Source organism: Nocardia heshunensis (assembly GCF_054782115.1).
The window spans coordinates 674662-731098 of sequence record NZ_BAAGTC010000009.1 but is presented as its reverse complement, the minus strand read 5'-3'; the positions used below and the strand labels follow the sequence as shown (position 1 = coordinate 731098).

Genomic DNA, 56437 nt, shown 5'->3' with positions numbered 1-56437 from the left:
AGATCACGTTGGCGCTCATGCGGTTCCCGACCGAGCAGGCGGCGCAGGCGGCCGCGAACGGGTTTGCCGACACGCTGGTCACGCCCGCGTCGCACCAGATCACGCTCGACGGTGTGGACGCACGAGCTTCGGCGGTCACCGACGACCGCGGGCAGGCGTTCGCCGCGCACGGCGTCTACGTGATCGTCACGCACGTGGTGATCCCGCAGGCCGACGCCACCGCGCTCGCGGCCCGGCTGCAGGCGGTGCTGCAGGCCCAGCTGACCCGGATGGCGGACCTGAAACCGACTCCGCTGGAGGACATCCCGGATCTGGCGGCCGATCCCGACGGGCTGCTGCGGCTGACCCTGCCCAACAAGTTCGACGCCTCCGACGAGGATCAGGACTCGTGGGGTTCCGCGCAGGGCGGGCTCTACAGTCCCGCCGGGGCGCTGCATTTCGAACGGGATGTGGTCGCGGTCCGCAAGGCCTTCGACGCCGCCGGGGTGGATGTGGTCGCCCGCAATGCCGCCACCGTCTATCGCACCCGGGATCTGGCGGCGGCGTTCGGATTACAGGCGGCCCTGACCAAGCCGGGTCGCGACGACGATCTGCTGGCGAACCCGCCGGGCCTGGTGGACGCCTCCTGTCTGCAGTTGGACGAGCCGGAACCGATTCGCCGCCACACCTTTCTCTGCGCGGTCGTGGTCGGCCGGTATGTCGCGGTGATCGGCGCGCAGGCGGAGTTCAGCGGGGCGGAGCCGTCGTCGTTCCCGCAGCGGGTGGCGGCGCAGTATTCGATGCTGGCCAAGACGGGATAGCGTGCCATGAGCCTTCCCCGAGTGAGATCAGTGTGTGGCCGGATCCTGGTGCTGGCGTGCGTGATCGGGCTGGCCGCCTGCGGGTCGGGCGACCACCCGCCCGCCGCGCGGGCCCCGAAGGTGGCGATCGTCGATGTGGCCCAATTGGATCCGGGCAACTACCCGGTGGTGCCGCGCGCGATCACCACCCAGCAGCCGGACATCACCGTCGGAGATCTGCTGCAGGAGTCGATCCGGATGGCCGAGCATCTGCCGCTGGCGCTGGATGTCGACGATCGGCTGGTGTACGGCCACGGCGGGAACGCCGTCACCCCGGACTATCCGGTGCTGGGCATCGACAAGTTCACCGACTGGACGCCGGGCCTGATCGCCGGGTGGCAGACCGGTGGACGACACCGCGAGGATGTGTCGCTGGGGCTGAGCCTGGATCTCACGGTGCTGCGTTTCGCCAAGCCGGAGCAGGCGGTCTCGGCCGCGAATCACCTGGTGGGAGACCAGGATCCGCAGTATCCGGACAAGGGGCCGGTGACGGTGCCGGGCTATCCGGATGCGAAGTCCCGGCTCACCAATCTGGAGTCGGTGAAAACCTTTGTCACGCAGGGCAATTACCTCTACTGGGTCTACGCCTCCGACATGCTGACCGTGCCCGACGGTCCCGGGTCGCTGATCGACGCGACGAAGAAGCTGCTGGATCGGGCGATCGATGCGATGAAGGACTTCCAGCCCACGCCGGTCGATCAACTCGCCGGTCTCGCCACCGATCCCGAGGACCTGCTCAGCCGCACCCTGCCGCCGGGTCAGGGCCAGATCTGGGCGATCGAGGGGCTGTACACGCCGCACGCGGCCCTGAGTACCGATGATCGCCCGGCGGCCACCAAGGCCGCCTTCGACAGCGCCGGAGTCGATCTGGTGGCGCACGCACTGAGCGGCGTGTACCGCGCCCGCGATGCCGCGGCCGCGCAACGCCTCACCGGAGCCTTCGTCGACGAGCTCCTCGACCGCTACAAGCCCATCGACCCGCCACCCGGCCTCCCCACCGCCCGCTGCCTGCAGGCCAAGGACGACGACACCCTCGGCAACAAATACCTCTGCTACCTGCCCTACGACCGCTACATGGCCGAGGTCTCCGCCGAGCAGTCCCAGGATCTGCGCCAACGACTTTCGGCACAGTACGAGCTCCTGGCTTATGGTCACATCTGACAACCGACAGTCGGAGGGGACAGCATGCCGTTGCGGCCCGGCACCATTGTGGGCGGCTACCGGGTGATCCGGGTGCTCGGCAGTGGCGGGATGGGCACCGTGTATCTGGTGCAGGATCCGATGTTCCCGCGGCGGCTGGACGCGTTGAAGGTGCTGAGCGCGGATCTGTCGCACGATGAGATGTATCGCAACCGGTTCGAGCGGGAGGCGAATCTCTCTGCCGAACTGGATCATCCGAATATCGTCACCGTCTACGCGCGCGGCGAGGAGGACGGGCGGCTGTGGATCGCCATGCAGTACGTGGCGGGTACCGACGCCTCCGTCGAGCTGAAGCAGCATCCGGGCGGCCTGACCCCGCAGCGGGCGCTGCGCATCATCACCGATGTCGGCAAGGCCCTCGACTACGCGCACCGGCGCGGGCTGCTGCACCGGGACGTGAAGCCCGCCAACTTCCTGCTCACCCGCAACGAGGACGATCCCGAACACGGCGAGGAACGGGCGCTGCTCACCGACTTCGGGGTGGCGACCTCGGTCGCTGACAACCGGGAGCTGACCTCCGGCGACAGCCTGATGGCGACCCTGGCCTATGCGGCGCCCGAGCGGCTGGTGGCGGGGCCGCTGGATCACCGGGGTGATATCTACAGTCTCGGTTGCGCTTTCGTGAAGCTGCTCACCGGGCGGACACCGTTCCCGGTGACCTCACTGGCCCAGGCGACGCTGGGGCATCTGCAGGACCCGCCGCCCGCGATCAGCGCCATGCGGCCGGATCTGCCGCCCGCGCTGGACGGCGTGATCGCGAAGGTGCTGGCGAAGGATCCGGCGCAGCGCTACGCCACCTGCCGGCAGTTCACCGCCGATGCGGCGCTGGCGCTGGCGGGCGGATCACCGTTCGGTCCAGTGGTTTTCGCGGAGGCACCCCCGACCGATCCGATCGACCGTCCGCAAGCCCGGCCGCGGTCGACGCGGCTGCTGCGCGTCCTGCTCGGTGCAGCAGTGGTTGTGCTGCTGGCGGTTTCGGGCGTGGCCGTGTTCGTCGCCACCCACCACTCGACCACCGGCGGGGGCTCGGCCATCACGACAACCACCCCGGTCGATTCCGTGTCTCAGGTCCGTTCGGCCCATCCGGTCTTCCAGACCAAGACCGTGGTGGCGTTCAACCTCGGCGACGGCACCCTCTCCGCCGATCTCGACACCAGTGATCAGGGAAAGTTCCTGCAGGACATCGGCTTCCACTACAGCACCGACTACCGCGCCAAGACCGAGGAAGCCTCTCCCCGCGCCCTGTCACCCAGCGACGCACTGATCCCGAATGTCGACCTGATCATCGTCGTCCGCACCGACAAACAGGCGGGCAACGGCGGTCTGCGCGGCCTGCCCAGTGGCTTCCTGTCCTCCACCCTCGACCACACACGCCTGGTCATCGTCGACGATCCCGCCACCGCACAGGCCTTCATGAACTGGACTCCCGCCTCCCCCGACATCCTGGTCCAGCGCGTGGTCCCGTCGATCGCCAAGGTGCTCTGAACCTCCGCGCGCGGATTCTTACACGTTCTTGCCGAAGCGCTGCCGTGGGCTTGTCGATCGCCACCCAGGATCGGCGTCAGGTTCGGGAGGCCCGGACGGCAGGACGAAAGGAGTCGGTGATGCGGGGTTTGCGAGTCGGCGGCAGGTTTTCGGCACGGTACCGGCTGAGCGACGGGCGCGGGCACGGACTGCCGGTCGAGGTGGCCAAGTACTGGGAGGGCCGCCATGTGGTGGTGACCGGCGGCAGTAGCGGGATCGGGCTCGAGGTGACCCGGATGGCCTTGGCGGCGGGGGCGCGGGTGAGTGTGCTCGCGTTGGAAGACTCGGCGCTGGAGGCGCTTTCGGTCCGGGTGCCAAGTGAAGCGGGACGGCTGGCCGCCATTGCCGCCGACGTCACCCGGCCCGAGGACATGCGCGCGGCATTGAAACTCGCCCGTGCGCAACACGGTCGGGTCCAGGCGGTGATCGCATGCGCCGGGATCGCCAAGCCGGACTACTTCTCGCGGCTCGCGCTCGCCGATTTCGACAAGCACATGGCCGTCAACTATTTCGGTGCGTTGCACGTGATCCGGGAGGTGCTGCCCGATCTGCGGGAGGGCGACCGCGACAGCATCACGGTGATCTCCTCCATGGCCGGGGTGCTGCCCTGCTTCGGTTACGGCGCGTACAGCCCCAGCAAGTTCGCGGTGCGCGCGCTGTGCGAGGTCCTGCGGCAGGAGCTGCGGCCCGCGGGCGTCTCGGTCACGGTGGTGCTGCCACCGGATGTCGACACTCCGCAGCTGTCGGCGGAGGCCGCGACCAAACCGGCGGAACTGGTGGCGCTCAGCGGTTCCGCCCCGATCACCGCGACCGCGGTGGCCCGGGCGCTGCTGGTCGGGGCGGCCCGGGGCCGCGCCACGGTGGTGCCCTCCCGGAGCGCCCGACTGCTGCGCTGGCTCGCCGGTGCGGCGCCGCGCCTGATGGCCCGGGTGATGGACGCGATCATCGCCCGGGCGCAACACCGCGTTATGCTCGCGGGTGCAGTCGGTTCGCCGGGCGCAACGGGCGAGACTCGGTCTGGTCCCGCGTTCGGCGTCGAAACCGGTTCTTCCGCAAGGGGGATTCGGTGAGAGGGAATCCGGTGAGAATCCGGAACTGTCCCGCAGCGGTATGCAGGAACGACCGCCGTCATGAGCACTGGGCGCGAGCCCGGGAAGCGACGGCCAGTAGGTCGGCCCATTCGGGCCGGTGCCTGTGAGTCCGAAGACCTGCCTACTGTGCCGGGTACGCCGTATCCGGCGGTCATCGCCTCGTGGACTGGGCGGACGGGCCGGTGGTTTCCCGCTGCCGTGACAACGGCGGTCGTGGGCTGCCCGGGTTTCGTGCGCTCTTGTGGCGACGGCCAGTGGACTTGGAGCACTGGAGATTACCCGTGACCAGCATTTCACCCTTCACCGCGACGGTGCTCGGCCTGCCCAGGATCGGGCCGCGCCGGGAACTCAAACGGGCCGTCGAATCGTATTGGGCGGGCCGGATCGACGCGGTCGCGCTGTACGCCGTCGGGCGTGAACTCCGCGCCGAGCAGCTCACCGCGCTCGTGGCCGCCGGACTCGACTCGGTGCCGGTGGGCACCTTCTCGTACTACGACCAAATGCTCGATACCGCAGTCCTGTTCGGTGCGCTGCCGCCCCGGGTGGCCGGGATCGCAGATCCGCTGGACCGGTATTTCGCGGCGGCCCGCGGGACCGCGGAGGTCGAACCGCTGGAGATGACCAAGTGGTTCGACACCAACTACCACTACCTGGTTCCCGAACTGGGCCCGGACACCGCGTTCAGCCTGCACCCGGAGCAGCTCCTCGCTGAGCTGGCCGAGGCGCAGGCGCTCGGGGTGCCCGCGCGGCCGGTGGTGATCGGGCCGCTCACCTTCCTGAAGCTGGCCAAGGATGCCGAGGGCAATGCACTGCGCCGATTGAGCGATCTACTGCCGCTGTACCGAGAGCTGTTGCGGCGCTTGGCCGCGGCCGGGGCCGAATGGGTACAGATCGACGAGCCGGTGCTGGTCACCGACCTGTCCGAGGTGGAACTCGCCCTGGTGCAGCACGTGTACGCGGAGCTGTCGGCGGGCACCGACCGGCCGCGGCTGCTGGTGGCCACCTACTTCGGTCGACCGGGCGCGGCGCTGCCGATGCTGGCCGCCACCGACATCGACGGCGTGGCACTGGATTTCACGGCCGGGACCACCGTCGAGGACGTGACCTCGGTGCCGGCGCTGGCCACCAAGCTCGTGGTGGCGGGGGTCGTCGACGGCCGCAATGTGTGGCGCAACGACCCGGATCGGGCCCTGGCGACGCTGGGCACCCTGCTCGGCGGCAGCGGCGCGCTGGCCGTGTCCAGCTCCAGTTCGCTACTGCACGTGCCGTATTCGCTCGACGCCGAAGCGGCGCTCGACCCGAGCGTGCGGTCCTGGCTGGCCTTCGGGGCGGAGAAGGTGGCCGAGGTGCGGTTGCTCGCGACCGCCCTGCACGCCGGGACCGAAGCGGTCGCCGACGAATTGTCCACCGCCCGTGCCGCACTGGCCGCGCGCGGCACCGATCCGCGCCTGCGCGACGACACCGTCCGGGCCCGCCTGGCCGCGCTCGGCCCGGACGCCACCCGCCGCGCGCCCGCCGCGGAACGTCGTGTGCTGCAACATGAGCGCCTTCCGCTGCCGCCGCTGCCGACCACCACCATCGGCTCCTATCCGCAGACCGACGCCATCCGCCGCGACCGCACCGCCCTGCGCAAAGGCACGATCACGGACGCGGAGTACCGCGATCGGATGCGGGCCGAGATCGCGGACGTCATTGCGCTGCAGGAGAAGCTGGGCCTCGACGTGCTGGTGCACGGCGAGCCGGAACGCAACGACATGGTGCAGTACTTCGCCGAACAGCTCACCGGCTTCCTCACCACCGCCAACGGCTGGGTCCAGTCCTACGGCACCCGCTGCGTGCGCCCACCCATCCTCTACGGCGACGTGACCCGCCCCGCACCGATGACGGTCGACTGGATCACCTACGCCCAATCCCGCACCGACAAGCCGGTCAAGGGCATGCTCACCGGCCCCGTCACCATCCTGGCCTGGTCCTTCGTCCGCGACGACCAGCCCCTCGACGTGACGGCAAGCCAAGTGGCGCTGGCCATCCGCGACGAGACCGTGGACCTGCAGGCGGCGGGCATCCGCATCATCCAGGTCGACGAACCGGCCCTGCGCGAACTGCTCCCCCTGCGCGCCGACGCCAAGCCCGACTACCTGGCCTGGTCCATCACCGCCTTCCGCCTGGCCACCTCCGGCGTCTCCGACGCCACCCAAATCCACACCCACCTCTGCTATTCCGAGTTCGGCGAGGTCATCGACGCCATCGCCGCCCTCGACGCGGACGTCACCTCCATCGAGGCCGCCCGCTCCCACATGGAAGTCCTCGACGACCTCAACGCGGCGGGCTTCCACCTGGGCGTAGGCCCCGGCGTCTACGACATCCACTCCCCCCGAGTCCCCTCGACCCCCGAAATCACCGAATCCCTCCGCGAGGCCCTGAAAGCCGTCCCCGCCGACCGCCTCTGGGTCAACCCCGACTGCGGCCTGAAAACCCGCGGCCCCGCGGAAGTGGAAGCGTCCCTCCACAACATGGTTCAGGCCGCCAAAGCCCTCCGCTGACGGTCAAGAACCACACACACCCGCGATGAACACATCCCACTCGCCAGGCGCGAAGCTCAACGCCGGGCCGGTGGGATTCTTCGAGTCCCGGACGCCCACCCGGCCACCACCGAGGTGGGCAACCTCGACACAATCTTGGCCGCCCGAGCTGTAGCTGGACTTGAACCACACAGTCCGATTCGGATCAGCGGTCACTGTCGTGCTCCCTTGCTATCTCGCGAACCAGATCCCGGCTCGGGCGAGCGTCCAGAGTCGCGCGCTGAACCGTACTGAAGGCTTCACGGTAAAGCCCGACCTCGGTCTGACGCTCAAAATACATTGCCCCGGCGAAACTTTCGGCAAACACCACGGTGGGCTCGGTCAGCTTCCCACGAGCATCCTGCCCGAATTCGAAGATGATGAACGGCGGTAGCGGCATGCCCACCGGGAATCCCGCCCGGTACGGCAACAGCCGCACCTCGATATTGTCGCGCGTGCTCAGGTCGGCGATGTGCCGCAACTGGGCCGCCATTACACGGCGGTCGCCCACCACCGTGCGCAGTGCCGCCTCTTGCAACACCACCAGAGCCTGGGCCGGATGCCGCTGGCGCAGCAGCACATTCCGGCGTTGCGCCCGCAACTCGATTCGCCGGTCAAGCTCCACTGCCGTATCGGCCGGAAAATAGATCCGGTCCATGGCCCGCGCGTAGTCGGCGGTCTGCAGGAGTCCGGGGACGATCAATGGTTGAAAGATCGTGATGACGCGCGCACCGGCCTCCAATCCGACGAACAGGTTGGAATGCGAGGGGATCAGATCGGCGTAGGCGTGCCACCAGGATTTGGCCGGTGTCTGCTCGGCCAGCGCCTTCGCGGCGGCGGTCTTCTCCTCATCCAACCCATACACCTCGCACAGGCCCAAAACGTCTCTGACCCTGACCTTTTCCGTCAGGCCTCGTTCCAGGCGACTGAGCGTCGACTTGTTCCACTCCATCAACTCGGCAGCCTGTTCCACCGTGAATCCGGCCCCGTCCCTGGCCTCCCGTAAGAACCGGCCGAGTTGCCTACGCGGCAAGGTGCTTCCGGTATCCGAAGGCCCATCCCCATCGGTCACGTCCGCCCGCCTCCGTTGCACACTGCAGTCGAATGTTGTTGCGGAATGCACCAACGATAAGCCGCGTTGCACAACGCGACCTCGCCTTTTGCGCCAATTCCGCAGATTCTCTGCGCGTGCCGCGCGACCGCGCCCCCGTGTCGCACCGTTCCCCCATGACCTGGATCAATGACTTCTGCGAGAACGCCCGCGTAGACGACCCCCGCCGAGCCGAGGGCATCCTGAAGATCCACGCCCCCTGCACCCCACCCTGTCCCCGGGCCCGCGCCGCCGCCGAATGCCTCGCCCGCCACCCCCACCCACCCTCGCACTAACCAAGATCAGGGACACCGCCCCAGCGCAATGGAGGCGGACCGAACGGTCGACTCCATGCGACTCGAAGTGCGTTGCGGCACTGGGGGATACACTCGAATGGCTGGGCATCGTGGCAATACTGTTGGGAGACATCATGTCGCTTCCCGAAAACCCGGTTCAGTTCCCCCGGCCCGTTGATGGCGCGCTCGTGCATCAGCGGCGTCCGGGGAGAGCTGAGGGAAAGTTCGACATCAGCTCGGACATCTATACCGAAGTCGACTTCCCCCAGTACACCATCCATTTGAGCAGGCAGGCGGTCCTCTGGATCGGGGGCATGCAGAAGATCTTCGATCAGGTGCTGCAAGCGTCGATGGAGATGCTGGAAGTGCTCGCGCCGATCTTCGAGGCCATCAATATCTATATCGACGCCGAGGCGGAGACGATCAAGGTCGTGTCGGACCGGGTGCCGGACGGAAGGGTCAAGCTGGAGGGGATCATTCCCGATCCGGCGGTGATGCCGGTGCCGGACGAAGGTTACGTCCCACCCGGCGGATGGGATCCCCCGGACACGGCGAACGGCTTGCGCTGGTGGACCGTGAACTCCATCAACCTCTACCGGAATCAGTGGGCCTTCACCGCGACCAATTCGAATCCGAACGAGTCGGCGCGGTCGGTCTACTTCTCCACGGAGTACGACGGGAACTCGATGCACATCAACCCGTGCGATTTCCGCGACAGCGCCCACGGCTGGTCCGGTCTCCGGGGTTATCCGGAGTTCGACAGCGGACTCGACACGTGCGTCTTCCTTCCCGACACCGGGAACTGGTGGCTGTTCAACGGCCAATACTGCGCGAGGGTGAGCGACTTCGGAACCACTGTCAACTGGGAGCCGTCGTTACTGACGGACACCTGGCTGGGGTTCCGCCGGATCGCCGACGGCGAATTCGGCAGCGACGAGCAACAGCAGTGGGCCAACGGAATCTCCTGCGTCACGATCTGGGGCAACGTCTACGTCTTCGTCGCGGGAAACCGGATCGCCTTTCTCAACTCCGGCGACGGAGATTTCGTACCGTGGCAACCTTGGAACAAGCCCGCGGCGCTGACCGACGTCTGGCCCGCGCTGAAGAGTCTCGACGATCTGGGCGGCATCCACGACGGCTCGGGACCGAAGGCCATCTGCTTCGACGACAGCCGCGGCCTACGGAAATGGATTCTGGTCTACCACAGCACCGCCTTCCTCAATTTCCCCGACAGCGAGTACCCCGGCACCTTGCACTACACCTACCTGGCGTGCCAGTCCGATCTGGGGACGGACGACATGTACTACGGCTGGAACGCCATGTTCAACTACCTCAACGGCCCCTGGCCGTACCCTTCCTGCGATTGATTCGCCGCTAGGCCGCGCCGAGGCGGCGCGGGGGAACGCCGACGTATTCCGACAACGGGCGGATGAGGGCGTTGGATTCGGATTGTTCGAGGATGTGGGCGGTCCAGCCGGTGATGCGGGACATGACGAAGATGGGGGTGAACATGTCTATGTCGAAGCCGAGGAGGTAGTAGGCGGGGCCGGTGGGGAAGTCGAGATTCGGTTTGATGCCGGTGGATTCGAGCATGGCGGATTCGAGTTCGGTGTACATGGACAGCCAGTGGGCGCCGTCGGTGAGGGCGGCGATGTCGGTGAGGGCCGACTTCATGGTGGGGACTCGGGAGTCGCCGTCCTTGTAGACGCGGTGGCCGAAGCCCATCACCCTTTCCTTGCGGGAGAGGCGCTCTCGCAACCATTTTCGCGCTTGATCCGGCTCGCCGATTTCGAGCATGTCGTGCATGACGGCCTCGTTCGCGCCGCCGTGCAGGCGGCCCTTCAAGGCGCCGATGGCGGCGGTGACCGCGCTGTACATGTCGGATTCGGTGGAGGTGACGACGCGGGCGGCGAAGGTGGAGGCGTTGAAACTGTGCTCGGCGTAGAGGATCAGCGAGATTTCGAAGGCGCGGACCAGGCGCGGGTCCAGGTGCGGGCCGGTGGCCTCGCCGAAGCACATGTGCAGGAAGTTCTCGGCGAAGCCGCGCGACGGGTCGGGCGGGATGGGGTCCAGGCCGCGGCGGCGGCGCAGGTCGGCCGCGATCACGGTGGGGAGGACGGCGGTCAGGCGTAAAGCCTTGGCCAGCAGTTCATCCCGGCCGGTGCCGCGGTCTTCGAGGGGATCCTCCGCACCGAGGTAGCTGACCACGGTGCGCACCACATCCATCGGGTGACAGGTTTCGGGCAGGCGGGCGATGAGAGCCAGCAGCGAGCGGTCCGCGCCGCGCAGGGCCCGTTCGCGGGCGCACAGTGCCCGCAGTTCGGCGGGATCGGGGAGTTCGCCGTACCAGAGCAGATGTGCGACCTCTTCGAAACTGCACTGCCGGGCCAGATCCTGCACGGCGTAGCCGCGATAGGTGAGGGTGCTGGTCTCGGGCACCACCTTGGAGATGGCGGTGGTGTCGACCACCACACCCGCCAGGCCCTTCTTGATCTCGGTCATGGGAATCACTCGCTCACTGTGTAAGTGAAGATGTCGGCGTCGAAGGCGTTGTAGCCGCGGTAGTTCAGCAGCTCGTAGAGCCGCGACCGATGCTGCATGCGGTCCAGCAGCGCGGATTGCGTTCCGGTGGCCGCGATTTCGCGCAGACCGGTCTCGATGGCGTGCATCGCCAGGCGCAGGGTGGTGACCGGGTAGATGACGGCGTTGTAGCCCAGCGACTCCAGCTCACCGGCGGACAGCAGCTCGGACTTGCCGAACTCGGTCATATTGGCCAGCAGCGGGATATCGACGGCGGCACGGAATTTGGCGAACTCCCCGGCATCGGCGAGGGCTTCGACGAAGATCAGGTCCGCGCCCGCGTCGGCGTACGCCTTGGCCCGGTCGATCGCCGCGTCGAGCCCTTCCACGCCGCGGGCGTCGGTGCGGGCGCAGACCACGAACCCGGGGTCGCGTCGGGCGGCCACGGCGGCCCGGACCCGCCGCACCATATCGTCGACCGGTACCAGCGTCTTACCGTCCAGATGCCCGCAACGCTTGGGATTCACCTGGTCCTCCAGGTGACAGCCCGCCAGCCCGGCTTCCTCCAGCAGGGTCACCGTGCGCGCCGCGTTCATCGGTTCCCCGAATCCGGTGTCGGCATCGATGAGCACGGGCAACTCGGTGACCCGCGCGATCTGCCGTCCTCGCTCGGCCACCTCGCTCAGTGTGGTCAGGCCGATGTCGGGCAGCCCGAGCTCAGCCGACACCACCGCCCCGGACACGTACACGCCCTCGAACCCGATCTCCTGGATCAGCTTGGCCACCAACGGATTCAATGCCCCCGGCCAGCGCTGGATGCGCCCGCTCGCCAACCCGGCCCGCAGCGCGGCCCGCTTGTCCCCCGGCGTCGCCGCCGCGGCCATCAGCCCGGTCATCCGAAGATCCCTTCTCGGGTGGCCGGAGCGCGATCCAGCAGCTCCTGGCTCACGGTGAACGTCAACTGGTCCAGTTCGCCCGCCCGCAACTCCGGTGCACGCTGCGCGATGTCCAGGAATCGTTGCTGCTCAGCGGGTTCCAGCACGCCGTCGGTCAGCGTCCGGAACTTCTCGATGTACTGATCGCGACCGAATGGCCTGGCCCCCAACGGATGCGCGTCCGCCACCGCCAGTTCGTCGACGATGGTCTCGCCGCTGCGCAGCGTCACCTCGGCCCGGCAGCCGAACGCCTTCTCGGCGGGGTCGGTGGAGTGATAGCGACGCGTCCACTCCGGATCCTCGACCGTGCTGATCCGCTGCCACAGCTCCACGGTGTCGGCGCGGCGCGCGCGTTCGGGCGCGTACGAGCGCTCGTGATGCCAGCCGCCGTCCTGCAGCGCGACCGCGAAGATATAAGGAACGGAGTGATCGAGCGTCTCGCGGCTCGCCGTCGGGTCGTACTTCTGCGGATCACCCGAGCCACTGCCGATCACCACATGCGTGTGATGACTGGTGTGCAGCACGATCGACGCGATCTGCCCGAGATCCCCGATGCGCGAACGCATCCGCCGTGCCAGGTCGATCGGGGCCTGGCTCTGGTATTCGGCGGAGTGCTCCTTGGTGTAGCTGTCCAGGATCGCCCGCTTGGCCTCCCCCGGCCCCGGCAGCGGCACCTGATACTCCGCTTCGAATCCGCCCAGCAGCCGGGCGATCACCCCGTCGGCCCCCTCCCAGATCGGCGCGGGCGCACCCTCCCCGCGCATGGCCCGATCCACGGCCTCGATGGCCGCCTTCCCGGCGAAGGCGGGCGCGAACGCCTTCCAGCTGGAGATCTCCCCCTTGCGGGACTGCCGCGTCGCGGTGGTGGTGTGCAACGCTTGCCCGACAGCCTGATAGATCGTCTCGGCGTCGAGCCCGAGCAGCGTCCCGATGCCCGCCGCCGCCGACGGCCCCAGATGCGCGACATGGTCGATCTTGTGCTCGTGCAGGCAGATTCCCCGCACCAGATCGATCTGGATCTCGTAACCGGTCGCCAACCCGCGCATCAGCTCGGCCCCGCTGCGCCCGGCATGCTGGGCGACCGCCAGGATCGGCGGAATATTGTCCCCCGGATGCGAGTACTCGGCGGCCAGGAAGGTGTCGTGGAAGTCCAGCTCCCGCACCGCCACCCCGTTGGCCCACGCCGCCCACTCCGGTGAGAACCGCTGTGCCCCGGGCAATCCGAAGACCGTCGCCCCGGGCGAATACGGATGCGCCTGCGCCTGCCGCCGCGCGGTGGTCACCGACCGCCGCAGCACCGAAGCTGCTGCCACCGCGGCATTGTCGATGATCCGATTGACGATCATCTCGGTGACTTCGGCCGACACCTCGACCGGGTCGACCGCCACCTCGGCGATCCGCATGGCCAAATGCTCGGAGCGCGGGAACTCCTCGGCCGAGGAGCGTGCGCGAACGGGATACGTCTTCATACCTCCGCACGCTACGCATGCCGATGACCTCGAAAAACAGCTCGCAGCAGCGAAGTTCGGCAAGCGAATCCGCCCGAATCGGCGAATCCAGCAAACCTTAAGCTGACACCATGACCGACCCTGCGCGCCTCCGCTACCGCCTGATCACCGGCCCCGATGACGCCACCTTCTGCCAGCGCATCAGCGCCCTGCTGGAGGAGGGCTACCGGCTGCACGGTTCACCCGCCGTCACCTTCGATGGCACATCGGTCATTGCCGCGCAGGCGCTGGTGTGGGGCGAGGAGTAACCGGATCAGAAAGGTCGGGGGCGATGCACGTCGACCCCTGCGCCGATGCGGCGAGCGGCTTCCGCCAGTTCGGTCAGATAGGAGTGGCGTTCGGCGCGGGTGACGTCCTCGCGGAGGGGGCCGATCTGCAACTCCATCACCGCGTGGCCGCCGGCATCGAAAACCGGTGCGCTGATATAGCTGATCGGCAGGCTGACATTGCGGTCGAGGGTGCGCTGGTCGTAGGCACTGCCGCCGATGGCGGCCAACTGGGCCAGCACACGGCCGCGCAGTTCCTTGCTGGCGGGCTGGTCGGCGAGATGGTCGGCGACCTCGGAGAGCACCCGCAGGTTGGGCAGGCTGTCTGATTCCAGCTTCCAGACGCAGTGCCCGGTCGCCCGCAGGGCGGCGAGGACCGCGCGGTATTCGTCGCGGCGTTCGGGGCCGCGGGTCTCGAGCCAATCCTGTTGGCGCGCAGTGCCCCAGTGCGCGATGATCGCCGCGCCCGCCGGGGCCAGCAGCGGGATGCGCGCGCCGGATTCGATGCCGACGGTGTAGCGGTCGCGGGTGACCGCCAGGAATTCCACGTGGTCGAGGGTGATGGTGGTCAGCGCCGCGCCGCAGTCGACGGCGTCGGCGAGCCGCTCCAATTCCCGTTCCAGCCAGGCATGGTCGTCGTCCAGGTCGGCGGCGCGGCGGCCGAGCGCGGCCAGCGCGGGACCGAGTTCGTAGCTGAGGTCGGGCAGTCGACGCACCCAGCCGCGTTCGGTGAGCGCGGCCAGGATCGCGCCCGCGGTGGACCGGTTGAGCTCGAGCCGGTCGGCGATCTCGGCCGAGGTCCGTGAGCTGGACGCGGCGGCCAGCAACTCCACGATCGCGATGACCCGTTGCGTCGGCGGTGAACTCTGCCCCTGCGAACTTTGCGCCTGCGGTGAGCTCGAAACCGGCCTCGTCTTGCCAGCGGGCACGCGGGTCTCCTAGCCTGAGCCGTCGATACGAATAATCGTCATCCGTAATACGAATACTCGCACCGAGGAGCAGGCATGGCAACCACGTGGGCGCAGGGGCGCAGCGCGTCGTGATCGCGGATTTCGCCGACCACTGGCTGCTCTACTGCTCGATTCCCGTCGTCGCCGCGCTGATCGGCTGGGTCACCAAGATCGTGGCCGTGCGCATGCTGATGTATCCGCTCGAATTCAAGGGCATCCCACCGTGGTTGGGCTGGCAGGGCGTGATCCCCCGCTCCGCGGCGCGCATGGCCACCATCGCCGTGGACCTCATGTTCGGCAAGCTCATCGACCCGCAGGACATCATCGCCCGCATCGATATCGCCGAGCTCACCACGCGCCTGCGCGAACCCCTCGATGCCGGTGTCGATTACATGGTCCGCGCCATGATGCTGAAACATCAGCCGCGGCTGTGGGTGAACATGCCCGATTCCGCGCAGCGCGCCATCATCGAACGCGCGCAACGGGATCTGCCGCAGCTCATCGAGGACCTCGTCTACGACCTGCGCACCAATCTCGATCAGGTGATGGACCTGCGCGGCATGGCCATCAGCGCACTGGTGGACGACAAGTCGCTGCTGGTGGAGATGGTGCGCCGGGTGGGCCGCAACGAGTTGCGCTTCATCGTGCGCTCGGGCCTGATCTTCGGCACGGTGCTGGGCTTCGTGCAGATGATCACGTGGTCGCTGACCCATTCCGCCTGGCTCATGCCCGCTTTCGGTGGTTTCACCGGGTTGGTCACCGACTGGCTGGCGCTGCAGATGATCTTCCGGCCGATCCGCCCGGTCGGTATCGGACCCTTCAAGTGGCAAGGCCTCTTCCACAAGCGCCGCGAGCAGGTCTGCGCCGACTACGGCGACCTCATCGCCACCGAGATCCTCACCCCGGCACGCATTCTCGAGGCCGTCCTCAATGGCGAACGAGCCGACCGGTTGGCCTCCATTCTCAGCCGCCACGTCAGCGACTTCCTCGAGTTGCAGACCGGCCCCGCCCGCCCCTTGGTGCTGATGGTCGCCCGCGACAGCTACACCGCACTGGAACGCGACGCCGTCACCTTCGTGCTCGAGTACGTCAAGGCCGCCGCACACTCCGGCTTCGACCGCCACGCCATCGAGGCCCTGGATGTGCGCAACCTGGTGATCGAGAAGACCAAGCAGTTGACCGACGACGAGTACGAGGGTCTGCTGCGCCCGGCGTTCAAACAGGACGAATGGAAGCTGGTCGCCATCGGCGCGGTGCTCGGGTTCCTGGTCGGCGAACTCCAGGTTCACCTGATTTTGGGATGAACCCGCCGATTTCGAGGCACATTCCGGATGCCGTTCCACCTCGGTGGCGTTGGGTTGGTCGTACGATGGGGACTCGCGTCAGAAACCGCCCGTAGTACCGAATTCGCATGCTACGCAGCACCGCCGCCACGATGAAGTGGCACGCAGGGGGGCGAAAATGTGGCGAGTCTCCCCAATTTGCGATGTTTGCGAAGCCGAATCGGTACCATCCTGCACGTGCGCAAGATGTATGCGGGGGCCCGACTACGACGGTTGCGCGAGGAACGGCGGATGACCCAGGCGGCCTTGGCCAAATCCCTGGACCTGTCCCCCAGCTACCTCAACCAGCTCGAGCGCGATCAACGACCGCTCACCATTCCCGTGCTGCTGAAGCTGAATTCGACGTTCGATCTTGATGTCCAGTTCTTCGCCGCGGACTCCGACGCCCGCCTGGTGTCGGACCTGCACGAGATCCTGGTGGAGGCGGCGGGCGGCAATGTCGCCCCGGTGGCCGAGGTCGAGGACCTGGCCACCCGCATGCCCGAGGTCGCGAAAATCGTTGTGGCCATGCACCGCCGACTACGCGCGGCGACCGACCAGTTGGACCTCTTGTCCTCCAAGGTGGCCACCCCCACCGGCGCCCCCGGGGTCCCCATGCCCTACGAGGATGTGCGCGACTTCTTCTACGACCATCACAATCACATCGCCCAGCTGGATCTCGCGGCCGAGCGGCTGTTCGACGAGAGCGGGCTCACCATCGGCTCGCTGGACCGGCAGCTGGCCCGGGTGGCCGAGGAACGCGCCGGGGTCACCGTGCTGGTGCGCGGCGACGGCGCCGATCCGAACATCCCCAAGCGCCACTACGAACCCGAGTCCCGCACCCTCACCCTGGCCCGGCGGCTGCGCCCCGGACAGCGCGCCTTCCAGATCGCCACCACGCTCGCCTTCCTGCTGCACGGCGCGTTGCTGGACGAAGTGCTGGACGAAAGCCCCACGCTCACCGACGAATCCCGCACCCTGGCCCGCATCGGGCTGGCGAACTACTTCGCGGGCGCGCTCATCCTGCCCTACGGCAAGTTCCTGCGCTCGGCCGAGGAACTGCACTACGACATCGATCTGCTGAGCCTGCGCTTCGAGGTCGGCTTCGAGACCGTCTGCCATCGCCTGAGCACCCTGCAGCGGCAGGGCCAGCGCGGGGTGCCGTTCTTCCTGATCCGCACCGACCGGGCCGGGAACATCTCGAAACGGCAGTCCGCCACCGCCTTCCACTTCTCCCGGGTCGGCGGCAGCTGCCCGCTATGGGTGGTGCACGAGGCGTTCAATCAGCCCGGCCGCATGCTCAGCCAGATCGCGTCCATGCCCGACGGTCGGCGCTACCTGTGGGTGGCGCGCACCACCACGCCGACGCCGACCGGGTTCGGCACGGCCGGTAAGGAATTCGCCATCGGACTGGGCTGCGATATCGAGTACGCCGACCGGTTGGTGTATTCACGCGGCCTGGAACTCGACGATCCGGCGGCGGCCGTCCCCATCGGCGCGGGCTGCAAGGTGTGCGAGCGCCCCAACTGTGCCCAGCGCGCCTTTCCGCAGATCGGGCGGCCGCTGGCGATCAGCGAGCACATCAGCTCGGATCTGCCGTATCCCCGTATGCCCCGGTGACTTTCTCCCCTATCGCGGGGAAACACGATGCGGTATTGCACAATTCCCGTATCCATTCTGGATATCCACTGCGTCGCATTGCATCAGGACCGAAAGGTATTTCGTACCGTCAAGTATTCTTGATCCGTCACCGGCGAGAATGATGCGAGCTATCGATTAATCCGGCGTTTGCCACACATCACGGGCACATCATGTGTAGCGTCTGGATTCGCTCGAAGTCTCTCGATAACAAGCGGTGGCGCGGTGATCGGTATTGACGGATGTCTCAAACGCATCATGGACATTCCCGGAGCACGCAGCGTCACCCTCGTGGACGGCGCGAGCGGTCTGGCCATTGCGGCTGCCGGGCGTCACGACGTGGTAGATCAGCACGAAGACGCCGCCGCCGCAACCGATGTCGTGCGGTCGGTGCTCACCTCACCGGCCCTCGTCACCGGACTCCCCGGCGACGACATCACCGAGATCATCGTGTGCGGAACGCGGGGATATCACCTGCTGAATTTGATCGACGGCGATTTCGACGGGCGGCTTTTCGTGCACATCCTCTTCGACGGCGACAGTGGCAATCTCGCCATGGCCCGATACCAGCTGCGGGCAATTCTCGCCGAATTTGCCGAGGACGATCATGGACAGTGAACTCCTGATCGAACTGCGGCGGCTCGAGCAAGAACACGGTACCGGCGTACTCACCGTGGGCGACGGCGCATTTCACCTAGTCGAGGGAGCCATCGTCGCCGCCGAATGCGAGCGCACCACCGGACTCGACCGCATGGTGGTGGCGTCCGGAGTGGCGACCACCGAGCATTGGCGGCGCGCTCGCACCGGCGGCGACGATCGGCTACTGACCAGCCCGCGGCTGGAAACCCTTGCGCTGCTGTCGGTTTTCGACGCCGCCTACGTGATGCTGGGGGCGCCGGTGCTGCTGCCCCAACCGCCGGACGCGCCGGTGGTGGAGTTCCGGCCCGGGCCAAAACATCGGCTCGCCCACGCCTGCCGCATCACCCCCGGCGCGCTGATCCACGAGTGCGCGCGACGCGGCGACCCCGGCGCCGGGGTGTGGCCGGTCGAACTCATCGACCGCGTCACCGTCGTCCCGGCCCGGCGGGTGCGGCGTCGGCGCGTCGTCCTCACCGGCGGGCAGGCCGAAGTGCTCGCCGCCGTCGACACCCGCCACACCGTCAGCGGACTCGCGGAGGAGTTGGGGCGCACCACTTACGGCTGCCTGCTGGCGGTGCGCGAGCTCACCGCGATCGGGTTGATCGAGCCTCCGGTCACGGTGACCCTCACCGACCGGGTCAGCACCGCACCGGCCGCGCCCCTCGCGGCCGGTGCGGGCGGTTCGGGTGGTGCGGGCGAGGACGAACCCGCTTCCGCCGCACCGCAATCCCCGCCGCCGCTGCGTCGGCGAGTCCGGTCGGCCGCCGTGGTCGCCGTCCCGGACCGCTGGGAACCGCCCGACCGGGACGTACTCATACGCCTGCGGGCAGCACTCGAGGAGCTGTGAAGCAACAGATAGGGAGGCGGCCTTGGAGGAACTCGCGTGACCGCGCGGAAAAGGCGGCTCGGTGAATTGATAGGAAGGTTGACCAAAGTGGCGATGTCCGGCCCCGAACCGAACACGCAGGTAGTCATGGAGCTGAAAGCACTGCGGGACCGGGTACCGCAGCTGATCGGCACCCTGGTGGCATCCACCGACGGGCTGCTCATCGCGCACGATCTGCCCCCGAACATCGAGCCCGCGGGCATGGCGGCACTGACGGCGGCACAGCTGTCGCTCTCGCATCGACTGGCCGCCACCGCCAATGGCGGCGGCTTCCACGAGGTGGTGGTACACGGCGAAGGCGGGGACGTCGTGATCTACGCCGTCGGCTGGACCGCCTCGCTCACCGTGCTCACCGGACCGGGCGCGAATATCGGCCGCCTGCACCTGGAATCGCGGCCCGCCGCCCGCACCATTGCCGATCAATTGGCGGCCGCGCCCCCCGAGGCCGCCCCGACACCGACTTCCAACCCCAAGTGATAACACCGATTGAAAGGAAAACCCATGTCCAACATGGATATAGCACTGAAGGACATGATGGTGATCGACGGCGCCATCGGCGCGGCCGTGGTCGACTACAACAGCGGCATGGCACTCGGCATGCTCGGTAGCTCCAAGGCCCTCGACCTGCAGGTCGCCGCCGCCGGCAACACCGAGGTGGTGCGCGCCAAGATGCGCACCATCGACCAGCTGGGCATCAAGGAGGATATCGAGGACATCCTCATCACGCTCAGCGGGCAATACCATGTCATCCGGCCCATGACCGGGCGGAAATCCAAGGGGCTGTTCCTGTATCTCGCCCTCGACCGCGGGCGCGCCAACCTCGCCATGGCCCGCCACCGCCTCAAGGGGATCGAGGAGGATCTCGAGGTGTGACGCCCACCCCGAGATAAATAGGTGGCGTCGGCCGCGCGGCGGAGTTAGCGTTGCACGCATCATCCCGCCGACGACGAAAGGACCGGCAGTGCATCATCATTCGACCTCCGTCGCCGCCGCGTCGTCGTCCGCCTTCCGAGAACATCTTGCGCCGGAAGCACTCTCCTCAGACCATCGCAGCCGCTGACTGTCCCGCACGGTTCCACCCCGTGCGCACCCCATGTTGAGCGAAGCCGAAGTGGTCGAGGCACCGGTTTGTGACACCGGTATCAGCGGGTTCGAGTCCCGTCGCTCAGCCCACTTCCCCGGACGGTCACCCGCACGGCGCAGTTGCTCTGATGGCTAACGGGCAGCCTGATTTTCACTCAGGACCCACGTCGGTTCGATTCCGACCTGCGTCACGCCCCCAACTGAATACGGCCTCGTGCTGCGCTGGCAGGCACCCTGATTCTCGATCAGGCCCACGCGGGTTCGATTCCCGTCGAGGTCACCATGGAGGAGAAACCGGGCAGGTGCCCGGGACCGCTTGCTAAGCGGATCGAGGCGCGAGCCTTGGGGATCATGCCCTCTCCCCTCCGCCATGGAAGGCAATGCGGCCCGGCGGCCGTCACCGTTTCGAAAACGGCTGGTCCTCACCAAGGATGGGGCTCGACACCTCTACCTTCCGCTAGGTTCTGTTGCTGTGGCGGTCGAATATCGGGTCGGGGACATCGTCGAATTGTCCGGTCCCGGGGACGCGGGTCGGGAAGGCATTGCGCCGACACTGATCCGCATCACCGAGGTGAGTCAGCGACGGGTCGGCTTCGTGCCTGCGGGCCCGCACGGTGGATCCGACGCCGAACCGGATACCGCCATGTTCGACCCGGACGACGGCGTCCCTCGCACCACGGAATTGCGCTTCCGCCCTTACACATTCCTCGAGCCCGGCGACGAGGTTGCCGATGCGGCGGCTCGGGTATGGCGATTCGAGACGGCCTGGGAGTGGCATCCGTTCGACGACCGCGCGGGCACCACACCCACCTGGCCGCTCATGCTGCTGACTCGGCATGGTGACAGCGGCGACGACTCGGCTGCTGTTGACGTCGGCGAAGCCACCCACACCGGTTCACATCACGAGGAACTCGCGCAGTGGGCGGAGTTGGCCGGACTCGACGCCGACCCGGCACCCGAACCCGACAGTGGCTTCGGGTTCGACGACGCCGAACCCGACGACCACACCGAACCCGGGCGCGAACCCGAGAACTTCGACGAGGTCGAGAGCGACGCCGGATTCGACACCGACGGCGAACCCGATTTCGACAACGAGCCCGCGCCGGCCGAGCCCCTGGACTAGCCGTCAGGATTTGGCCAGGTACTCCAGGCGTTCGCCGTCGACAGCCGCGCGCATCATGCTCGCCAGGCCCGGGTGGTTTTTCAGGCCGGGGTCGGATTCGACGATCTCGCGGGCCATTTGTTGTGCGGCGGTGATGACTTCGAGGTCGTCGAGCAGCGACAGCAGGCGGAGGCTGCGGGCGGTGCCTGATTGGGCGGAGCCGAGGACGTCGCCTTCGCGGCGTTGGCGGAGGTCGAGGACGGCCAGTTCGAAGCCGTCGGTGGTGCCTGCGACCGCTTCGAGGCGGGCCATCGCGGTGCCGACCGGGCCGGACTCGGTGATGAGCAGGCACAGGCCCGGGTGTTTGCCTCGGCCGACGCGGCCGCGCAGCTGGTGGAGCTGGCTGACGCCGAAGCGGTCGGCGTCGACGATGGCCATGACGGTGGCGTTGGGGACGTCGACGCCGACCTCGACGACCGTGGTGCACACCAGGACATCGATCTCGGCGTCGTTGAAGGCCCGCATGACACGGTCCTTCTCATCCGCGGGCAGGCGGCCGTGCAGCAGGCCCACGCGCAAGCCCTTCAACGGCCCGCTGCCGAGCATCTCGTACATGTCCACGGCCGAATGCGTGGTCGGAGCTTCCTTCTCCTCGTCGGATTTCGTCTTGCGGCCCTTGGCTTTTCCGGCCTTGCCGTCCTCTTCGTCACCGATGCGAGAGCACACCACGTACGCCTGGCGACCCGCGTCGACCTCCTCGCGAATCCGCTCCCACGCCCGATCCACCCAGGACGGTTTCACCTTGGCGGGAACAACTTTCGAGGTGATCGGGGAGCGACCGCGCGGAAGCTGGGTCAGCACCGAGGTTTCCAGATCGCCGAGCGTGGTCATGGCGATGGTGCGCGGGATCGGGGTGGCGGTCATGACCAGCAGGTGGGGGCTCACACCGTTCTTGGCCTTGGCGCGCAACGCATCTCGCTGCTCGACACCGAAGCGGTGCTGTTCGTCGACCACCACCATGCCGAGATCGAAGAACTCGACATTGTCCTGGATCAGGGCGTGCGTGCCGATCACCAGACCGGCCTCACCGGTGACGGCGTCCAGCAGCGCGGCCTTCTTCTGACCCGCCGACATGGAACCGGTCACCAGCACCACCTTGGTGGCCAGCTCGTCCGCACCCAGCTCCCCGGCGGTACCGAGATCGCCGAGCATCTTCTTCAACGACCGATAATGCTGTGCCGCAAGCACTTCCGTCGGCGCGAGCAGCGCGGTCTGCTGCCCGTTGTCGATCACCTGCAGCATGGCGTGCAGGGCCACGATGGTCTTGCCCGAACCCACCTCACCCTGCAGCAGCCGATGCATGGGATGGGCACGGGACAGATCCGCCGAGATCTCGCCGATGACCGCCAGCTGACCTTCCGTCAATTCGAACGGCAGCCGCTTGTCGAAGGCCGCGGCAATGCCGTCGGTGCGCGGCGGACTCGGCTTGGCGGCGCGACCCTCCACTTGGTGGCGACGCTCGGCCAGCACCAGCTGCAAGGCCATGGCCTCGTCGAAACGCAAACGGCCCCGGGCGGCTTCGATATCGGCCTTGTGCTCGGGTAGGTGGATCAGGCGCAGCGCATCCGAGACCGGGATCAGCGCATGCTCGGTGATCAGGGCTTCCGGCAGCGGATCGTCGATGGGATCCAGCTGATCGAGCACCTGCCGCACACAGCGCAGCAGATTCCAGCTCTGCACCTTCGCCGTCGACGGATACACCGGAATGAATTCGCGCTCGAAGAACGACATGTCGATGCCCCCGGCCCCCTTGGCGCTCTGCGCCAGGCCGCGCAGCGCGCCGCCGCCGTGCACCGAGGTGAGGCTCTCGACCGACCCTTCACCCTTCTCGGGCAGGATCAGATAGTCGGGGTGCGAGAGGTTCCAGCGGGTGGGCTGCCAATAGTGCACGGTGCCCGACATCATCGCCCGCGCACCCTCTTTCACCAGGTGCCGCACCTTGTCACCACTGAAGAAGGTGATCTCCACCGGCTTCGCGCCGCCCGCGTCCAGGCTCACCTTGAGCAGGCTGCCCTTACGGTTCTTCATCGGCCGCAGATCGGTCTTGGTGATCCGGCCGATCACCGTGAGATGCGCGCCCTCCTCGGGCTCCTCCTCGGTCAGCGGCTGCCCCTGCGTGGCATAGCGCAGCGGATAGTGCCGCAGCAGATCCTCCACGGTCTGCATGTCGAAACTCTCCTGCAGTTGCTCGGCCGCCTTCACCCCGAGCACATGGTCCAACCGATCCGCCAGTGTCGCCATCTATTTCACCTCGATCTGCACGGCCATCCCAGTCTGCACGGCGCTACTCCACCCCGATCTGCACGACGTCCCCCGCTTGCCCACCCGGATACACGACCACCTCGACACCCGGGAATCCGGCGGCCACATGCCCCGCCAACTCCTGCGAAAGCCCTTCCGGCGCATCACATCCGACGAGCATCGTCACCAATTCCCCACCCAGCCCGAGCATCCGGTCCAACAGCGTCCGCCCCGCGGCCCGCACATCCGAATCGATCACCACCACGTCCTGCCCGACCAGCCCGAGCCCATCCCCCGCCTCACACATCCCCACCATGGTGAGGGCCCGCTCCGGCGCGACCCGCAAGGCGCCCCACCGGGTTCCGGCCGCCGCCTCCGACATGGCGAACGCATCGTCGGCCGCGGCGCGCCCCGCATCATGCATCGCCAACGCCGCCAACCCCTGCACCATCGACCCGCAGGGCAGCATCAGCACCTCCCGCTGCCCATCCCGAGCCGCCACACTCACCGCCACCAACTCGTGCGCCGGCAACGCTCCGTTCGGCAACACCAGGACCTCCCGCCGCGCCACCCCCCGAATCGCTTCGAGCAATACCTCGGCGGTCACGGCCCCCTCCAGCACCACCGCCCCGGCATCCTCGAACAACCGCACGGCCCCCGGCCCGGCGACCACGGCCAGAATCGCCCGATCGGCGGCGCCACGATGCGCGTGCATGTCCGCGGTCAACGTCTCGATGCGAATCCCACTCACTTGCCCGGCCGCAAGCCCCGCCTCGACAGCGGCACCCGCATCGGCGCAATGCACATGAGCCGACCAGGTCTGCTCCCCGTCACCGACGACAACCACCGAATCCCCCAGCGCATCGAGCCGATTCCGCAGCTCATCCACCTTGGGTTCATCGGTCTCGCGCACTACGAACATAACCTCATACTGCGGCGCAACCGCCGCCCCACCCGTCATCCCGGCGAACCCCGTCATCCCGGCGTGCTTTTGGCCGGGATCCAACGCCACAGGGTGGATTACGGCCAAGAGCCCGCCGGAATGACGAGGTTGATCGCCGCCGCCACCATGCTCGGGGCCACCCCGCCGATACTCAGGCCGCGTCGGTGCGCTGCCACCGGCCACCGCCACCAATTCATCCAAGAGGACAAGCAGTCCACGCGCCCCGGCATCGACCACCCCCGCCTCGCGCAGCACCCCCAACTGCGTCGGCGTCTCCCCCAAAGCCTTGGCCGCACCATCCGCCGCCGCCAACGCCACCGAGACCAGATCCCGCTCCGCACAGTCGGCGGCCCGCTCGGCGGCCCGATCCAGCACGGTGAGCATGGTCCCCTCGACCGGCGAACTCAGCGCCTCCCGCACCAACCGCGCCGCCTGCCGCAGCGCGACCCGCAGCGATCGCTCGGTCAGCGGCCCATCGACGGCGGCATCCGAAATCCCCCGCAGTACCTGCGACAGGATGATCCCCGAGTTCCCCCGCGCCCCGATGGTCGCCGCCCGCGCCATGGCCGCCGCGACCTCGCCCGCGAGGTGATCCGCACCACCCTCGTGCGGTGATTCGGCGGATTCCTCCGCTCCGTGCACGGCCGCGCGCATGGTGCTCAGCAGGTTGGTGCCGGTGTCGGAATCCGGGACCGGGAAGACATTGAGGGCGTTGATCTCGTCGCGGTGGCGTTCGAGGGCGGCGAGGGTCGACCGACCCCAGCGCAGCAGGGCAGTACCGTCGAGCGCGTCCGCTACCCCGGGCACCGTCACCGTCCTTCCGCTCACGTCGTGGAATACCGCAGCCAGCCTAGTCGGGGAGACCGACACCACGCTGTCACCTGGCATTCGTACGGCGCATACGCGGCGGGCACGGGGGACCCAATTGGACATCGACCGAGGCGGTTGGCTAGTCTTGTGCGGTTGCCTCACGCAGGCATGGTCCTGTGCTTCCAGGTATCAGCCCGCGTTGGCCAGCTATTCGCTGGTAGGTACGTCCAAGACATAAGCTTTCGGACACGCTGTGCATCGTGCAGCGGGTCCCACTATGACCATGAAGGAGTTCGCGACTATGGCTGCCGTTTGTGACGTCTGCGCCAAGGGCCCCGGCTTCGGTAAGTCGGTTTCGCACTCGCACCGGCGCACCAACCGTCGCTGGAACCCGAACATCCAGACCGTGCGCGCCCAGGTTGCCCCCGGCAACACCCGCCGCATGAATGTCTGCACCTCCTGCCTGAAGGCGGGCAAGGTCGTTCGCGGCTGATATCCAGTTCTCGTCGGAAGCCCCGGTCCCCCAGAATGGTGGGCCGGGGCTTTTGTCGTGCCCGGGCAATCGAATTCAGGGGTGGGTATGAGCGAATGGCAAGTGTTGCCGCTGGCTGCCGAGCACACCGGCAGTCTGGGTATCTGTCATGTCGCCTGCTGGCGTGAGGCGTACGCGGATCTGGTGCCGCAGCATGTGCTGGACGCCTTCGATGTGGTGCAGCGGGCGGCGGCGTGGGATCGGATCCGGGTCAGATATCCGGGACACGTGGTGGTCGCGGTCGTCGACGACGAGGTCGTCGGGTTCGCGGCCTGCGGGCCGTCGCGGGAGGAAAACCCGCCTGCCGAACTGGAACTCAGCGCCATGTATGTGCGCGCCGCCTACTACGGCACCGGCCTGGCGCACGATCTGATGCACGCGGTGCTCTCGGACGAGGCCGATACCTCACTCTGGGTGTTCGAGGAGAACCCGCGAGCGCGGGCCTTCTACGAGAAGTACGGCTTCGAACTCGACGGCGAGCGCCGAGTCGAAGCCTTCACTCCCGCAATGCAGGTGCGAATGGTGCGCCGTACCGGGCACCGATCTAGCGAGGGCTAGGCCGCACCGTTGAGGCAGTCCACCTGCTGGCTGATCGACTGCACCACGCACGCCAGGCGCGAGGTCACATTCGAGGACAGGCCACTCACACTATTGGTGTCGAACAGGCTGCCGACCGGCTGAACGGTGGTGTGCGTGGTGTCGGGGGTGTAGTTCTCCAACGGCAGGCCGTCGGCATTGGCGACGGCCGGAGCCGCGGCCAGCGCCGCACCAGCGGCCAGCGCTACGAAAACACCACGGGCAGTCTTGTTCTGCATTCACATGCTCCTGAATCAGGTCAACGGGATTCGCTAGGGCAGACGCCAGTCCACCGGCGCGGCCCCTAGGGTACCCAGCAATTCGTTGGTTCGGGAGAATGGGCGAGATCCGAAGAATCCCCGCGACGCCGACAGCGGTGAGGGATGGGCGGATTCGATGTACGGCGTGCTGCCCAGCATGGGCTTCAACGTGGAGGCGTCACGGCCCCACAGGATCGCCACCAGCGGCTGATCACGGGCAACGAGCGCGCGAATTGCCTGCTCGGTCACCGCTTCCCAGCCCTTGCCGCGATGCGAGGCGGGCTGCCCCGGCTGCACGGTCAGGACTCGGTTGAGCATGAGGACGCCCTGATCGCACCACGGCGACAGATCCCCGTTGGACGGCATCGGCAGCCCGAGGTCCTTGGTCAGCTCCGAATAGATATTGGACAGACTGCGCGGAATGGGCGAAACGTCCGGAGCCACCGAGAAACTCAGCCCCACCGGATGCCCCGGCGTCGGATACGGATCCTGACCGACGATCAGGACCCGGACCTTGTCGAAGGGCCGTTGGAAGGCCCGCAGCACGTTCTCCCCCTTGGGGAGATAGCCACGGCCCTCGTTGTTTTCGGTTCGCAGGAATTCGCCCATGGCGGCAATGCGGTCGGTCACCGGCTCGAGGGCCTCGGCCCAGCCCGTATCGATGACTTCCGACAGTGGTTTCGCACCCATGTCGGGAAAACTTATCGTGTCGAGTTCCATCGCGTCAGGGCACCCGCCTATGCGAAGGATTCCCAACCGCCGAGCCCGGATCGGGGCGTTCCGTCCACGGTCACGCCCGACCCCGCGCGAACACGGCCGATGTGCGTCCAGCCTTCGGGCAAATCGCCCGAATCGGCGAAAGTCGCCGCGAATGCGTGGTCTTCGCCGCCGGCCAGAATCCAGTCAAGGGGGTTGACACCCAGAGCCTTGCCGACCGCCTCCAACTCCGGGACCGCCAGCGCCGCGGACTCCAGATCGATGGCCACCCCGGAGGATTCGGCGATATGTCCGAGATCGGCGAGCAAACCGTCCGAGACGTCGGTGAGCGCGGTGACCTCCACGGTGTCCGGCAGCTCCAGGACGGCTTCGTACGGCGGCTGCGGAACCCGGTGCACGGCAACCACATCCGCGAACTCGGCAAGCAGTTCCGCACTCGAGTTCTCGGCATGATCCGCCGCCGACAGCACCGCCAGCCCCGCACCCGACCAGCCGAGCTTTCCGGCTACCGCCACCACATCCCCCGGGCGCGCACCCGAAATCTTGATCGGCGCCCGGCGCGGATCCCCGAACGCCGTCACCGAAATGATCAGCATCGGGCTGCGCACCATGTCGCCGCCCGCGATGGACGCCCCGGCCCGTCCGGCCTCCGCCCACAGTCCGTCCGTCAACTCCCGCACGAACTCGACCGGGGTGTCCGAGGGGCAGCCCAGCCCCACCACGAATGCGCTCGGCACCGCGCCCATGGCCACCACGTCGGCGGCGTTCTGCGCGATCGCCTTGCGCCCGATGTCGTGCGCGCTCGACCAGTCGGTCCGAAAGTGGCGGTCCTGCACCAGCATGTCGGTGGTCACCACGAACCGGCCCTCGGGCGCGGCGATCACCGCGGCATCGTCACCGGGACCGAGCAGTACGCCGCGGGTTTGCTTGCGCCCCGCGTTCACCAGCGCGATGAGCCCGAATTCCCCGAGTTCGCCCACGGTCTGCGCCCCCGGTCCGGACTCCGGCCTGCTGCTGGCGGTGATGACGGTCTCCTTCGGGGCGAGTGTGATGCGGTCGGCTGACCGCTCGACGGTACCCTCGTTCCCGATGAGCAACGACACCCGCGGCACCGAGCCGGACAGCAAGGACACCGAGCCGGAAACAACGCCGGAGAGCACCGAAGCGGATGCGGCCACCACGGCCGACGCCGAGGAATCCTCGGACGCGAAGGCCGACACCGCCGAAGCGGCTGCGATGAGCGAGGACTCGGACGACTTCGAGACCCGCCGCTCCCCCGCGCTCATCGCCACCGCCGTCGCGCTGCCGATCGCGCTCATCGTCGGCCTGCTCGTGATGGGTGTGCTGGCGAATCGTCATCACAGCCGCGACCCGCTCGCCCTCGGCGCGGTGCCCGCGCCCGGCGCGTCCAGCGCGCAATGTTCCGCGCTGATGGGCGCGCTGCCCGGCACGATCGGCGACTACACCACCTCCGACCTGGTGGCCCCCGTCCCGGCGGCGACCCACGCCTGGCAGCTGCCCGACGGCGGCGACGCGATCGTGGTGCGCTGCGGCCTGGACCGGCCGCAGGAGTTCAACAAGGCGTCCTCGACCAACCAGATCCAGACGGCCAAGGCGATCGGTAAGGACCAGGGCGTCAACTGGTTCGAGCTGCGCGACCCCACCAGCGGGGTCACCTCCGGCACCTACTGGGCGGTGGACCGCGGCACCTACATCGCGGTGACTACACCCGACAAGGCCGGAGCGACTCCACTGCAGGATATTTCGGCGGCGATCCAGCAGACGATTCCGCAGCAGAACATGGATCCGAACCCGCTGCCGAACTGACAGATATATCTTTCAGGGCTCAGATTTTCAGGGCTTACGGAGAACGACCTTCCCGGCGGTGAGGTCGACATCCACCCCGTCGTCGCCGTCGCCCGGATTCTCCCGGTGCATGAGCACCGAGTGCCGCTGTTCGATCTCGTGCTGCCTGCCCGAATTGAACACCGCGTCGAACTGTTCCATCCCGACGGCGGCGGCCTTGCGGTCGTCGCCATCGGTGCGCATCCACGGCAACGCGGTGCGCCCGGTCGCCTTGCGGTAGGCCACATCCGCGAACGACACCACGATGATGAGTATCGCCAGGCCCGGAATCGTCATAGCCACGATCACCCGATCGAGGCTACGCGCGAACCCGGAGCCCGGCGTCAGTCTGAGGTCTGATTCAGCGCAGCCCGGTGCCGCGCGCCCGCGCGGTCTCGATGAGCGTGCTCACCAGCGTCCGGTTGTCGAGGCCGGTGGCCTCCCACATGCGCGGGTACATGGAGATCGAGGTGAACCCCGGCATGGTGTTGATCTCGTTGATGACCGGCCCGTCGGCGGTCACGAAGAAGTCCACCCGCGCCAGCCCCTGGCAGTCCAGCGCCCGGAACGCCCGCACCGCGAGCTCCCGAATCTCCTGCGACACATCGTCGTCCAGCTTGGCGGGGACGTCGAACTCGCAGACATCGTCGAGGTACTTGGTGTCGAAGTCGTAGAAGTCGGGCGCCTCGGTGTCGTCCTCCGGCATCCGAATCTCCGCCACCACACTGGCTTCCACCCGACCGTCCGGGAATTCCAGTACGCCACACTCGACTTCGCGTCCCACGATGCCCGCTTCCACGATCACCTTCGGATCATGTTCGCGCGCAACGGCAATGGCGGCGTCGAGATCGCCCCAGCTGTCGACCTTGGTGATGCCGATGGAGGAGCCACCGCGCGCGGGCTTCACGAACACCGGCAGCCCGAGCCGCTCGCGGTCGGCGTCGGCGACGGTGGCCACACCGGGCCGCAGCACCACCTGGATGCCGATCGGAAGTCCTTCGGCGGCAAGGAGTTTCTTGGTGAACTCCTTGTCCATGCCGGCCGCGCTGGCCAGCACGCCCGGACCGACGTAGGGCAGTTCGGCCAACTCCAGCAAGCCCTGCAGCGTCCCGTCCTCACCGAACGCGCCGTGCAGCACCGGGAACACCACATCCACGGTGCCCAGCACCGCGGCCTTGCCGTCCAGCGGCACCAGCGCGCCCGCACGTGACGGATCGGCGGTCAGGGCCAGCGCGGTACCGGATTCGTCGACCGTGGGTAGCGCGCGGTCCGAGGCGGTCAGCGCCCGCGGATCCGCGTCGCCGAGCACCCAGGCGCCCTCGCGCGTGATCCCGATCGGAACCGCCTCGTACCGTTCGGGATCGAGGCTCGCCAGCACGGTGCGTGCCGAAACACACGACACCCCGTGCTCATTGCTGCGGCCGCCGAACACCACCGCCACCCTGGTCCTGTTGGTCATGCCCGGAACCGTACCTGGTCGAATATGGCGGCAGTGTTACGCGGTCACTCCGATTTCAACCGGCGGCCCTGCAGCTGCCCGACCGCCTCGGCCGCCGACATGCCCTCGTGGCACACCTGGTGCACCGCATTGGTCAACGGCATCTCCACGCCGTGCGCGGCGGCCAGCGCCCGCACCGATGTGCAGGACTTCACACCCTCCACGACCTGGCCATGAGTCGCTTCCAGCGCGGTCTCCATGGATCCGCCCGCGCCCAGCGCGTGCCCGAAGGAGCGATTGCGCGACAGCGGCGAGGTGCAGGTGGCCACCAGGTCGCCGACACCCGCCAGCCCCGCGAAGGTGACCGGCTCCGCGCCCACGGCGACTCCGAGCCGGATGATCTCGGCCAGCCCGCGCGTGATGAGGGTGGCAATCGAGTTGTCGCCCAACCCCATTCCCGAGGCGATACCGCAGGCCAGCGCGATGACGTTCTTGCAGGCCCCGCCGATCTCGCAGCCGATCACATCGGAATTGGTGTACGGCCGGAAGTAGCCGGTGGCGCTGGCGTGCTGAACCGCTTCCGCGCGCGCCACATCCGGACAGGCGATCACGGTCGCGGCGGGCTGCCCCGCGGCGATCTCGTGCGACAGGTTCGGCCCCGACAACACCGCGATCCGGCTCGCGTCCGCACCGCTGACCTCGGCGATGACCTGACTCATGCGCAGCAGCGTCCCGGTCTCGATGCCCTTGGCCAGACTCAGCAGCGTCGCGTCAGCGGGAATCAGGTCCTTCCAGGCCGCGAGATTGGTGCGCAGCGACTGCGACGGCACCGCCAAGACCACGATGTCCGCACCGTCGAGCGCGACAGCAGGATCATCGGTCGCACCCATCGAAGGCAACTCGACGTCGGGCAGATACCAAGGGTTACGATGCTCGGCCGCTATCACTTTCGCGACCTCCGGCCGCCGAGCCCACATGGTGGTCTCGGTCCCCGCCTCCGCCAATACCTTCGCGAACGCGGTCCCCCACGACCCCGCTCCCAACACCGCTGCCCTAGCCATCAGATCAATATATGCGCGCATGCTGGGAGCCATGCCGTGTGTGGCTACAGCGGAAATTCGACGCCGCTCACGCGCGCGTCACGTACGAGTGGGAGGATTCGGGCATGCGTCCGTCCGTGCACGCGGTCATCGCGGTGAAGAGTCTCGGACTCGCCAAAAGCAGATTGTCGCCTCGGCTGGATGCGGAGCATCGGCCGCGGCTGGTGCTGGCCATGCTGACCGACACCGTGACGGCGGCGGTCGAGACGCGGGGCATCGCGTCGGTGACCGTGGTGACGCCCGATCCCACGGTCACCGAGTTGGTGCGCAGCTTGGGGGCGGCAGTCCATCCGGAACCCGATATCGTCCCAGCGCACACCAGTGGCCTCAATGCGGCGCTGGCGGCGGGCGCGGCCGCCATCCGGAACCGGCACGGCCAAGTCGATCTGCTTGCCCTGCAAGCGGATCTGCCCGCCCTGCGCCCGGCCGAACTCTGCGACATGCTTTCCAGCACCGGGCATCGCCGCTCGGTGGTCGCCGATCACGAGGGCAGCGGCACCGTCGCCCTGCTGGTGCGCGACGAGACCGCCGCGCTCAACCCGCTCTTCGGTCCGGACTCCGCCCGCCGTCACATTGCCGACGGCGCGGTGGAATTGCTGGGCGACTGGCCCGGACTGCGGCAGGACGTCGACACCGCCGCGGATCTCGAGCGCGCCGCGGCGCTCGGCGTCGGGAAGGCCACCGCTGCGTTGCTCCGTGAATTCGGCGTGTCGCTGGCGTGTCGACCAACGGAAGATCTGCGCAGAGCCGGGTCGTCACTGTGCTGACGCGGCGTGATCTGCGCTGCAATGGACGGTGTCAGTTCGGCACCCCACCCGCGACATAAGGAATGATCGTGAGAGTGAGCGATACGGATACCGTCAAGCAACCGCCGCTACTACCGGCGGCACCGCCCGCGGCAACCCCTCCGCCCACGGCAGTCACCCCACTCCCGGCCGACCGGTACGTGAACCGGGAACTGAGTTGGCTCGATTTCAACGCACGCGTCCTGGCACTCGCCGAGGACCATTCCCAGCCCTTGCTCGAGCGGGCCAAATTCCTCGCCATTTTCGCCTCGAATCTGGATGAGTTCTATATGGTCCGCGTCGCCGGACTGAAGCGCCGCGCCGAGACCGGCCTGTCGGTGCGGTCCGCCGACGGCCTCTCCCCCACCGAGCAGCTCGAGATGATCCAGGTCCGCACCCAGGAGATCGCCGAGCGCCACGCCCGCGTCTTCCTCGACCAGATCCTGCCCGCGCTGACCGACGAGGGCATCGCGATCATCCGCTGGAACGAGCTCGAGGACACCGAAAAGCAGCGCCTGTCCGGGTATTTCCAGGATCAGGTGTTCCCGGTGCTGACCCCGCTGGCCGTGGATCCGGCCCACCCGTTCCCCTACATCAGCGGCCTGAGTCTCAATCTCGCCGTGACGGTGAAGGATTCGGTGACCGGTGGCGAGCACTTCGCGCGAGTCAAGGTGCCCGACAACGTGGATCGCTTCGTGCGGGTCCGCCGTGTCGCCCCCGGATCGCCGGTGGCCGCCTTCCTGCCCATGGAAGAACTGATCGCCGCTCATCTCGATCAGCTGTTCCCGGGAATGGAAGTGGTGGAACAGCATTCGTTCCGGATCACGCGCAACGCCGATCTCGAGGTCGAGGAGGATCGCGACGAGGACCTGCTGCAGGCCCTCGAGCGCGAACTCGCCCGCCGCCGCTTCGGCTCCCCGGTGCGCCTGGAAGTCTCCGACGACATGACCGAGCACATGCTCGATCTGCTGCTGCGCGAACTGGATGTCGACCCGGCCGACGTCATCCAGGTGCCCGGCCTGCTGGATCTGTCGTGCCTGTGGCAGGTCTACGGCGTCGACCGCCCAAACCTCAAGGACGCCCCCTACGTCCCGGCCACCCCGCCCGCCTTCGGCGAACGCGAAACGCCCCGAAACGTTTTCGCCGCCCTGCGCGAGGGCGACGTACTGGTGCACCACCCCTACGACTCCTTCTCCACCAGCGTGCAGCGCTTCATCGAACAGGCCGCCGCCGACCCGCAGGTGCTGGCCATCAAGCAGACCCTGTACCGCACCTCCGGTGACTCCCCCATCGTCAACGCGCTCATCGACGCCGCCGAGGCGGGCAAGCAGGTCGTCGCGCTGGTCGAGATCAAGGCCCGCTTCGACGAGCAGGCCAACATCAAATGGGCTCGGGCACTGGAACAGGCGGGCGTGCACGTGGTCTACGGCCTCGTCGGACTCAAGACGCACTGCAAGACCTGCCTGGTGGTGCGGCGCGAGGGTGCCACCATCCGTCGCTACTGCCACATCGGCACCGGTAATTACAACCCGAAGACCGCGCGCCTCTACGAGGATGTCGGATTGCTCACGGCCGCACCGGAGATCGGCGCAGACCTCACCGACCTGTTCAACTCGCTGACCGGGTATTCGCGAAAGGCCAACTACCGCAACCTGCTCGTCGCCCCGATCGGCGTGCGCGCCGGGATCATCGAGCGCATCGAACGTGAGATGGAACTCGCCGCCCAGGGCGAGGCGGCGCGAATCCGGCTGAAGGCCAACGCCATCGTCGACGAACAGGTCATCGACGCGCTCTACCGCGCCTCCCAGGCGGGCGTGCCGGTGGAGATCGTGGTGCGCGGCATCTGCGGCCTGCGCCCCGGCGTACCCGGCATGAGCGAGAACATCGAGGTGCGCTCGATTCTCGGCCGCTACCTGGAACATTCGCGGGTGCTGCACTTCCAGGCCCAGGATCAATACTGGATCGGCTCCGCGGACATGATGCACCGCAACCTGGATCGCCGCGTGGAAGTGCTGGCACAGGTCAAGGATCCGAAGCTGTCCAAGCAACTCGGTGGCATGTTCGACTCCGCCATGGATCCCGCCACCCGCTGCTGGGTGCTGCGCCCCGACGGCGGCTGGCAGGCCCAACCCGATCCCGATATCCCCGGCGAGCAGATTCGCGACCATCAGGAGTACCTCATGCGACTGCGGCGTCCGGACCGCCCGTGAGCCCAGCCACCACCGACCCCGCCGCCGAATACGCCGACCCCCCGGTCAAAGCCAACATTCTCGCGGCAGGGGCCGTGTTGTGGCGTCCCACAGGGGGAACCGGCTCCGACACCGGTCCGGACGCGCTCGAAATCGCGCTCGTGCACCGGCCCAAGTACGACGACTGGTCACTGCCCAAGGGCAAGCTGGATCCCGGTGAGACACCGGTGATCACGACCGTGCGCGAGGTCGCCGAGGAAACGGGCCTGAATTCGCGCCTCGGACGTTATCTCGGCCACGTGACGTATCCGGTGACCGGACATCGCAAACTCAAGCGAGTGGACTACTGGGCCGCCCGGGTCGTCGACGGGGAGTTCGAGGCCAATCTGGAAGTCGATGTGCTGGAGTGGCGTCGGCTCGACACCGTCATGGACGCCCTGTCGTATCCCATGGACCGCACCATCGTCCGTAATTTCCTGCGCCAGCCCGCCGACACCGCCACCCTGCTGCTGGTGCGGCACGCCAAGGCGGGCCGGCACGACCGCTACAACGGTGTCGACGACGACGCCCGCCCCCTCGAAAAGGCCGGTCGCGCACAGGCTCGCGCCCTGGTGCCGAATCTGCTCGCCTTCGGCGCGGCCGAAATCGTCTCCGCCCCAGCGGCCCGCTGTGTCCAAACCGTGACCCCGTTGGCCGAGAAGCTGGGCGTGGACGTGGAACTGGAGCCGGTGTTCTCCGAATCCGGTTATGCGGCAGCGCCGGACACGGCGCTGAAACGTGCCCGCGACCTGGTCTCCGCCGACGCGGTGCGGGTGATCTCCAGTCAGGGCAAGGTGATTCCGGACCTGCTGGAGACGTGGGCCGCCGCCGACGGCATCAGCCTGCCGCCCGCGCGCAACCGCAAGGGCAGCGTCTGGGTGCTGTCGTTCCATCAGGGCCGCCTGGTCGCCGCCGACCACCTCGACCGCCACCTGACCCCGGCGGATCTCCCCCAAGGCTGACCGCTTCGTCATTCCGGCGTGCTCTTGGCCGGAATCCAACGCTGCGGGTGTGGATCCCGGCCACAAGCACGCCGGGATGACGATGGGAACGCCGCCGTACCGGTCCGTGAGCGGCCGAATACGCCCGGCGCGTAAGACTATTGCCCCCGGATATGCGAAACGGCCCGGCGATGCCGGGCCGTCTCACATGTCGTCCTGCTTCGAAAACCCCCGTCAGAGACGGGTTGTGGCCTGCTTACCGGCGAGCGGTGCGCTTGGCGGCGGTCTTCTTGGCGGGAGCCTTCTTGGCCGTCTTCTTCGCGGTGGCCTTGGTGGCAGCGGCCTTGGCCGGAGCCTTCTTGGCGACCGTGGTCTTCTTGGCCGCAGTGGCCTTCGCCGGGGTCTTCTTGGCGACCGTCTTCTTCGCGACCGTCTTCTTGGCGGTGGCCTTCTTGGCCGGAGCCTTCGAAGCCGCCTTCTTGGCGGTGGTCTTGGCCGGCGCCTTGGTGGCGGCCTTCTTCGCCGTCTTCTTGGCGGTGGTCTTCTTCGCACCCGCCTTACCCGAAACCGGGGCAGCCACACCACGCTTCACGGCCGGGCCGCTCGAGGCGATCTTCTGCTTGCCGGCGATGATCGCCTTGAACTGAGCGCCGGGACGGAAGGCAGGCACCGAAGTCGGCTTCACCTTGACGGTTTCGCCGGTGCGCGGGTTACGAGCAACCCGGGCGGCACGCTTCCGCTGTTCGAAGACACCGAAACCCGTGATGGTGACGCTCTGACCTTTGTTCACAGCACGCACGATCGTGTCGACCATCTGCTCGACTGCAGCAGTAGCGGTGCGCCTGTCAGTACCCAACTTCTCGGTCAGAACATCGATCAGTTCCGCCTTGTTCATTGAATCCTCCGCAGACTAATGGCCCGTCGTCGGACCGACTAGGTACCACGGTAAACCCTTTGCGGGCAAGAGTCTATGTGCCACGCGGAAATACATGACGCATGGCACACGCTCAGCTACCTGGTTTCAGGGTGTTCAGCTAACGCCCATCAATGATTACGTCTGCGAAATACGGGCCGGAATGGTAGCGGGTTTCCAAGTCGGCCTTGCGTTTTCGAACTGACCGATCTCGTCGCTGTGCCGCAGAGTGAGGCCGATGTCGTCCAGCCCTTCGAGCAGGCGCCACCGGGTGTAGTCGTCAATATCGAACGGCAACACGACCGTTCCGGCCGACACGGTTCGCGTCTCGAGGTCCACCGCCAATTCCAAACCCGGCTGTTCCTCGAGCAACTTCCAGAGCAATTCCACATCGCTCTGCGCCATCCGAGCGGTCAGAAGCCCGTCCTTACCGGCGTTCCCACGGAAGATGTCGGCGAAGCGGGACGAGATCACCACCCGGAACCCGTAGTCCTTGAGCGCCCAAACGGCATGCTCACGTGAGGATCCGGTCCCGAAATCCGGACCGGCGACCAGCACACTACCGCTCTTGTAGGGCTCGGTGTTCAGAATGAAGTTCGGATCCGTTCGCCACGACGCGAACAGACCATCCTCGAAACCCGTTCGGGTAACGCGCTTCAGATAGACCGCCGGGATGATCTGGTCGGTATCGACATTGGATCGGCGGAACGGAACCCCGATCCCCTTGTGGACCTTGAAGGCTTCCATCGTTGATTCTCCTGAGTCGGTGGGGGCGGCCGCATCTGGGCCGCCGCGGGCGAGCGATCAGTTCAGATCGGCAGGTGAGGACAGGGTTCCGCGCACCGCGGTGGCCGCCGCGACCAGCGGCGAGACCAGGTGCGTACGGCCGCCCTTGCCCTGTCGCCCTTCGAAGTTCCGGTTGGAAGTCGAGGCACAACGCTGACCGGGGGAAAGCTGATCCGGGTTCATACCCAGGCACATCGAGCAGCCCGCCTGACGCCATTCCGCGCCCGCCGCGGTGAAAATCTCGCCCAGACCCTCGTTCTCGGCCTGCAGCCGCACCCGCATCGAGCCCGGCACGATCAGCATGCGTACACCGTCCGCGACGTGCCGACCTTTGAGAACGTCTGCGACAGCACGCAGATCCTCGATCCGGCCGTTGGTGCACGAGCCCACGAAAACCGTGTCCACGGTCACCTCGCGCAGCGGCGTGCCCGGCGTCAGATCCATGTACTGCAGCGCCTTCTCGGCGGCCGCGCGCTCGTTCTCGTCGAAGATCTGCTCCGGGTCCGGCACCGATTCACCCAGCGGCAGGCCCTGTCCCGGGTTGGTGCCCCAGGTGACGAAGGGGGTCAGCGCGGAGGCGTCGATGTGCACCTCGGCATCGAAAACCGCGCCCTCATCGGTCTTCAGGGCATCCCAGGCGGCGACGGCGGCATCCCACTCCGCGCCCTGCGGCGCGTGCGGGCGGCCCTTCAGGAACTCGTAGGTGATCTCGTCGGGGGCCACCATGCCCGCGCGGGCACCGGCCTCGATCGACATGTTGCACATGGTCATCCGGGCCTCCATGGACATGGAGCGCACGGCCGCACCGCGGTATTCGAGCACATAGCCCTGGCCGCCGCCGGTGCCGATCTGCGCGATGACCGCCAGGATCACGTCCTTGGAGGTGACGCCGTCGGGCAGCTCGCCATCGATATTGATGGCCATGGTCTTGAAGGGGCGCAACGACAAAGTCTGCGTCGCCAGCACGTGTTCCACTTCCGAGGTACCGATGCCCATGGCCAGCGCGCCGAACGCGCCGTGGGTCGAGGTGTGCGAATCACCGCACACCACCGTGGTTCCCGGCTGGGTCAGGCCCAACTGCGGGCCGACCACGTGCACGATGCCCTGATCGAGATCGCCCATCCGGTGCAGGCGGACGCCGAATTCCTCGCAGTTGCGGCGCAGCGTCTCGACCTGGGTGCGGGAGACGGGATCGGCGATCGGCTTGTCGATGTCGATCGTCGGGACGTTGTGGTCCTCGGTGGCGATGGTGAGATCCGGGCGGCGCACCGGGCGGCCGGCGACCCGGAGGCCGTCGAACGCCTGCGGACTCGTGACCTCGTGCACCAGGTGCAGGTCGATGTAGATGAGGTCGGGCTCGCGATTCTCGCCCTCGCCTGTGCCGCGAACGACGACATGCTCGTCCCAGACCTTCTCCGCCAGAGTGCGTGGCCGGTCGGCCATAGCTCCATCACCTCTCGATAGACAATCCCGCGCCCGGGCTGGTGACGCAGGGCTCGCGTCCGAGTTGGGGAGCTGGTTTGCATTTCCCAACATGCGAGACGCTAATATCGTTCTATGAGACAGCATAGCGGTATCGGAGTTCTGGACAAAGCCATGGCAGTCCTGCACGCCGTAGCCGAGCAACCCTGCGGCCTCAACGAGCTGTGCGCCCGCACCGGCCTGCCCCGCGCCACCGCGCACCGCCTGGCTGTGGGCCTGGAGACGCATCGCATGCTGTCCCGTGACAGCCAGGGCTTGTGGCGACCGGGCCCGGCCCTGTCGGAACTCGCGACAACCGCCAGCGATCCCCTGCTCGACGCCGCCGCCACCATTCTTCCGCGCCTGCGCGAGATCACCGGCGAGAGCGTCCAGCTCTACCGCCGCGACGGCAATGCCCGCATCTGCGTGGCCGCCATGGAACCCGCCGCGGGCCTGCGCGACACCGTGCCCATCGGGGCCCGCCTGCCGCTGACCGCCGGCTCGGCCGCGAAAGTCCTGCTGGCCTGGTCGGATCCGGAGCTGCAGCGGACCGTCCTGCCCGAGGCGGTCTTCGGCGAGCGCGCACTGGCCGAGGTCCGCCGCCGCGGCTGGGCGCAGAGCGCGGCCGAGCGGGCGGCCGGGGTGGCCAGCGTGTCCGCGCCGGTGCGCGATGCCGCGGGCGGTGTGATCGCGGCCGTCTCGGTCTCCGGACCCATCGACCGCATGGGCCGCCGCCCGGGCGCGCGCTGGGCCGCCGATCTGGTGGCCGCCGCCGACGCCCTCCACAAACGCCTCTGAGCTCCACACGCCACGCTGACGGACTTTGCCGCCTCCGGGTAACCCCCGGGGTGGTCCCAGCCGTCACGACAGCCCCAGCGGCCGCCCAGCGGTCCTGGGGCTTTTTTGCGGCACGACAACCACTGTGACCGGGCTCATACGCCGTAAATTACAGTCGGCCCATGGGAGTTAATCAACGCGCGCAGATCGTGATGTCAGATGCTGAGATCACCGAATTCATCGAGCGCAGCCGCATCGCCACCATGGCCACGCTGGGCGCCACGGGCGCGCCCCACCTGGTCGCCATGTGGTACGCGGTGATCGATGGCGAGATCTGGTTCGAGACCAAGGCCAAGGCCCAGAAGACGGTGAATCTGCGCCGTGATCCGCGCATCACCGTGATGCTCGAGGCCGGCGACACCTACGACCAGCTGCGCGGAATTTCCCTGGAGGGCCGCGCCGAGGTCATCGAGGATGCCGAGGCCCTGTTCAAAGTGGGAATCAGCGTGTGGGAGCGCTACACCGGGCCCTACAGCGAAGAGATGAAACCGTTCGTGGAGCAGATGCTGCACAAGCGGGTGGCCGTGCGGGTCGTGCCCGAACGCGTCCGCAGCTGGGATCACCGCAAACTCGGTTTGCCCGCAATGCCCAAGGGCGGCACCACAGCTCAGCCGTTGGACTAGTACCGATCGGCCTTTGCGCCAGTTCCACTACTTGAACCGAGAAAGCCGCACAGCGCAAAAAAGTGAAGGCCCCCAGCCGATTGGCTGGGGGCCTTCACCTTGTAGTCCCGACGGGATTTGAACCCGCGCTACCGCCTTGAGAGGGCGGCGTCCTAGGCCGCTAGACGACGGGACCAGGAGTTGAGATTCCGGCGGTTTCCACCACCGGAGCTTCTCGAATCGAGAGCCGGAGCTCTCGCAGCTGGGGTACCAGGACTCGAACCTAGAATGGCTGAACCAGAATCAGCTGTGTTGCCAATTACACCATACCCCATTGACCTGGGCTTTCAGGTTCTCCCCGGGGGAAGTTCCTGACCGCTTTCCGGCCGAGAAGAAGATTAGCAGCAACCTACCGTAGATACACAAACCGGCTGGTCAGAGGCCGGTTTGTGTACCTTTTCGGCTGCTTAGGAGAGCTCGGCAGCGGCTGCGCGGAGCCGTTCCATGGTGATCTCGCGGCCCAGCAGTTCCATCGACTCGTAGAGCGGCGGACTGATGTGGGATCCGGTCACCGCGACGCGCACGGGGGCGAACGCCTTGTTCGGCTTCAGACCCAGGTCCTCGATGAGCGCGCTCTTGAGCGCCTCTTCGAGCGGGACCGCGGTCCATTCCGAAACGCCTTCCAGCGCCTTTACCGTCGCCTGCAATACCGGGGCGGCATCTTCCTTCAGATTCTTCGCCTTCGCCGCGGGGTCGATAGCGAACTCTTCGGGCTTGATGAACAGGAACTTCAGCAGATCCCAGGCTTCGCTCAACACCTTGATCCGGGTCTGTACGAGATCGGCCGCGGTTTCGAAGAGCTTCTCGTCGATCTCGGCACCGATATGTCCGTGTCCGGTGAGGAACTCACGCAGTCGGTGCGCAAAATCACCGGGGGTCAACCGACGAATATGTTCGCCGTTGAGCGCATCCGCCTTCTTCTGATCGAATCGGGCCGGATTCGAATTCACTTTCGAGATATCGAAGGCGGCGACCATCTCCGTCATCGTGAACAGATCATGATCATCGGCGATGCCCCAGCCGAGCAGCGCCAGATAATTCAGCAAACCCTCCGGAATGAAGCCCCGGTCACGGTGATGGAAGAGATTCGACTCCGGATCACGCTTGGACAACTTCTTGTTGCCCTGACCCATCACGAACGGCAGGTGCCCGAACTCCGGGGTGAACTCCGCAACGCCGATTCGGATCAGCGACTCGTAGAGCGCCAGCTGACGCGGAGTCGATGACAGCAAATCCTCGCCACGCAATACGTGGGTGATCTTCATCATCGCGTCGTCGACCGGGTTGACCAGCGTATAGAGCGGATCACCATTACCGCGGGTGAGCGCGAAATCGGGGACCACGCCCGCGCGGAAGGTGGTCTCACCACGCACCAGGTCGTTCCACGTGAGGTCGTGGGCGGGCATGCGCAGGCGGATCACCGCATTGCGGCCCTCGGCCTTGTACGCGGCGATCTGCTCGGGCGTGAGGTCGCGATCGAAGTTGTCGTAGCCCAGCTTGGGATCCCGGCCCGCGGCCTTGTGACGGGCCTCGACTTCCTCAGGCGTGGAGAAGGATTCGTAGGCCTCTCCGGCCGCGAGCAGGCGCTGCACCACATCGAGATGAATGTCACGCCGCTGCGACTGCCGGTACGGCTCGTAGGGGCCGCCGACCTCCGGGCCCTCGTCCCAGGTGAGGCCGAGCCAGCGCAGGGCGTCGAGGATGGCCGCGTAGGACTCCTCGGAATCGCGTGCGGCGTCGGTGTCTTCGATGCGGAAGACGAAGGTGCCGCCGTGGTGGCGCGCGAAGGCCCAGTTGAACAGGGCGGTGCGGACCAGTCCCACATGCGGGGTGCCGGTGGGAGACGGGCAGAAACGTACCCGGACGTCGGTCATGGCTCTCTCTCGGTTCAGGGTTACCGTGTTCAGCGTTTGGCGGCAACGGGATTGGACAGGGTGCCGATACCGGACACGGTCACCGACACGGTCTGGCCGGCCTGCAGCGGGCCGACGCCCTCCGGGGTGCCGGTGAGGATGACATCGCCGGGGAGCAAGGTCATTACGGTGGTGACCCATTCGATCAGCTTCGGAATATCGTGCAGCAGAAGTGAAGTGCGGCTGCGCTGTTTCACCTGGCCGTCGACCTCGGTGAGGATCTCCAGATCCGAAGGGTCCAGCGAGGTCTCGATCCACGGGCCGAGCGGGCAGAAGGTGTCGTAACCCTTGGCGCGCGTCCACTGGCCGTCGTGGCGCTGCTGATCGCGGGCGGTGACGTCGTTGGCGACGGTGTAGCCCAGGATCACCTCGTTGGCGCGGGCGGCGGGCACGTCCTTGCAGGGGCGGCCGATCACGATCGCCAGCTCGCCCTCGTAGTCCACCTGAGAAGAGCTGGGCGGCAGGATGATCGGCGCGTTGGGGCTCTGGATCGAGGTGCTGGGCTTCATGAAGATGACCGGGTCGGCCGGGGCCGGGCCGCCCATTTCCTCGGCGTGAGCGGCGTAGTTCTTGCCGATGCAGATCACCTTGCTGGCCAGGATCGGGGCCAGCAGGCGGACGTCGGCCAGCGGCCAGCTGCGACCGGTGAAGGTCGGGGTGCCGAACGGATGTTCGGCGATTTCACGGGCGACGGCGGCGGAATCGTCTCCTTCGATGCTGACGAAAGCGACTCCATCTGGGCTGGCAACTCGACCTAGGCGCATGGTTGGCATCCTATCGACCGGCTTCGACCTGCCCGAACGCGCCCGACCGCGGGGCAGGGCGGGTCCACGGCACGGCGGCGTGGCGACGGTCGGGCGGGGCGGTGGGCCGGGCGGCATCTCCGCCCGCATCACCCCGCTCCCATTGTGGAAAGCGCTTATACGCAAGGCAACTCACTTTTCGCCACCCGGCTATCAAGATCGGTAGGCAGGTGTGAGCAAACTGACAGCTCGTCCCGGAAATCGTCTTGCGCCTCAGGTGTACCGTAGGGTCCGATGTTCAAAGAGTAAGACATTGGTTCCACATAGTGAGACGCGAGGTGAGGGTCATGACCACCGTGACACAGATTGGTGCGACACGACGGTGGAGCATGCTGGCCCTCGGCGTCTTCGCGCAGACCTCCACCGCGGTGATGACGAACGGCGCTCCCTTCCTGCTGCCGTCGCTGACCCAGCGCGGAATGTCGCTGGCCACGGCCGGTCTGCTGGTGGCGATGCCGCTGGTCGGACTGTGCTGCACGCTGATCGCGTGGGGCTGGATCGTCGATCACGTGGGCGAGCGCGCGGCCCTGGTGGCCGGTCCCGCGATCATGTTCGTGACCGGCGTCGCGGCCGCCTGTGTGACGAACTACGTTGCGCTGGGGGCATTGCTGTTCCTGGCCGGGGCGGGCGGCGGCAGCACCAACGGGGCCAGCGGACGGGTCATCGTGGGCTGGTTCCCCAAGGATCAGCGCGGACTGGCCATGGGCATCCGGCAGACCGCACAACCGCTGGGTGTGGCCGTCGGCGCCGTGACGATTCCGGCCGTCGCTGCGGCACACGGCTTCTCGATGGCCGTGCTGGTGCCCGCACTGATGGCCGGAGTGGCCGCGATCAGCTGCCTGGTCGGGATTGTGGATCCACCGCGGCCCGAATCCGCCGGGGACACAGGACGTCCCACGAATCCCTACCGGGGCGATTCGACCCTGTTGCGCATCCACGGGGTGTCGATTCTGCTGGTCATCCCCCAGGCCACCATCTGGACGTTCGGTCTGCTGTGGCTGCACCGCGATGTCGGAATGTCGCTGGCGGCAGCGGGTGCGCTGGTCACGGGCACCCAAATCGTGGGCGCGGCAGGACGAATCGGCGCGGGCATCTGGTCGGATCGGGTCGGCAGCCGGCTGCGGCCGCTGCGCACGGTGGCCGTGGCGGCGGTAATCGCCATGTCCGCCTTGGCCGTATCGGCGTGGGCGCACTGGTGGTGGGCGGCCATCCCGATTCTGGTGGTGGCCTCGGCCATCACCGTGGCCGACAACGGCCTGGCCTTCACGGCGGTGGCCGAGATCGCCGGTCCGTACTGGTCGGGGCGCGGGCTGGGCATCCAGAACACCGGGCAGAACCTGGCCGCGGCCGCGATCGCCCCGGCCTTCGGCGCGCTGATCACGGCGTCCGGCTTCCCGATCACCTACGCGCTGGCCGCGCTGGTGGCGCTGGCGGCGGTGCCGCTGGTGCCCAAGGGTTCAGTCTCCTTGGTACCCACCGGTTCCCGGTGAGCTGCTGATCTTCGGCAAATCAGGAAGAGCTGCGCCCGTTAAGTTTTCGCATCCGAATGCAACTATGCGATATGCCTCACTGCCCCAGCAGGTTTGACGAAATCCCCTCTCAGGATGGCATTTCGGTCACGGTTAGGGAACGGGCGAAGGGTGTGACTCGGTCGGCTTTCGATCATCGGAGCACTGGTACGAACCAGTGAATCCCGTTGTCGCCGTCGATATTCGGCCACCGCCACGAACAAGCCCCCGTCCCCGCATCGGCGGGAACGGGGGCTTGACCGTTTTGTCCTACAGCGAGGCGGCGATCCGGTCACCGATCGCCACGGTGGAGGCGGCACCCGAGCGCGACTCCAGATCCTTGGCGACGGCGGTCTCGATGCGCGCGGCCTCCTCGGCCTTGCCGAGATGGTTCAGCAGCAGCGCCACCGACAGAATCGCGGCGGTCGGGTCGGCCTTGGACTGGCCCGCGATGTCCGGGGCGGAACCGTGGACCGGCTCGAACATGGACGGGTTGGTGCCCGAGGCGTCGATATTGCCGGAGGCGGCCAGGCCGATGCCACCGGAGACGGCGGCGGCCAGGTCGGTGATGATGTCGCCGAACAGGTTGTCGGTGACGATCACGTCGAAGCGGCCCGGGTCGGTGACCATGTGGATGGTGGCGGCATCGATGTGCTGGTAGGCGGTTTCGATGTCCGGGTACTCCGCGCCGACCTCGGCGACCGTGCGCGACCACAGCGAACCGGCAAAGGCCAGCACATTGTTCTTGTGCACCAGGGTCAGGTGCTTGCGGCGCTTGCGGGCGGTCTCGTAGGCGTAGCGGACCACGCGCTCGACGCCGAAGCGGGTGTTGGTGGAGACCTCGGTGGCCACCTCGTGCGGGGTGTTGACGCGGATCGCGCCGCCGGTGCCGGTGTAGGGGCCCTCGGTGCCCTCACGCACGACCACGAAGTCGATGTCCGGGTTGGCGGCCAGCGGGCTGGTGACGCCCGGGTACAGCTTGGAGGGGCGCAGGTTCACGTGGTGATCCAGCTCGAAGCGGGTGCGCAGCAGCAGGCCGCGCTCGAGCAGGCCGGACTGCACCGACGGGTCGCCGATCGCGCCCAGCAGGATGGCGTCGTGCTGCTTGAGCTCCGGGATCACGTTGTCCGGGAGGATCTCGCCGGTGGCATGGAACCGCTTGGCTCCCAGGTCGTATTCGGTCTTCTCGACACCGGGCACCACCGTGTCGAGCACCTTGAGGGCCTCGGCGATGACCTCGGGACCGATACCGTCGCCCGGAATGACAGCCAGTTTCATGAAATCCATGCTCCGTTTCGTGATCCGCTCCGCGCTGGCAGGAGACTCCATCGGCCACCATAGCGGGTAGCCCGACAACCCCTTTCACCAGGGCGAATCGCTCCCAACCAGTGAGACGGCCGGAGGCTCGGGACCGCTGGTTAGGGCTGAATTCCCGCCCGGCGGCACTCCTGTTGCACCTTGAGCGAGACCGCGTCCTGCTGCGCGAACACCGTCCGGCACCACTGTTGCGCCTGTTCGCCGCAGGCCCGCTGCTGCTGCCCGCCCATCGTTCCCGCGGAAAGCACTGCGACACAGCCGTTCTCGGAGCGGCTGTAGTCGGGCCGATGATCGAACACCGTCCACAGCACCGTCCCGGCCACGAGCAGCACGGCGACCAGTACGGTTCCGATCATCAGATTGCGCCGCTCCCGCCCGCTGAGCGGCTCGGTGGGCGGCGTCTTTCCACGCATTCACCAATAATCCGCGAGAAACCCGCCCGCCTCACCCGAATCGGGCGCGAAAATCAACTCATGCACGCGTCGTACCCGCTCCACTCGACCGTCCACTGTGTCGTCACCGGACATGGAGCCCACTGGGTTTCGGTCCGCACCGCCTCGGGCCGGTCCGGCACCATCGAGTGCGACCTGCTGCACGAGCGGTCGGGTCCGTGCCGCGGCGGCGAGTGGCCGCGCATCGGCGACCACCTCACCTGCACCGTGCTCGGCTACACCCGCAACGGTTTGATCCGCTTCGGGGCTCCGTCCCCGCTGTGACTCGTCGCCGGTAGGGTTCGGCAGATGTTCGATAATCTCCGACTCGAGCGCAAACTCGTTCGCCTGGAACGCAAGATCGATCTCATCATCGGGCACCTGGGCATCCACGATCCGGCCGGCACCATCGACTACGCCGAGATCGACGAACTGCTGCAGCGCGGCAAGAAGATTCACGCCATCAAGGCCTACCGCGAGCAGAACCCGACGGCCAGCCTGGTCGAGGCCAAGGACATCATCGACGCCCGCTCCGACCGCCGCGACCGCTGATCCACCGATCACACCGACCCTGAACAGCACTGTGCCCCTGCCGTTTTCGACGGCAGGGGCACAGTGTTTCAGACGGTGTGCATCAGCTCAGGTCGACCTGGGCGACCTTCGCGGCACCGACGGCCTCGGTGATCGCGGCCTGGACGTCGGCGGGGACGTCCTTGTTGACGCGGAGGATGACGGTGGCGCCTTCCTGGTCGAGGTCCTGGGTCATCTGGGCGGCCTGGATGTCGATGCCGGCGTCGCCGAGCTTGGTGGCCAGGCGGCCGAGCTGGCCGGGCTTGTCCTCGTAGTTGACGACGGCCAGGTTGAGGCCCTCGGCGCGCATGTCGTAGTTGCGGCCGTTGATGTTGACGATCTTCTGGACCTGGTGCGGCTCGGTCAGGGTGCCGGCCACATTCAGGGTGCGGCCGTCGCCGAACACGGCGCGCAGGTCGACCAGGCTGCGGTGGGTCGGGCTCTCCGAGACGGTGGTGACGGTGGCCTCCAGGCCGCGGTCCTTGGCCAGCGACGGCGCGTTGACGAAGGTGACCGAATCTTCGATCAGCGCCGAGAAGACGCCACGCAGGGCCGAGAGCTCCAGCACCGCAACATCATTGGCGGTCAGCTCGCCGCGCACCTGGACCTCGAGCGAGACCGGCAGCTCGTCGGCGAGGGCACCCAGCAGCGCGCCCTGCTTGCGGACGATCTCCAGCCAGGGGGCGACCTCTTCGGAAACCGAACCGCCGGTGACGTTCACCGCGCCGGGCACGAACTCGCCCGCGAGGGCCAGCTGCACCGACTTGGCGACATCGGTGCCCGCGCGGTCCTGGGCCTCCGCGGTGGAAGCGCCCAGGTGCGGGGTGACGACGACCTGCGGCAGCTCGAACAGCGGGCTGTCGGTCGACGGCTCGGTCTCGAACACGTCGATACCGGCGGCACGCACGTGGCCGGAGGTGATGGCGTCGGCCAGGGCCTGCTCGTCGATCAGACCGCCGCGGGCGGCGTTGACGATGATGACGCCCTTCTTGGTCTTGGCCAGCGTCTCCTTGTTCAGCATGCCCTTGGTCTCAGGAGTCTTGGGCAGGTGAATGGAGATGAAGTCGGCGCGCTCGAGCACCTCGTCCAGGGTCAGCAGCTCGATGCCCAGCTGGGCGGCGCGGGCCGGCGAGGTGTAGGGGTCGTACGCGACGATCTTGGTTTCGAAGGCGGCGAGGCGCTGTGCGAACAGCTGGCCGATGCGGCCCAGGCCGATGACGCCGACGGTCTTGCCGAAGATCTCGACACCGTTGAACTTGCTGCGCTGCCAGGTGTGCTCGCGCAGGGTGGCGTCGGCGGCCGGGATCTGGCGCGCGGCCGAGAGCAGCAGGGTGACGGCGTGCTCGGCGGCGGTGTGGATGTTGGAGGTCGGGGCGTTGACGACCATGACGCCGCGCTCGGTGGCCGCGGGCACATCGACATTGTCGAGGCCGACGCCGGCGCGGGCGACGATCTTGAGGTTCTTGCCGGCCTCGAGCACCTCGGCGTCGACGGTGGTGGCCGAACGCACCAGCAGCGCATCGGCTTCCGGCACGGCCGCGAGCAGCTCGGCGCGGTTGGGGCCGTCGACCCAGCGAACCTCGACGCCGGAGCCCAGCGCGTCGACGGTCGACTGGGCGAGCTTGTCGGCGATCAGAACAACAGGGCGGCCTGCTTGGCTCACGGTGGGGTACTCCTGAGGAAGGGATCCGGACGGTGCATATTCAGTGATTAACGGGCGCTAGCTTAATGGGCTTGGTTTCAAGGTGTTTTACCGCCTGGTAGGCAACCGCCATCAAAGCTGTGAACTGCGGGTTTCCAAACCCGTATATCTAATACGGGGCGGTCGGCCTATTACTTCCGAACGGAATGGCGGAAGCCGGTCCCGGGGTGGTCCGGAACCGGCTTCTGCGCGAGCACGACTCAGGCGGCGACGTCGGCCGACAGCATCAGATCCGCCACCGCGCCGTAGGCCGCGGTCCAGGTCTGCGCGAGTTCCGGCGTCCAGCCGTCGCCCAGGAAGTGCTCGAGGGTGGCGAGCAGCGAGGCGCCCGCCACCGGATAGTGGTCGGCGACGACGCCGAGGCGGGCGTGGTGCGCGCCCAGCTGCTGCACGAAGGACGGATCATCGGCGAGCGTCTGCACATTCGTGACGATCCGGGCCAGACCCGACAGGAAGCGCTCACGCTGCGGGGCCAGGTCCTCGGCGAACATGCCCCGCACCTCGGGGTGCGCGGCGAAGAGGTGGTCGTAGAAGTACTCGACGGCCTCCGGGCCGATCGCGTCGACCTGCTGCCAACTGGACTGCAACGCTTCGATATTCACAGGGTTGTCCCCCAATTCCGTTTCTCGCGTGGGCTGTTGCGATATGTCAGTGCGGTGCTGCGTATTTCAGTGCTGTGCTGCGTGTTCCACGTTCGCGGCCGGTAGGCTTGAGGGGAACGAATCACCGGGCAGCACACCGACGGTGGCTCCCGGCAGCGGCAGCAGTGCCAGCTTGTCGACCTCGATGTTCAAGGTCGCGACAATGGCCTGCAACTGCGACCGCAGCAGCTCGGAGTAGGCGCGCAGCTGCTCGTGGCGCTGATCCTCCAGCTCCGGATCCGGGTAGCCGGCTCGGGTCGAGCCCGCGGAATCCCTTGCCCGCTGCAGCAATTCGCGCTGCTGGGCGCGCGCGACCGACATCAGGTCGCGCGCATGCTGTTCGGCCTGTTCGACAATGGCGTCGGCGGAGAGCTGGGCACGGTTGAGGACGTGCACGGCGCGGGCGCTGATGCCCAGCTCGTCCTTCTCCAGATCGTCCTGCAGCCGGGCGATCTCCCAGTGCGCATTGGCCAGCTGCTGCTGCAGTTCGGCCACCTCACCGGCGGATGCCATGGTCTGCATCTGCATCTGCAGGGCTTCGCTCTTGGCGGCCAGCTGCATGTTCTCCCGTTGCAGCCGAGCCAGTTCCGGGGAATTGCTGGTGAGGGTGAGATTGCGGTTCTCACGGGCCAGCCGGGTCATCGCGGAGCGGACATGCTCGAGGAAGCGGTCGACCTCTTCGGCGTCGTAACCCTTGCGGCCCAGGCGCGCGTTCTTGAAGCGAACGGAACGAATGTCGTCGGGCTTCACATCCATTGGGCCACCTTGTTCCTGTTCGACTCGGCGGGGTTGGCACCCGGCGCCTGTCCGAACGTCTCGAATCTGATTGCGTGGCGCGGCATTCCGGCGGTGGTCAGCGCCGTGACGGTCGCGGCGACCATGGCGGGCGAGCCGCACACCAGCGCGGTGGTGCCGGTCAGATCGCGGCCGCGCGCGGCCACCGCACCGACGGTGCCCTGCACACCGTGGAAGCCGGGATCCTCGGAAACCACCGGGGTATAGGAGAACCAGGGATTGTCGGTGAGCGCGGTGAGGGCCTCGTGGTCGTAGAGGTTCCAGGAGGTGCGCACGCCGTGCAGCAGTTGCACGCGCGGCACCGGCGAGTGCTCGGCCTCCTGCGCGAAGCGGTCGACCAGTGCACGCAGGGGCGCCAGACCCGAGCCGCCCGCGATCAGCAGCAGGTTTTCCACTGCGCCGGAAGGGATCTGGAAGGCGGTGCCGACGGGTGAGCCAAGCCTGACCTGATCGCCGGGGCGGACCTGACGCGCGAAGGTGGTGCTGACCTCGCCGCCGTCGACCACCTGGACGTGCAGGTCGAAGGTGCCGTCGGGGCGCGGGGCGTTGGCGGGCGAGAAGTAGCGCCACAGCCGCGGCCGCTGCGGGATCTCGACGGCCAACGACTGGCCCGCGGCATAGGTGTAGGGCAGGTGCGGGCGCAGCGTGTGCACGGTGACGTCGACGCTGCGGCGTTCGGTGGCGACGATCTCGGCGTCCCACCAGGCCGGAGTGTTGGACGCCTGGTCGGCCGCGTCGATCATGATGTCGGCCACCGCGTAGTAGGCGGCGGTCCAGGTCTGGGCGAGCTCGTCGGTCCAGCGCGGGCCGAGGAAGTGCGCGAGGGTGGCCAGCAGCGAGGCGCCCGCGGCCGGGTAGTGCGCGCCGACCGCGCCGAAGCGGCGGTGGTCACGGCCCAGCTGGGCCACGAATTCCGGGTCGGCGGCCAGGGTTTCGACATTGCTGACGATGCGGCCCAGGGCGGCGAAGAACTTCTCGCGCTGCCCGGTCATCCGGATGGGGAACATCTCGCGCACCTCGGGGTGCGCCAGGAACAGGTGCGCGTAGAAGTACTGGACGGCCTCGTCGCCGACGCGCTCGACCAGCCGCCAACTGCTCTGCAGTGCCTCGACGTTCATGTGGACACCAACACTCGAACACTCCCTCTGGACACGACCATGTCCGCATCATCAGTGCGAGTGAGTCATGGACGACCGTCCGGATGCGGCAAACATAGGGCATTGCCGTGGGCGTGTCTAAACGAAAGTGCGACACCGAATTTCAGCTAACGCGCAGCGAATTGCGCGTCCGATGTGGGGAATTTACGGCGATGGAGACGCCGGTCACAGATAGCCGAAAGCCCGGCGTCGGAGCTACGGAGTCCGAGGCCGGGCTTTCGAAAGTCGAATCAATCGACAGTCAGCGGCAATCAGCCACCGAAGGAACCGGTCCACAGGGTGTTCAGGATGCCGGAAAGGGCAGCCGAGCCGGTGTTCAGCAGGCCATTGAGAGCAGCGGAACCGGTGTCGATGATAACGGGGATCATGAAATTACCTCTTCGAGTATTCGAGTCGAACTTCTTGACATGAAGCGTATCGGGCGGGTTTCGGGGCTCGTTACGGGGATTAACGCTATGTGACGGGCGTCACGTATCAATAAATCTGTGGCCTCGTTCATATCGATGTCGAATTCCCGCCATATAACGCACCCATCACGCCCCTATTTCTGGGGGCTTAACACACGAAAAACGCGTGGACCGGTGGGATCTCGGGCACTACGGTCGGCTGCCATGACCCTGCGTTCGATCCCCGCTTCCATGGACCCGGCGGTGGTCGCCACGATCGACGGCGAGCTGGACCGGATCGTGCGCGAACACCGCGTCGACATGCTGCTCGCCATCGAGAGCGGCAGCCGCGCCTGGGGGTTCCCCTCCCCCGATTCCGACTACGACTGCCGTTTCGTCTACCTGCGCCCGCTGGACGACTACCTCACCCCCTGGCCCGGCCGGGACGTGATCGAGACGCCACTGGTCGGTCTGCTGGATGTCAACGGCTGGGATCTGCTGAAGGCGCTGCGGCTGCTGGTGAACGGCAACGCGGTACTGATCGAATGGCTGATGTCACCCATCGTCTACCGCGGTGACGCGCAATTCCGCGACGAATTGCGAGCCCTCGCCGACGAGGTCGCCGACCGCAATCGGGTGGCCCGGCACTACCTGCACCTGGGCCGCCGCCAGTGGCAGTTGTTCGACTCGAATCGGTCGTTGAAAAAGGTGTTCTATTCGCTGCGACCGGCCATGGCATTGCGCTGGCTGCACGAACACCCGGACAATGCGGTGGCACCGATGCATGTGCCGACTTTGTTGGCGGAATGCGAGCTGCCGAAAGATTTCATCGACTCCGTCGCGGAATTGACGGAATTGAAGTCGCGCACCCGGGAAATGGGCTCGGGAGAAGTGCCCGCACCGATCGCGGAATTCATCTCCACCGAGTTCGAGCGGGCCGCAGTGGAATTCGTGCGCGACGAGCCGGCCCAGCGGCAACATGCACAGGCTCTATCAACCGAATTCTTCCGCCGCCGGTTGCGCGGCTGAGAGAATCCATCGAGCATCACCCCGCGGTGGCCGGTACCCCGGCCGCCGCGGCGCTGCGTTCGCTAGTGTTCGACCTTCGCCGCGACCCACACCGCGACGGCTTCCGGCCCCTGCTTGGTGGTGCGGATCTCGAACTCCACCCGCTGCCCCTCGAGCAGCGATCGGAAGCCCTGCCCCTGCACTGCGGTGTATTCCACGAACACGTCCGGCCCGCCGTCATCAGCGCTCAGGAAACCGAAGCCCTTCTCGCTGTCGAACCATTTCACCGTGCCGCGCACCATTACCAACCTTCTCGAACCGTTCGGCTGCTTTCCACGTCCCCGCACGTGCCGCGGTCCATGGTGTCACGGCCGCGCTCCGAACGGTCGGCCACCTACAAGCGGCCTCGACTACTAATCGAACAAACCGGCCTCGACGCATCACTGGTCCGACGCCCAGCACCGTCGAATTCACCCGAGCGGGAAGATATATCTTCGCGCAGGGGGTCTCGGGGAGGGGTGGTGCCCGGGCTGCCCCTCGGATGGCCCGGGCACCGGGACCCGCGCTGGGCACCGGCGCGTCTTTCGGGTCGTGCTCGCTTCGGCCCGGCGCTGGCGGTGCGGCGCGGGTGGTTTCAGCCTGCGCGGATGTCGCGGGTGGGTGTTTCCTCCTCGGGGCTGGCACCGCGCATGGCGTAGACGCGTTCGAGGAAGTCGCGGTGGGCGCGCAGGCTGGAGTCGAGCAGTTCGCGCCAGGTGCGGCGGTCCACTCGCTGGTCGCTCACCAGGGAGGAGAGCGAGGCGGGGCCGAGCCTGTCGATGTGGTCGACGATGAAAGTCAGTCGGCGGCGCGGGAATTGGGCGCCGATCCGCGGGTTGTCGTCGAGGAAATGGTCGAGTTCGTAGAGGTAGTTGACGGCGCGGTTGTACTCCTCGTCGGTGAGGTGGTAGTCCATGCGCTTGATCTCGACGATCCACAGTTCGCCGGAGTCGTGCAGCAGGACGAAGTCGGGTTCGCGCTTCGGGCTACCGATGGTGGAGGTGACCAGCGGGGAGCCGAATTTCTGGGTGTACCAGCGTTCGAAGCTGGCCCGCACGCGCTTGAGGGATTCGTTCATGCCCAGCGGCGTCCACTCGGGGGCGAGCAGCCAGGGGGCGCTTTCGATGAGCTCCTGGAAGGGACGTTCCAGGGAGCGGCGGTCGTCGATGAGGGCACGCAGGCGGGCGACCACGGCGACCCGCTCGCTGGCGATCTGGCCCAGCGAGTAGATCTCGGCGACCCGGGCCCGCTCGAACAGCGCGACCACGACGTCCAATTCGGGATCGCCCTCTTCCTCGGCGATCTCCTTGAGGGTGTCGAGCAGGCTGCGCTGCGGACCCAGCGACAGTGCCAGCCGCAGCATGTTCTGGATGTGCGCCGGATCGTCGAGCGACGCACGATCCTTGTGCGCCACCAGGATTCGCGCGGCATCCAGCACCGAATCACGGAACAGCCGGTCGCCGGGGGCGATGGCGTCGAGGGTCTCGTGGATGCGGGAACGCTCCACGAACTCCTCCCAGACCCGGCGGCGAATGGATTTCTCACCGAGCCGACCGATCTCCTTGATCAGCGCCCGGCCCCACAGGGCGAGCGCCTCGCCGCGCGGGGAGTTCCACATGATGTCCTGGCGGTCGGAGCGGACCAGGTCGTCGTCATCGTCGAGCCAGTCCACATTGATCGCGCCGACCAGGTAGGAGCGCAGTTTGAACTCTCCGGTGAATCCGGCGGAGATGCCGAAATCCCGTGTCTGAGCGACGATCTTGCCGCGGGCGTAAATGCGAACTCCAGCCATGGCATCGTCGCGGTACGGCTGTTTGGAGTAGGCGATCCATCCGGTCAGGGGCAGGAACTGCCGCCCGAATCGCACCGGCACCCGGCTGACATCGACGCGCGTCTCCTCCATCACGTCGATGGGCAGCTGGCTGAGGATGAAGCTCTCCTGCCCGATGGTGTTGCGCACCTCCACCCGCCAGTCGGCCCGCTCGATGCCGAAGCGGGCGGCCAGCTGACGGTTCAGCTCGGTACCTGTATTCACCCGCTTGCGAAGGAAATTGCGCAGGATGATGGTGGTCCCGCGCTTGGACGTGAAGGTGCCGTCCAGCTGCCCGGGTCGCGGGAAGTAGTCGCTCTCGGTGTCGGAGAGCATGTCGTCGAGATCCATCACGATGTGAGAGACGTTCCAGCCCAACGGGGTCCGGTCGTCATCACGGCTGCCCGCGGTGATCACCTCGATGGTGCGGCAGATCCCGAACGCGGCCAGCTTCCCGATGCCCTTGCGCCCCATGACCGGCCGCCGCCGCTCCCGGGACAGATCCGAGCCGGTGCGCACGCGCCGGTCGGAGCCCACCATCAGATAGTGCTCGTTGATCTCGTCGGCGGTCATGCCGTGCCCGTTGTCGGACACGACGATCTCGTAGGCGGGTTCGTCTGCGGCCCGGACGGTTCCGGCCAGCATCGCACCCCACGGCAGCACGACCTCCACCTCGGTGGCGTCGGCGTCGTAGGAATTGGCGATGAGTTCGGCCAGAACCGCCGAAACCCTGTCGTAGAGCCGGATACCGAGCTTGTCGATCGCCAGCCGGCTGATGCGCATGGTGTACTTGTGGTCATCGCGATCGTGCGCGGCCACATGCACTTCCGGGTACATGGAAGGCCCCTTTGCCCTTCGAGTAGCCTTCGTTCAGCTACCTCTGAATTCGATGCAACGCCGATTGATTAACGAGGGGCTGAACATTTACAGACCGCTTGGTCACAGTGTGATTCCGGGATTCACCGACCGATAGCCCACGGCAACGGCAAGGTCTCGGTTATCTCCGCGACGGTGCGAATGCCCTTTTGCAGCCGCCCCGGATGTTGGACCGCAGTTCCGAAGCCGCTCACAATCTCCCGCCGAGACCCTGCGAATTCCGGGTCTGCCGCAGCCTTCCCGAGCCGCCACGCGCCGGTCGGGACCGTCCTCACGATCCGCTCATGGTGCGCTGGGCACGATGCGGGTATGACGACCGCATTCGCCGTGCCTGCGCGGCCACCGACCGCGTCCCGGCTGGCCGGGATCGATGCCGCACGCGGGATTGCGGTGCTGGGCATGATCACTGTGCATGTCGGGGTGCTGCGGGAGTTGGCGTGGACCGACCCGGGTAGTTGGCTCGGGGTGGCGGCGGGGCGGTCGTCTATCTTGTTCGCGACCTTGGCCGGGGTGTCGATCGCACTGTTGAGTGGGCGGCAGCGGCCGCCGAGCGGGGCGGAGCTGGTCGGGGTGCGGCTGCGAATTCTGGTGCGCGCCTTGGTGTTGTTCGCGCTGGGTGGGCTGTTGACGATGCTGGATACCGGGATCTCGGTGATCCTGCAGACCTATGCGCTGTTGTTCGCGTGCTGCTTGCCGTTTCTGAACTGGTCGCCGCGGCGGCTGCTGATGCTGGCGGCCGGCTGGGCGATGGTCGCGCCGCCGCTGACGGTGTGGCTGGGCACGCTGGTGCCGTCGAGCTGTGATCCGATGGCGGCGGAATGCTCCGGGGCGCAGGTGACCGATCTGGCGATCACCGGTGATTATCCGGGGCTGGTGTGGATCACCTTCGCGCTCAT

55 protein-coding genes, 5 tRNA genes and 1 riboswitch (2 of these 61 running past the window's edge) are annotated in these 56437 nt (G+C 67.1%); of the genes, 31 read left to right on the top strand and 29 right to left on the bottom strand.

Annotation, left to right across the window (positions count from 1 at the left end; all coding sequences use genetic code 11):
* The 5 genes from ACYVN4_RS31510 to metE all read left to right on the top strand — a co-directional run.
* Positions 1-800 carry the 3' portion of a DUF7373 family lipoprotein gene (locus tag ACYVN4_RS31510; protein WP_460725621.1) on the top strand. It extends 463 nt beyond the left edge of the window, so only the last 800 of its 1263 coding nucleotides appear in the window; its start codon lies beyond the left edge, outside the window; the stop codon is at positions 798-800.
* A gap of 21 nt (positions 801-821) precedes the next feature.
* Entirely contained in the window at positions 822-2000 is a 1179-nt protein-coding gene (locus ACYVN4_RS31505; protein ID WP_460725620.1) for a DUF7373 family lipoprotein, read from the top strand.
* 24 nt (positions 2001-2024) lie between these two features.
* Positions 2025-3524: a serine/threonine-protein kinase gene (locus ACYVN4_RS31500; RefSeq protein WP_460725619.1), complete on the top strand. Its 1500-nt coding sequence runs from the start codon at positions 2025-2027 to the stop codon at positions 3522-3524.
* 119 nt (positions 3525-3643) lie between these two features.
* Entirely contained in the window at positions 3644-4633 is a 990-nt protein-coding gene (locus tag ACYVN4_RS31495) for an SDR family NAD(P)-dependent oxidoreductase (protein ID WP_460725618.1), read from the top strand.
* Positions 4589-4793: riboswitch (cobalamin riboswitch) on the top strand. (Overlaps the previous gene by 45 nt.)
* Positions 4794-4935: 142 nt before the next feature.
* On the top strand, positions 4936-7197 hold the full coding sequence (metE, locus tag ACYVN4_RS31490; RefSeq protein WP_460725617.1) for a 5-methyltetrahydropteroyltriglutamate--homocysteine S-methyltransferase: 2262 nt from the start codon (positions 4936-4938) through the stop codon (positions 7195-7197).
* A 3-nt stretch (positions 7198-7200) separates the two neighbouring features.
* Here the strand turns inward: metE and ACYVN4_RS31485 are convergent, their stop codons facing one another.
* Complete coding sequence (locus tag ACYVN4_RS31485; protein ID WP_460725616.1) at positions 7201-7392, bottom strand: DUF397 domain-containing protein; 192 nt, start codon at positions 7390-7392, stop codon at positions 7201-7203.
* Positions 7382-8287: a helix-turn-helix domain-containing protein gene (locus ACYVN4_RS31480; RefSeq protein WP_460725615.1), complete on the bottom strand. Its 906-nt coding sequence runs from the start codon at positions 8285-8287 to the stop codon at positions 7382-7384. Before ACYVN4_RS31480 ends, ACYVN4_RS31485 begins: the two co-directional genes overlap by 11 nt.
* Before the next feature lie 155 nt (positions 8288-8442).
* Between ACYVN4_RS31480 and ACYVN4_RS31475 the strand changes: the two genes are divergently transcribed.
* Complete coding sequence (locus ACYVN4_RS31475; protein ID WP_460725614.1) at positions 8443-8601, top strand: hypothetical protein; 159 nt, start codon at positions 8443-8445, stop codon at positions 8599-8601.
* 134 nt (positions 8602-8735) lie between these two features.
* Positions 8736-9968 (top strand): hypothetical protein, encoded by a 1233-nt coding sequence (locus ACYVN4_RS31470; protein WP_460725613.1) that lies wholly within the window; start codon positions 8736-8738, stop codon positions 9966-9968.
* Positions 9969-9975: 7 nt separating this feature from the next.
* Here ACYVN4_RS31470 and ACYVN4_RS31465 read toward each other — a convergent pair whose 3' ends face one another.
* The 3 genes from ACYVN4_RS31465 to prpD are packed head-to-tail and all read right to left on the bottom strand — an operon-like array spanning position 9976 to position 13525.
* Positions 9976-11103: a bifunctional 2-methylcitrate synthase/citrate synthase gene (locus ACYVN4_RS31465; protein WP_460725612.1), complete on the bottom strand. Its 1128-nt coding sequence runs from the start codon at positions 11101-11103 to the stop codon at positions 9976-9978.
* A 5-nt stretch (positions 11104-11108) separates the two neighbouring features.
* Positions 11109-12017 carry a methylisocitrate lyase gene (prpB, locus tag ACYVN4_RS31460; protein ID WP_460725611.1) on the bottom strand — a complete coding sequence of 303 codons (909 nt, stop codon included), beginning with the start codon at positions 12015-12017 and terminating at the stop codon, positions 11109-11111.
* Complete coding sequence (gene prpD / locus ACYVN4_RS31455) at positions 12014-13525, bottom strand: 2-methylcitrate dehydratase PrpD (RefSeq protein WP_460725610.1); 1512 nt, start codon at positions 13523-13525, stop codon at positions 12014-12016. The genes prpB and prpD overlap by 4 nt, the downstream gene beginning before the upstream one ends.
* Before the next feature lie 110 nt (positions 13526-13635).
* Here prpD and ACYVN4_RS31450 point away from each other — a divergent pair, with 110 nt between their 5' ends.
* Complete coding sequence (locus ACYVN4_RS31450; protein ID WP_460725609.1) at positions 13636-13812, top strand: DUF1737 domain-containing protein; 177 nt, start codon at positions 13636-13638, stop codon at positions 13810-13812.
* Between the two features lie 5 nt (positions 13813-13817).
* Here ACYVN4_RS31450 and ACYVN4_RS31445 read toward each other — a convergent pair whose 3' ends face one another.
* A complete protein-coding gene (locus tag ACYVN4_RS31445; RefSeq protein ID WP_460725608.1) occupies positions 13818-14759 on the bottom strand; it encodes a helix-turn-helix domain-containing protein in 942 nt (313 codons plus the stop codon).
* 86 nt (positions 14760-14845) lie between these two features.
* Between ACYVN4_RS31445 and ACYVN4_RS31440 the strand changes: the two genes are divergently transcribed.
* From ACYVN4_RS31440 to ACYVN4_RS31395, 10 genes are all read left to right on the top strand, one after another.
* Positions 14846-16084 (top strand): DUF445 domain-containing protein, encoded by a 1239-nt coding sequence (locus ACYVN4_RS31440; RefSeq protein ID WP_460725607.1) that lies wholly within the window; start codon positions 14846-14848, stop codon positions 16082-16084.
* 216 nt (positions 16085-16300) lie between these two features.
* Entirely contained in the window at positions 16301-17722 is a 1422-nt protein-coding gene (locus tag ACYVN4_RS31435; RefSeq protein WP_460725606.1) for a short-chain fatty acyl-CoA regulator family protein, read from the top strand.
* Between the two features lie 276 nt (positions 17723-17998).
* Complete coding sequence (locus ACYVN4_RS31430) at positions 17999-18358, top strand: hypothetical protein (RefSeq protein WP_460725605.1); 360 nt, start codon at positions 17999-18001, stop codon at positions 18356-18358.
* The gene (locus ACYVN4_RS31425; protein WP_460725604.1) at positions 18348-19226 is read left to right on the top strand and encodes a hypothetical protein; all 879 of its coding nucleotides are present in this window, start codon (positions 18348-18350) and stop codon (positions 19224-19226) included. The genes ACYVN4_RS31430 and ACYVN4_RS31425 overlap by 11 nt, the downstream gene beginning before the upstream one ends.
* A 126-nt stretch (positions 19227-19352) precedes the next feature.
* Entirely contained in the window at positions 19353-19742 is a 390-nt protein-coding gene (locus ACYVN4_RS31420) for a roadblock/LC7 domain-containing protein (RefSeq protein ID WP_460725603.1), read from the top strand.
* A gap of 24 nt (positions 19743-19766) precedes the next feature.
* Positions 19767-20138, top strand: coding sequence for a hypothetical protein (locus ACYVN4_RS31415; RefSeq protein ID WP_379364596.1), 372 nt, complete (start codon positions 19767-19769; stop codon positions 20136-20138).
* 223 nt (positions 20139-20361) lie between these two features.
* Positions 20362-20438: transfer RNA gene (locus ACYVN4_RS31410), tRNA-His, on the top strand.
* A gap of 23 nt (positions 20439-20461) precedes the next feature.
* Positions 20462-20539: transfer RNA gene (locus ACYVN4_RS31405), tRNA-Glu, on the top strand.
* Between the two features lie 17 nt (positions 20540-20556).
* A tRNA-OTHER gene (locus tag ACYVN4_RS31400) sits at positions 20557-20631 on the top strand.
* 189 nt (positions 20632-20820) lie between these two features.
* A complete protein-coding gene (locus tag ACYVN4_RS31395; protein ID WP_460725602.1) occupies positions 20821-21471 on the top strand; it encodes a hypothetical protein in 651 nt (216 codons plus the stop codon).
* A 3-nt stretch (positions 21472-21474) separates the two neighbouring features.
* Here ACYVN4_RS31395 and recG read toward each other — a convergent pair whose 3' ends face one another.
* Positions 21475-23751: an ATP-dependent DNA helicase RecG gene (recG, locus tag ACYVN4_RS31390; RefSeq protein WP_460725601.1), complete on the bottom strand. Its 2277-nt coding sequence runs from the start codon at positions 23749-23751 to the stop codon at positions 21475-21477.
* A gap of 43 nt (positions 23752-23794) precedes the next feature.
* A complete protein-coding gene (locus ACYVN4_RS31385; protein WP_460725600.1) occupies positions 23795-25582 on the bottom strand; it encodes a DAK2 domain-containing protein in 1788 nt (595 codons plus the stop codon).
* 223 nt (positions 25583-25805) lie between these two features.
* Here ACYVN4_RS31385 and rpmB point away from each other — a divergent pair, with 223 nt between their 5' ends.
* Complete coding sequence (rpmB, locus tag ACYVN4_RS31380; RefSeq protein ID WP_011210730.1) at positions 25806-25997, top strand: 50S ribosomal protein L28; 192 nt, start codon at positions 25806-25808, stop codon at positions 25995-25997.
* Positions 25998-26084: 87 nt separating this feature from the next.
* Positions 26085-26594, top strand: coding sequence for a GNAT family N-acetyltransferase (locus ACYVN4_RS31375; RefSeq protein ID WP_460725599.1), 510 nt, complete (start codon positions 26085-26087; stop codon positions 26592-26594).
* Here ACYVN4_RS31375 and ACYVN4_RS31370 read toward each other — a convergent pair.
* Genes ACYVN4_RS31370 through ACYVN4_RS31360 form a run of 3 tightly spaced genes read right to left on the bottom strand, consistent with a single transcriptional unit; the run spans position 26591 to position 28569 of the window.
* A complete protein-coding gene (locus ACYVN4_RS31370; RefSeq protein ID WP_379364608.1) occupies positions 26591-26851 on the bottom strand; it encodes a hypothetical protein in 261 nt (86 codons plus the stop codon). The genes ACYVN4_RS31375 and ACYVN4_RS31370 overlap by 4 nt on opposite strands.
* A gap of 33 nt (positions 26852-26884) precedes the next feature.
* Positions 26885-27562 carry a uracil-DNA glycosylase gene (locus tag ACYVN4_RS31365; protein ID WP_379364610.1) on the bottom strand — a complete coding sequence of 226 codons (678 nt, stop codon included), beginning with the start codon at positions 27560-27562 and terminating at the stop codon, positions 26885-26887.
* 47 nt (positions 27563-27609) lie between these two features.
* Positions 27610-28569: a thiamine-phosphate kinase gene (locus ACYVN4_RS31360; protein WP_460726771.1), complete on the bottom strand. Its 960-nt coding sequence runs from the start codon at positions 28567-28569 to the stop codon at positions 27610-27612.
* Between the two features lie 109 nt (positions 28570-28678).
* Here ACYVN4_RS31360 and ACYVN4_RS31355 point away from each other — a divergent pair, with 109 nt between their 5' ends.
* On the top strand, positions 28679-29416 hold the full coding sequence (locus ACYVN4_RS31355; protein WP_460725598.1) for a DUF3515 domain-containing protein: 738 nt from the start codon (positions 28679-28681) through the stop codon (positions 29414-29416).
* Between the two features lie 27 nt (positions 29417-29443).
* Here the strand turns inward: ACYVN4_RS31355 and ACYVN4_RS31350 are convergent, their stop codons facing one another.
* Genes ACYVN4_RS31350 through ACYVN4_RS31340 form a run of 3 tightly spaced genes read right to left on the bottom strand, consistent with a single transcriptional unit; the run spans position 29444 to position 31933 of the window.
* Positions 29444-29743 carry a DUF6191 domain-containing protein gene (locus ACYVN4_RS31350; protein ID WP_460725597.1) on the bottom strand — a complete coding sequence of 100 codons (300 nt, stop codon included), beginning with the start codon at positions 29741-29743 and terminating at the stop codon, positions 29444-29446.
* Between the two features lie 52 nt (positions 29744-29795).
* The gene (locus ACYVN4_RS31345) at positions 29796-30893 is read right to left on the bottom strand and encodes a D-alanine--D-alanine ligase family protein (RefSeq protein WP_460725596.1); all 1098 of its coding nucleotides are present in this window, start codon (positions 30891-30893) and stop codon (positions 29796-29798) included.
* Positions 30894-30937: 44 nt separating this feature from the next.
* Complete coding sequence (locus tag ACYVN4_RS31340) at positions 30938-31933, bottom strand: NAD(P)H-dependent glycerol-3-phosphate dehydrogenase (protein ID WP_460725595.1); 996 nt, start codon at positions 31931-31933, stop codon at positions 30938-30940.
* Between the two features lie 104 nt (positions 31934-32037).
* On the opposite strand from ACYVN4_RS31340, the gene cofC reads away from it, so the two are divergent.
* The 3 genes from cofC (at position 32038) to ACYVN4_RS31325 (ending at position 35947) form a co-directional block, all read left to right on the top strand.
* Positions 32038-32739, top strand: a complete 702-nt coding sequence (gene cofC, locus ACYVN4_RS31335; protein ID WP_460725594.1) for a 2-phospho-L-lactate guanylyltransferase — start codon at positions 32038-32040, stop codon at positions 32737-32739.
* A 62-nt stretch (positions 32740-32801) separates the two neighbouring features.
* The gene (locus ACYVN4_RS31330) at positions 32802-34967 is read left to right on the top strand and encodes an RNA degradosome polyphosphate kinase (RefSeq protein ID WP_460725593.1); all 2166 of its coding nucleotides are present in this window, start codon (positions 32802-32804) and stop codon (positions 34965-34967) included.
* Positions 34964-35947: an NUDIX hydrolase gene (locus ACYVN4_RS31325; RefSeq protein WP_460725592.1), complete on the top strand. Its 984-nt coding sequence runs from the start codon at positions 34964-34966 to the stop codon at positions 35945-35947. The genes ACYVN4_RS31330 and ACYVN4_RS31325 overlap by 4 nt, the downstream gene beginning before the upstream one ends.
* A 235-nt stretch (positions 35948-36182) precedes the next feature.
* On the opposite strand, the gene ACYVN4_RS31320 is transcribed toward ACYVN4_RS31325, so the two are convergent.
* The 3 genes from ACYVN4_RS31320 to leuC all read right to left on the bottom strand — a co-directional run bounded on the left by ACYVN4_RS31320 (position 36183) and on the right by leuC (position 39068).
* Positions 36183-36821, bottom strand: a complete 639-nt coding sequence (locus ACYVN4_RS31320) for an HU family DNA-binding protein (protein WP_379364626.1) — start codon at positions 36819-36821, stop codon at positions 36183-36185.
* 156 nt (positions 36822-36977) lie between these two features.
* Positions 36978-37586 (bottom strand): 3-isopropylmalate dehydratase small subunit, encoded by a 609-nt coding sequence (leuD, locus tag ACYVN4_RS31315; RefSeq protein WP_379364628.1) that lies wholly within the window; start codon positions 37584-37586, stop codon positions 36978-36980.
* Between the two features lie 57 nt (positions 37587-37643).
* Positions 37644-39068: a 3-isopropylmalate dehydratase large subunit gene (gene leuC, locus ACYVN4_RS31310; RefSeq protein WP_460725591.1), complete on the bottom strand. Its 1425-nt coding sequence runs from the start codon at positions 39066-39068 to the stop codon at positions 37644-37646.
* Positions 39069-39182: 114 nt separating this feature from the next.
* Between leuC and ACYVN4_RS31305 the strand changes: the two genes are divergently transcribed.
* Together ACYVN4_RS31305 and ACYVN4_RS31300 are read left to right on the top strand one after the other, a co-directional pair.
* Entirely contained in the window at positions 39183-39884 is a 702-nt protein-coding gene (locus tag ACYVN4_RS31305; RefSeq protein ID WP_460725590.1) for an IclR family transcriptional regulator, read from the top strand.
* Positions 39885-40045: 161 nt separating this feature from the next.
* Positions 40046-40546, top strand: coding sequence for a pyridoxamine 5'-phosphate oxidase family protein (locus ACYVN4_RS31300; RefSeq protein ID WP_460725589.1), 501 nt, complete (start codon positions 40046-40048; stop codon positions 40544-40546).
* Between the two features lie 102 nt (positions 40547-40648).
* Here the strand turns inward: ACYVN4_RS31300 and ACYVN4_RS31295 are convergent.
* The 4 genes from ACYVN4_RS31295 to ACYVN4_RS31280 form a co-directional block, all read right to left on the bottom strand.
* Positions 40649-40721, bottom strand: a tRNA-Glu gene (locus ACYVN4_RS31295).
* A gap of 66 nt (positions 40722-40787) precedes the next feature.
* Positions 40788-40859 (bottom strand) — tRNA-Gln (locus ACYVN4_RS31290).
* A gap of 133 nt (positions 40860-40992) precedes the next feature.
* Positions 40993-42459: a glutamate--tRNA ligase gene (gene gltX, locus ACYVN4_RS31285; RefSeq protein WP_460725588.1), complete on the bottom strand. Its 1467-nt coding sequence runs from the start codon at positions 42457-42459 to the stop codon at positions 40993-40995.
* A gap of 29 nt (positions 42460-42488) precedes the next feature.
* Positions 42489-43262, bottom strand: coding sequence for a fumarylacetoacetate hydrolase family protein (locus ACYVN4_RS31280; RefSeq protein WP_460725587.1), 774 nt, complete (start codon positions 43260-43262; stop codon positions 42489-42491).
* 326 nt (positions 43263-43588) lie between these two features.
* Between ACYVN4_RS31280 and ACYVN4_RS31275 the strand changes: the two genes are divergently transcribed.
* Complete coding sequence (locus ACYVN4_RS31275; RefSeq protein ID WP_460725586.1) at positions 43589-44791, top strand: MFS transporter; 1203 nt, start codon at positions 43589-43591, stop codon at positions 44789-44791.
* Between the two features lie 288 nt (positions 44792-45079).
* On the opposite strand, the gene ACYVN4_RS31270 is transcribed toward ACYVN4_RS31275, so the two are convergent.
* Together ACYVN4_RS31270 and ACYVN4_RS31265 are read right to left on the bottom strand one after the other, a co-directional pair.
* Positions 45080-46087 carry a 3-isopropylmalate dehydrogenase gene (locus ACYVN4_RS31270; protein WP_379364642.1) on the bottom strand — a complete coding sequence of 336 codons (1008 nt, stop codon included), beginning with the start codon at positions 46085-46087 and terminating at the stop codon, positions 45080-45082.
* Between the two features lie 140 nt (positions 46088-46227).
* Complete coding sequence (locus ACYVN4_RS31265) at positions 46228-46539, bottom strand: hypothetical protein (RefSeq protein ID WP_460725585.1); 312 nt, start codon at positions 46537-46539, stop codon at positions 46228-46230.
* 60 nt (positions 46540-46599) lie between these two features.
* Here ACYVN4_RS31265 and ACYVN4_RS31260 point away from each other — a divergent pair, with 60 nt between their 5' ends.
* Positions 46600-46842: a hypothetical protein gene (locus ACYVN4_RS31260; RefSeq protein WP_460725584.1), complete on the top strand. Its 243-nt coding sequence runs from the start codon at positions 46600-46602 to the stop codon at positions 46840-46842.
* 24 nt (positions 46843-46866) lie between these two features.
* The gene (locus ACYVN4_RS31255) at positions 46867-47109 is read left to right on the top strand and encodes a hypothetical protein (protein WP_460725583.1); all 243 of its coding nucleotides are present in this window, start codon (positions 46867-46869) and stop codon (positions 47107-47109) included.
* Positions 47110-47191: 82 nt separating this feature from the next.
* On the opposite strand, the gene serA is transcribed toward ACYVN4_RS31255, so the two are convergent.
* The 4 genes from serA to ACYVN4_RS31235 all read right to left on the bottom strand — a co-directional run bounded on the left by serA (position 47192) and on the right by ACYVN4_RS31235 (position 51383).
* Complete coding sequence (serA, locus tag ACYVN4_RS31250) at positions 47192-48790, bottom strand: phosphoglycerate dehydrogenase (RefSeq protein WP_460725582.1); 1599 nt, start codon at positions 48788-48790, stop codon at positions 47192-47194.
* A 239-nt stretch (positions 48791-49029) separates the two neighbouring features.
* A complete protein-coding gene (locus ACYVN4_RS31245; protein WP_460725581.1) occupies positions 49030-49431 on the bottom strand; it encodes a globin domain-containing protein in 402 nt (133 codons plus the stop codon).
* 66 nt (positions 49432-49497) lie between these two features.
* Positions 49498-50226 (bottom strand): DivIVA domain-containing protein, encoded by a 729-nt coding sequence (locus tag ACYVN4_RS31240; protein WP_460725580.1) that lies wholly within the window; start codon positions 50224-50226, stop codon positions 49498-49500.
* Complete coding sequence (locus ACYVN4_RS31235; RefSeq protein ID WP_460725579.1) at positions 50217-51383, bottom strand: globin domain-containing protein; 1167 nt, start codon at positions 51381-51383, stop codon at positions 50217-50219. The genes ACYVN4_RS31240 and ACYVN4_RS31235 overlap by 10 nt, the downstream gene beginning before the upstream one ends.
* Positions 51384-52033: 650 nt before the next feature.
* Between ACYVN4_RS31235 and ACYVN4_RS31230 the strand changes: the two genes are divergently transcribed.
* Positions 52034-52837 carry a nucleotidyltransferase domain-containing protein gene (locus tag ACYVN4_RS31230; RefSeq protein WP_460725578.1) on the top strand — a complete coding sequence of 268 codons (804 nt, stop codon included), beginning with the start codon at positions 52034-52036 and terminating at the stop codon, positions 52835-52837.
* 62 nt (positions 52838-52899) lie between these two features.
* Here ACYVN4_RS31230 and ACYVN4_RS31225 read toward each other — a convergent pair whose 3' ends face one another.
* Both ACYVN4_RS31225 and ACYVN4_RS31220 read right to left on the bottom strand, forming a co-directional pair.
* Entirely contained in the window at positions 52900-53118 is a 219-nt protein-coding gene (locus tag ACYVN4_RS31225; protein WP_460725577.1) for a cold-shock protein, read from the bottom strand.
* Between the two features lie 332 nt (positions 53119-53450).
* On the bottom strand, positions 53451-55502 hold the full coding sequence (locus tag ACYVN4_RS31220; protein ID WP_460725576.1) for an ATP-binding protein: 2052 nt from the start codon (positions 55500-55502) through the stop codon (positions 53451-53453).
* A 348-nt stretch (positions 55503-55850) separates the two neighbouring features.
* Here ACYVN4_RS31220 and ACYVN4_RS31215 point away from each other — a divergent pair, with 348 nt between their 5' ends.
* Positions 55851-56437 carry the 5' portion of a heparan-alpha-glucosaminide N-acetyltransferase domain-containing protein gene (locus ACYVN4_RS31215; protein WP_460725575.1) on the top strand. Its footprint extends 508 nt past the window's final position, so 587 of the gene's 1095 nt are visible here — the first part of the coding sequence; its start codon is at positions 55851-55853; the stop codon falls past the right edge of the window.

Excerpts from the sequence above, each read along its gene's own strand:
- ACYVN4_RS31500 (WP_460725619.1), top strand. The coding sequence starts at position 2,025 with ATGCCGTTGCGGCCCGGCACCATTGTGGGCGGCTACCGGGTGATCCGG.
- ACYVN4_RS31495 (WP_460725618.1), top strand. The coding sequence starts at position 3,644 with ATGCGGGGTTTGCGAGTCGGCGGCAGGTTTTCGGCACGGTACCGGCTG.
- ACYVN4_RS31475 (WP_460725614.1), top strand. The coding sequence starts at position 8,443 with ATGACCTGGATCAATGACTTCTGCGAGAACGCCCGCGTAGACGACCCC.
- ACYVN4_RS31470 (WP_460725613.1), top strand. The coding sequence starts at position 8,736 with ATGTCGCTTCCCGAAAACCCGGTTCAGTTCCCCCGGCCCGTTGATGGC.
- ACYVN4_RS31465 (WP_460725612.1), bottom strand. The coding sequence starts at position 11,103 with ATGACCGAGATCAAGAAGGGCCTGGCGGGTGTGGTGGTCGACACCACC.
- prpB (WP_460725611.1), bottom strand. The coding sequence starts at position 12,017 with ATGACCGGGCTGATGGCCGCGGCGGCGACGCCGGGGGACAAGCGGGCC.
- prpD (WP_460725610.1), bottom strand. The coding sequence starts at position 13,525 with ATGAAGACGTATCCCGTTCGCGCACGCTCCTCGGCCGAGGAGTTCCCG.
- ACYVN4_RS31450 (WP_460725609.1), top strand. The coding sequence starts at position 13,636 with ATGACCGACCCTGCGCGCCTCCGCTACCGCCTGATCACCGGCCCCGAT.
- ACYVN4_RS31430 (WP_460725605.1), top strand. The coding sequence starts at position 17,999 with ATGGACATTCCCGGAGCACGCAGCGTCACCCTCGTGGACGGCGCGAGC.
- ACYVN4_RS31425 (WP_460725604.1), top strand. The coding sequence starts at position 18,348 with ATGGACAGTGAACTCCTGATCGAACTGCGGCGGCTCGAGCAAGAACAC.
- ACYVN4_RS31420 (WP_460725603.1), top strand. The coding sequence starts at position 19,353 with ATGGAGCTGAAAGCACTGCGGGACCGGGTACCGCAGCTGATCGGCACC.
- ACYVN4_RS31415 (WP_379364596.1), top strand. The coding sequence starts at position 19,767 with ATGTCCAACATGGATATAGCACTGAAGGACATGATGGTGATCGACGGC.
- recG (WP_460725601.1), bottom strand. The coding sequence starts at position 23,751 with ATGGCGACACTGGCGGATCGGTTGGACCATGTGCTCGGGGTGAAGGCG.
- ACYVN4_RS31385 (WP_460725600.1), bottom strand. The coding sequence starts at position 25,582 with ATGCCAGGTGACAGCGTGGTGTCGGTCTCCCCGACTAGGCTGGCTGCG.
- rpmB (WP_011210730.1), top strand. The coding sequence starts at position 25,806 with ATGGCTGCCGTTTGTGACGTCTGCGCCAAGGGCCCCGGCTTCGGTAAG.
- ACYVN4_RS31375 (WP_460725599.1), top strand. The coding sequence starts at position 26,085 with ATGAGCGAATGGCAAGTGTTGCCGCTGGCTGCCGAGCACACCGGCAGT.
- ACYVN4_RS31370 (WP_379364608.1), bottom strand. The coding sequence starts at position 26,851 with ATGCAGAACAAGACTGCCCGTGGTGTTTTCGTAGCGCTGGCCGCTGGT.
- ACYVN4_RS31365 (WP_379364610.1), bottom strand. The coding sequence starts at position 27,562 with ATGGGTGCGAAACCACTGTCGGAAGTCATCGATACGGGCTGGGCCGAG.
- ACYVN4_RS31355 (WP_460725598.1), top strand. The coding sequence starts at position 28,679 with ATGAGCAACGACACCCGCGGCACCGAGCCGGACAGCAAGGACACCGAG.
- ACYVN4_RS31345 (WP_460725596.1), bottom strand. The coding sequence starts at position 30,893 with ATGACCAACAGGACCAGGGTGGCGGTGGTGTTCGGCGGCCGCAGCAAT.
- ACYVN4_RS31340 (WP_460725595.1), bottom strand. The coding sequence starts at position 31,933 with ATGGCTAGGGCAGCGGTGTTGGGAGCGGGGTCGTGGGGGACCGCGTTC.
- cofC (WP_460725594.1), top strand. The coding sequence starts at position 32,038 with ATGCGTCCGTCCGTGCACGCGGTCATCGCGGTGAAGAGTCTCGGACTC.
- ACYVN4_RS31330 (WP_460725593.1), top strand. The coding sequence starts at position 32,802 with ATGATCGTGAGAGTGAGCGATACGGATACCGTCAAGCAACCGCCGCTA.
- ACYVN4_RS31320 (WP_379364626.1), bottom strand. The coding sequence starts at position 36,821 with ATGAACAAGGCGGAACTGATCGATGTTCTGACCGAGAAGTTGGGTACT.
- leuD (WP_379364628.1), bottom strand. The coding sequence starts at position 37,586 with ATGGAAGCCTTCAAGGTCCACAAGGGGATCGGGGTTCCGTTCCGCCGA.
- leuC (WP_460725591.1), bottom strand. The coding sequence starts at position 39,068 with ATGGCCGACCGGCCACGCACTCTGGCGGAGAAGGTCTGGGACGAGCAT.
- ACYVN4_RS31305 (WP_460725590.1), top strand. The coding sequence starts at position 39,183 with ATGAGACAGCATAGCGGTATCGGAGTTCTGGACAAAGCCATGGCAGTC.
- ACYVN4_RS31300 (WP_460725589.1), top strand. The coding sequence starts at position 40,046 with ATGGGAGTTAATCAACGCGCGCAGATCGTGATGTCAGATGCTGAGATC.
- gltX (WP_460725588.1), bottom strand. The coding sequence starts at position 42,459 with ATGACCGACGTCCGGGTACGTTTCTGCCCGTCTCCCACCGGCACCCCG.
- ACYVN4_RS31280 (WP_460725587.1), bottom strand. The coding sequence starts at position 43,262 with ATGCGCCTAGGTCGAGTTGCCAGCCCAGATGGAGTCGCTTTCGTCAGC.
- ACYVN4_RS31275 (WP_460725586.1), top strand. The coding sequence starts at position 43,589 with ATGACCACCGTGACACAGATTGGTGCGACACGACGGTGGAGCATGCTG.
- ACYVN4_RS31270 (WP_379364642.1), bottom strand. The coding sequence starts at position 46,087 with ATGAAACTGGCTGTCATTCCGGGCGACGGTATCGGTCCCGAGGTCATC.
- ACYVN4_RS31265 (WP_460725585.1), bottom strand. The coding sequence starts at position 46,539 with ATGCGTGGAAAGACGCCGCCCACCGAGCCGCTCAGCGGGCGGGAGCGG.
- ACYVN4_RS31260 (WP_460725584.1), top strand. The coding sequence starts at position 46,600 with ATGCACGCGTCGTACCCGCTCCACTCGACCGTCCACTGTGTCGTCACC.
- ACYVN4_RS31255 (WP_460725583.1), top strand. The coding sequence starts at position 46,867 with ATGTTCGATAATCTCCGACTCGAGCGCAAACTCGTTCGCCTGGAACGC.
- ACYVN4_RS31240 (WP_460725580.1), bottom strand. The coding sequence starts at position 50,226 with ATGGATGTGAAGCCCGACGACATTCGTTCCGTTCGCTTCAAGAACGCG.
- ACYVN4_RS31235 (WP_460725579.1), bottom strand. The coding sequence starts at position 51,383 with ATGAACGTCGAGGCACTGCAGAGCAGTTGGCGGCTGGTCGAGCGCGTC.
- ACYVN4_RS31230 (WP_460725578.1), top strand. The coding sequence starts at position 52,034 with ATGACCCTGCGTTCGATCCCCGCTTCCATGGACCCGGCGGTGGTCGCC.
- ACYVN4_RS31225 (WP_460725577.1), bottom strand. The coding sequence starts at position 53,118 with ATGGTGCGCGGCACGGTGAAATGGTTCGACAGCGAGAAGGGCTTCGGT.
- ACYVN4_RS31220 (WP_460725576.1), bottom strand. The coding sequence starts at position 55,502 with ATGTACCCGGAAGTGCATGTGGCCGCGCACGATCGCGATGACCACAAG.